The following is a 57,671-nucleotide window of genomic DNA, read 5'->3' on the forward strand; positions in this document are numbered from 1 at the left end:
CCTCCCCGCCGAGTTCGCAGAGGAGCACCTGGTGGCTGAGGTTCTCCAGCACCACCGGGCAGCCGGAGAGCCGCGCCACCTCGTGCAGCACCCGCTCGGGGCGGGCGCCCTCCACCGAGAGCCGGGTGAACACCTCGTGCAGCCGCTCGGACTCGCGGGACTCCTCCAGCTGCCGGTTGACCACCCGGACGTGCACCGCCTCGGTGATCTCCACGAAGCGGGTCTCCCGCTCCAGGGAGACCACCGGGATGCGGGCGTCGCGGGCGGCCTCCAGCAGGGCGCGCGGCAGCTCCGACTCGGCGCCGTACTTGCGGCCCAGCTCGACGGCGATGCCGCTGACCCCGACCGAGGCCAGGTCCTGCACGTAGCGGCGGAGCTCGTCGGCGGAGTCCGGCATGGCGATGCCGGTGGTCAGCACCAGCTCGCCGCCGCGCAGCAGGTGGGCCAGGTCGGTGACCTCGGCGATGTGGACCCAGCGGACGGTGACGTCGAGCAGGTCCTCGCCGACCACGACGCGGGGCCGCGCCCGCTGCACGACGGGGATGCGGAGGACTTCGGCGAGAGTGGGGAGCACACTCCGAGTCTACGGCGCGGCCTCCTGCTATGTGTCAAACGCGAGCGCTGACCGATTTACAGAGTGATGGCGGAAACCCGGGAAAACGCCTTACAGAGTGTCAGATCCGGGGCGGCGGAAACTGCACAGTGGCGCTGGCGGGCGGAGGGGCGGCGGAGTGAGACTGAGGTCATGTCGGAACTGCACGAGCGTCACCGCGCTGTCATGCCTTCGTGGCTGTCCCTCTACTACGACGACCCGATCGAGATCACCGGCGGCAAGGGGAACCGCGTCACCGACGCCGCCGGCGAGACCTACCTGGACTTCTTCGCCGGCATCCTGACCAACATGATCGGCTACGACGTGGCAGAGGTGCGCGAGGCCGTCGAGCGGCAGCTCGCCAAGGGCGTCGTGCACACCTCCACGCTGTACCTGCTGCGCGGGCAGGTCGAGCTGGCCGAGAAGATCGCCCGGCTCTCCGGCATCCCCGACGCCAAGGTCTTCTTCACCAACTCCGGCACCGAGGCCAACGAGACCGCCCTGCTGCTGGCCACCGCGGCGCGCCGCTCCGACGAGGTGCTGGCCATGCGGGGCAGCTACCACGGCCGCTCCTTCGGCGCCGTCGCCGTCACCGGCAACAAGGCCTGGAAGAACTCCTCGCTCTCCCCGCTCAACGTGCACTACCTGCACGGCACCGACCGGGAGCTGCCGGCCTTCCGCGGCATGGACGACGCGGCCTACACCGAGGCCTGCGTCGCCGACCTGCGGGAGGTGCTGGCCACCGCGGTCACCGACGACGCCGCCTGCCTGATCGCCGAGCCGGTCCAGGGCGTCGGCGGGTTCACCATGGCGCCCGACGGCCTGCTCGCCGCCTACAAGGAGGTGCTGGACGAGCACGGCATCCTGTTCATCTCCGACGAGGTGCAGACCGGCTGGGGGCGCACCGGCTCCTCGTTCTGGGGCATCGGCAACCACGGCGTGGTCCCGGACGCGCTGACCTTCGCCAAGGGCCTCGGCAACGGCTTCGCTGTCGGCGGCGTGGTCGCCCGCGGCGACCTGATGGACGGCCTCCCCGCCAACGGGCTCTCCACCTTCGGCGGCAACCCGGTCGCCACCGCGGCGGCCAACGCCACCCTGGACTACGTGCTCGACCACGACCTGCAGGCCAACGCGGCCCGGCTCGGCCCGGTCGTGCTCGACGGGCTGTCCCCGCTGGCCTCGCTGCCCACCGTGGGCGGGATCCGCGGCAAGGGCCTGATGTTCGCCGTCGACATGGTCGACCCGGGCACCGGGGCGCCGTCGCCGGAGCTGGCCGGCGCGGTCCTGGAGGAGACCCGCCGCCGGGGGCTGCTCATCGGAAAGGGCGGGCTGCGCGGCAACGTGCTGCGCATGGCGCCGCCGCTCACCCTCACCGAGGAGGAGGCCCGCGAAGGCCGGGACGTGCTGGCCGAGGCGGTCCGCGCGGTCGACGCCGCGGCGCGCTAGCCGGATCCGACGGGGCGGCGCCGCCCGCCGCCCCGCCCACCCTTCCCCCGCGGGCCCCGGTGCCGCCGGGCCCCGCGGGACCACCGAGCCGAGAGGTCCATCAGCATGTCCAAGCACGTCACCCACTGGATCGGCGGCAAGCCCGCCGCGGGCGCCGCGGAGCGCCGGGGGGACATCTACAACCCGGCCACCGGCGAGGCCACCGGCACCGTCGACTTCGCCTCCCCGGCCGACGTCGACGCCGCGGTGGCGGCGGCCCGGGCCGCCTTCCCCGGCTGGCGCGACACCTCGCTGACCAAGCGGGTCGCGGTGCTGTTCCGCTTCCGCGAGCTGCTCAAGCGGCACGCGCCGGAGCTGGCCGAGCTGATCAGCGCCGAGCACGGCAAGGTCCGCTCGGACGCGGCGGGCGAGGTCGCCCGCGGCCTGGAGGTGGTCGAGTTCGCCTGCGGGATCCCGCACCTGCTCAAGGGCGGCTACTCGGAGAACGTCTCCACCGGCGTCGACGCCTACTCCATCCTGCAGCCGCTGGGCGTCGTCGCGGGGATCTCCCCGTTCAACTTCCCGGCCATGGTGCCGATGTGGATGTTCCCCGTCGCGATCGCCTGCGGGAACACCTTCATCCTCAAGCCCAGCGAGAAGGACCCCTCGGCGTCGGTGCGCATCGCCGAGCTGTGGGCCGAGGCAGGGCTCCCCGAGGGCGTCTTCAACGTGCTGCACGGCGACAAGGCCGCCGTCGACGGCCTGCTGGAGCACGAGGACGTCAAGGCGGTCAGCTTCGTCGGATCGACCCCGATCGCGCACTACGTCTACGAGACGGCGGCCCGGCACGGCAAGCGGGTCCAGGCGCTGGGCGGGGCCAAGAACCACATGGTGGTGCTGCCCGACGCCGACCTGGACCTGGCCGCCGACGCCGCGGTGTCGGCCGGCTTCGGCTCGGCGGGGGAGCGGTGCATGGCGATCTCCGCGGTGGTCGCGGTGGAGGGCATCGCCGACGACCTGCTGGAGCGGATCCGGGCCCGGGTCGCCGAGCTCCGGGTGGGGCCCGGCGACGACGAGCGCAGCGAGATGGGGCCGCTGGTCACCCGGGCCCACCGGGACAAGGTCGCCGGCTACCTGGAGGCCGGGGTGCGCCAGGGGGCGACGCTGGCCATCGACGGCCGGGTGCACCCGGTGCTGGGCGGCGCCGCCGACGGGTTCTGGCTCGGTCCGTCGCTGCTGGACCGGGTGACCCCGGAGATGAGCTGCTACACCGACGAGATCTTCGGTCCGGTGCTCTCGCTGATCCGGGTCTCCGGGTACACCGAGGCGCTGGACCTGGTCAACGCCAACCCCTACGGCAACGGCACGGCGATCTTCACCAACGACGGCGGTGCGGCCCGGCGCTTCCAGAACGAGGTGGAGGTCGGGATGGTCGGCATCAACGTGCCGATCCCGGTGCCGATGGCCTACTACTCCTTCGGCGGCTGGAAGAAGTCGCTGTTCGGAGACTCGCACGCGCACGGCATGGAGGGGGTGCACTTCTACACCCGGACCAAGGCGGTCACCGCGCGCTGGCTCGACCCGTCGCACGGCGGGGTGGAGCTGGGCTTCCCGACCAACGGCTGAGCACGGGGAGCCCCGGGCCCCGGCGCGGTATTTCCGGGCGGGATCGGCCTACCGGGGGTCGGAGCGCGGCTACGGGCAGTATCGTGGGGAGCGATCCGCCGCGCGGCGGCCCCGGGGGCGCGGCGCCGCACCGGCGGGAGCCGACATAACCGGAAGACGCGCTCATTTCCCCTCCTCCCCACGGAAGCGGGCGCGTCGAGGGGGTGCCGCCGGGCCCGCTCTCCCCCTGGGCCCGGGGCACCCCCTCTTCATTCCCCGCCGTGCTCGCTCCGCCGCCGGCCCGCCGCGGCGGGCGGCGGGCAGACCCTCAGCGGACGGCGAACTCGGGCGCCTCGCCGCGCGCGCCGTAGGCGGCGGCGAGGCCGCCGCACTCCGCGCACCCGAAGACGCAGCCGCCGTCGGGAAGCACGCCCAGCGGGTGGCGCGGGCGCGGCCAGCGCGCGTGGCAGATTGCGCAGGCATCCCCCATGCACTGCGCGTCGCTCAACAGCTCGGGACTGAAAGTGTGGATATCGGTCGTTTCGTCGTCGGTGCCCGCGTACGGCAATATGCTCAGACCGCTCAACGTCCCTGCTCCCCCCGTGGTTTAGGACAGTCTGGCGGACCTATAGAGATCGGCTCTTATTGAACCAGAAACGGTCTGCGACGGGAATGGCTCAGCCCGTTTCATGTGACTCTAAGCCCATGCATCTTAACTCTTGGTAGTCGTCCAGGGAATACCTCGGTCAAGTCTTGGAGGTCATGGGGTATTTTGTCCGGTTTGTTGGTGACGCTTGGCTGAGCTAGCGGGGCACGACCGTGAACCGGCGCACCCGGAGTACCGGGTTCCGCTCCCGGACCTCGGCGATGCGGGCCAGGTCGATACGGCCGACCGCTACCCCGGTCTGCTCACCCAGGGCCACCACGCGTGTGCCCGCCGGGTCCACGAGCATGCTGTTGCCCGAGCCCGTCGGCGCGTTCTGCCCGGCGGCGGCCACATAGACCGTGTTCTCGATGGCCCGGGCGCGCAGCAGCGTCGTCCAGTGGTCCTCCTTGAGCGGGCCGGGAACCCACTCCGCCGCCAGCAGCAGCACGTGCGCGCCGGCGTCGACGATCCGCCGGGTCACCTCGGGGAACCGGAGGTCGTAGCAGGTCTGCAGGCCGAAGAGGACGCCGTCCACCTCGAAGGTCTCCGGGTCGGCGATCGGGCCGGGCGCGACGACGGCGGATTCGGTCACCCCGAACGCGTCGTAGAGGTGCAGTTTCCGGTAGCGGGCCTCCAGGGCGCCGTCCGGACCGAAAGCCGCCAGCGTGTTGGAGAACCGCTCGGGCGCCTCGGGCAGGAACTCGTTCACCCCGGCCACCACGTGCACGCCGTACTCCCGGGCGAGCGCCGCCAGCCCGGAGGCGAACGGGCCGTCCAGCGGCTCGGCGGCCGCGACGAACCGCTCGTCGGTGCGGGGCGCGGTGAACATCGCGTACTCCGGGAGCAGCACCACTCGGGCGCCCTTCCCCGCCGCCTCGGCCACCAGGCCGCGCACCGCCGCCAGGTTCTCGTCCTTGTCCTCGCCGGGCGCGAACTGCCCGACCGCGACCGCCACCATGGCCCGCCTCCCACCGCCGTGAACACACCGTGCGCACCCATGCTGCCGCACGCCCGGTCCGCGGCGGCCGCGAGGGGACGCGAACGGGCCCGCACCCCAGCGGAGTGCGGGCCCGTCCGGTCCGAACGGCGCAGAGGGCGGCCGGGCCGGCGGCTACAGCCGGGCGAAGGCCTCCTCCAGGATGGACAGCCCCTCGTCGATCAGGTCGTCCCCGATGACCAGCGGCGGCAGCATCCGGATCACGTTGCCGTAGGTGCCGGCGGACAGCAGGATCAGCCCCTGGGAGTGGCAGTACTTCACGACCTCGGCCAGCGCCTCGGTGTTCGGCGCCTTGCCGCCGCCGCCCTCGACCAGCTCGATCGCGACCATCGCGCCGCGGCCGCGCACGTCGCCGATGATGTCGTGCTTGCCGGCCAGGTCGCGCAGCCGGCCCAGCATCCGCTCGCCGATCGCGGCGGCCCGCTCGGCGAGCCCGTCGGCCTCGATGGCCTCGATGGTGGCGAGCGCGGCGGCGCAGGCGGCCGGGTTGCCGCCGTAGGTGCCGCCCAGGCCGCCGCCGTGCACCGCGTCCATCAGCTCGGCGCGGCCGGTGACCGCGGCCAGCGGCAGGCCGCCGGCGATGCCCTTGGCGGTGGTGATGAGGTCGGGCACCACGCCCTCGTGGTCGCAGGCGAACATCCGGCCGGTGCGCGCGAAGCCGGTCTGCACCTCGTCGGCGATGAACACGATGCCGTTGGCGCGGCAGAACTCGGCGATCGCGGGCAGGAAGCCCTCGCCCGGGACGATGAAGCCGCCCTCGCCCTGGATCGGCTCGATCACCACGGCCGCCACGTTGTGCGCGCCGATCTGCTTGGTGATCTGCTCGATGGCCTGCGCGGCCGCCTCGGGCCCGCAGTTCTCCGGGCCGGTCGCCCACCGGTAGGGGTAGGCCATCGGCATCCGGTGCACCTCGCCGGCGAACGGCCCGAAGCCCTCCTTGTAGGGCATGTTCTTGGCGGTGAGCGCCATGGTGAGGTTGGTGCGGCCGTGGTAGGCGTGGTCGAAGGCGACGACCGCCTGGCGGCCGGTGGCGCTGCGCGCGATCTTGACCGCGTTCTCCACCGCCTCCGCGCCGGAGTTGAGCAGCACGGAGCGCTTCTCGTGGCCGCCCGGGGTGAGCCGGTTCAGCGCCTCGCAGACCTCCACGTAGGAGTCGTACGGGTTGACCATGAAGCAGGTGTGGGTGAACCGGGAGAGCTGCTCGGAGGCGCGCTCGACCACCCGCGGGTCGGCGTTGCCGACGTTGGTCACCGCGATGCCGGAGCCGAAGTCGATCAGCGCGTTGCCGTCGACGTCCTCGACGATGCCGCCGCCCGCCCGCTGCACGTAGATCGGCATGGTGCTGCCGACGCCCTTCGCGACCGCGCTGAGCCGGCGCTCCTGGAGCGCGCGGGACCGGGGGCCGGGGATCTCGGTGACGATCCGCCGCGCCTGGGCGACCTCGCTGGTGGCCATGGGTGCTCTCCTCCCTCGTCTGTGCGGCGGCGTGCCGGTGTGCCCGCCCCCTGCTGCCTGGCTTCGGCCGCTGGCGGCCTGCTCGACGCCTGCGACCTTATGGCCGCTCGGACCGGACCCCCATCTCCTTTCCGGATAAAATCAAGCCGCCACCTGGCCAAACTGGAAGGGCGGACGGGAGCGCCGGCCGCCCGGGAGGGAGCCCCGTGCCGCCGACCCTCGGTGCCGTGCTGCGCATTCCCCGCCTCGGCCTGCGGCTGCGGGCCGGCGGCGACGACGCCGGCGCCCGCCGGGTGCGCTGGGTCGCCATCAGCGAGCTCACCGACCCCACCCCCTACCTGGAAGGCGGCGAGCTGGTGCTGACCACCGGCATCCGCTGGCCGGAGGAGCCGAGCCGGGACGCGGCGCTGTCCTACGTCCGCCGCTTGGCCGACCGGGGCGCGGCCGGGCTGGGGTTCGGCGTCGAGGTGGCGCACGACGACATCCCGGCGCCCCTGCTGGAGGCGGCCGCGGAGGCCGGCCTCCCGCTCATCGAGGTGCCCCGCCCCACCCCGTTCATGGCGGTGGGAAAGGCCGTCTCCCGGCTGCTCGCCGAGGAGGAGTACGAGGGGCTGACCCGCGCCTTCGACGCCCAGCGCCGGCTCACCCAGGCGGCCCTGCGCGGCGAGGCCGCGGTCGTCGAGCGCCTCGCCACCGAGCTGGGCCGGGCCGCCGCGCGCGCCGGGAGGGAGGGCGGCGCGCCGGAGCCGCACACCGGCGGGCCGCCGGCCGGGCCCGGCGGGGCGGCCCCGGGGGCCCGGGAGGAGGCCGGCGCCGCCGGCGGCTGGGTCCTCCTGCTCGACCAGGACGGCCGCCCCCGGCACGCGGTGCCGCCGGCCGCCGCGGAGCGCGCCGCCGGCCTCGCCGGCGAGGTGCGCCGGCTCCGCGACTCCAAGCGGCCCGCCGGGGCCTCGGTCGCCGCGCGCGGGGAGACCGTCGCGGTGCAGGCCCTGGGGGTGGCCGGCCGGGTCCGCGGCTTCCTGGCGATCGGCGCCGCGCACCGGTTCGGCCCCGACGAGCGGACCCTGGTCAGCGCCGCGGCCTCACTGCTCTCCCTGGAGCTGGAGCACCGCGACCCGGCCGGCGGCGACCTGGTCGGCGGCCTGGTGGAGGCCCTCCTGGAGGGCGGCCTGGACCTGGCCGGCGCGGACCGGCTGCGTGCCGCCCTGCCCGACCCGCCGCTGGTGGTGGCGGTGGCCGAGGCGCCGTCGGAGGACGCCGCGGCGCCGCTCCCCGCGGTGGCGGGCGACTGCCTCGCGGCCCGGTTGCCGGCCCGGGCCGAACCGGAGCCGGCGGCCCGGAGGGCCTCCGGCGGGGGCGGGCGGCGGACGCGGATCGCGGTGCTGGGCCCGGAGGCCGCCGACCCGGCCGGGGTGCTGGCCGGCCTCACCGGGGGGCCGGTCGGCGCGAGCCGCCCCGCGCCGCTGCCCGGCCTGCCCGCCGCGCGCGCCGAGGCCGAGCGCGCCCTGGAGGCGGCGCGCGGCGAGGGCGCCGGGGTGGTCCGCGCCGCCGAGCTCCCCGGCGGCTTCCTCGGGCTGGTCGGCGGCCCGGCCGGGGCCCGCATCGCCGGCGAGGTCCTCGCCCCGCTCACCGGCCGCCGCTCTGCGGCGGACCTGCTCGCCTCGCTCCGCGCCTACCTCGCCGCCTCCGGCCGCTGGGACGCCGCGGCCGAGTCGATCGGCGTCCACCGGCACACCCTCCGGTACCGGATCAACCGGATCCGCGAACTGCTCCCCGGAGACCTCGACGACCCCGACTACCGCACCGAGCTCTGGCTCGCCCTGCGCACCCTCGAACGCGACCGGGGCTGAGGGCCGGAGAACTTGAATCACCTCCGTTCTGTACAGATAACGAGGCAGAATATGGGTGTCCTGGTGGCATGGCGAACCTGTCTCTCACTGAAGCCCGCAACCGTCTCTCGGAGCTCGTGGACGAGGTCGAGCGCACCCACGAGAGAGTGGTGATCACCAGGCATGGCAGAGAAGCGGCGATCCTGATCTCCCCGGACGATCTGGCGATGCTGGAGGAGACGCTGGAGGTGCTGGCCAGTCCAGAGCTGATGCGCCAGCTCGCCGAGTCCAAAAAGGACATCGAATCCGGTGACGTCCTCGACGCGGAGAGAGTGGCCGCGCTGATGGCGGAACGGAAGACGCCCCGGTGACCTCTGAGCCCTACACGTTGAAGATGACGAGTGCCGCCGGGCGCGTGCCGGCCGCCCGCCTTCCGGAGAAGGCCGCCACCGCGGTGCACGAGTTCATCACGGGGCCGCTTCTGGAGAATCCCCATCGCCTGGGCAAACGGCTTCTCCTTCCACCATGCGAAGGCATGAGATCAGCGCGGCGGGGTGCCTACCGGGTGCTCTACCTCATCGATGAGGAGGCGCACGCTGTGACGGTGACCGCCATCGAGCACCGGGCGGACGCTTACCGCTCGCGCTGAGCGGTCGCCAGGCCGGGGGACACCGGCCTCGGGCGGGGAAACGGAGGCGGGGCGGAGGGGAGGGGGCCGAAAAGGGGCGGGGAAAAGGGCATCCGGGAGGAATCCGCCGTCTTCCTGCGGGAAGGCGGGGACCGGCGGAGAATGGCCGTGATGGCGCTGGGTGGCCTTCCGGTCACCGGGCGGTACCGATCCCTCCTCGACACGTGAGGTGCGACGTGGCGGTCCCCCAGCACGACCCGACGGTGCACGGCGACCCCGGGGCGCGGCGGCCCGCGGCGGTCCGGGTGCTCCCGGCCCCCGCGCAGGCGGAGGGGCCGGTGGCGGCCGTCGCGGTGCCGGACGCGGTGCGCCGCAGCGTGGCCCGCTCCCCGCAGGCGGCCGCCGAGGAGCGGGCCGCCGCCCTCCTCGGCCACTACCGGGAGTGCCTGGCCCGGGAGGACGAGCTGGAGCACCTGATCGACCCGGGCGAGCCGCCCGCGGGCCGCTGGGCGATGCTGCCGGGCGGCGTCGAGGAGCTGCTCAGCGGCGCGGAGAGCAGCATCGGCATCCCGCCCGGCGCCGCGGGCCCGCTGGACGGGGCGCGCGGCGGCCGGCTCCGCTACGGCTACCCCCTCGTCGTGCTCGCCGCCCGGGACGCCGCCGAACCGGACGACCACCTCCCCGTCGGCGGGGCGCCCCCGGTCCCGGCGGACCGGCCGCTCCGGGCCGCACCGCTGTTCGTCGCCGACGCCCTGGCCGCGCCCGCGGCGGCGGGCGGCCGGCCGCGGATCCGGCTCTCCGGCCCCCCCGAGGTCAACCCGGCCCTGCTCCGCTTCCTGGGGATCGACACCGCCCAGGAGTTCGCCGCCTTCCGGGAGGCGCTGCGCGGCCCGGACCGCCCCGGGCTGCGCGACGCCGCGCTGACCGTGCTGGCCCGGCTGCACATCGAGCGGATCGACGACGTCGACCCCGGCCTGCTGCGCGGCCCCGTCCCCCTGGCCGACCTGCGGCCCGGCGCGCACAACACCGCCCTGCTCTTCCGGGCCGGCCCCGGTGCGGACGCCGGGACCGGGGACCGGGGCTCCCACCCCGGCCGCACCGGGGTCATCGCCGACCTCGACCCCGGGCGCAAGGACGCGGTCCGCCCCGAGCGGGCCGCGGCCACCGCCCTGGGGCCGCTCCTCGGCGGGGCCTCCCGGACCCGGGACGAACCGGTCCTCCCGGTGGCGGCGGAGCGGCTCGGCGAGGAGCACCACGCCGCCCTGGACTCGGCGATGCGCCGCACCCTCACCGCGGTCGCCGCACCTCCGGGCACCGGCGCCGGCCCGCTGGTCGACGCCGCGGTGCGCACCGCCCGGGCCGACGGGCAGAGCGTCCTGGTCGCCGTCCCGGAGGACCGGCTGCCGCCGTTCCCCGGCGCCGGCCCCGGCGGCGGACCGGGCGGCCCGGTGATGCGGGCCGGCGGCCCCGGGGCGCGCGCCGTCGAGGCGGCCGTGCTCACCCGGCTCGCCGGACCTGCCGGTGAGCCCTCCGACCACGTGGCCCGGCGGCGGAGCCTGCGCGACGACTGGGGCCGGGTGCGGGAGGCGTGGCGGGCGATCGACGCGGCGGCCTCCGGCGGGCACGCCCTGGCCCTGCTCGCCGCCGAGCGCCGCCGCCTCGCCGACCAGGGCTGGGACCCCGAGGAGCTGTTCGGGGCGGCCGGCCGAGAACCCGGCTACTGGCTGCGCCGCGCCCGGCGCGCCCGGGAGGGCGGCTTCACCGGGCTCGCGCACCGCTCCGCGATCCGGCGCGACCTGGGCGTGGAGCCCACGGCGGAGAACCTGGACCTGCTCTGCCGCGCCGCGGCGCTGGAGGAGGAGTGGCGGGCCGCGCTCGACCGGCGCGGGCGCGCCGCCCCGCTGCCCGAGCTCCTCTCCGGCCTGGACGCCGCGCTCGCCTGCCACCTGCTCTCCGGCGCCGCCCACCTGGAGGCCGCCGAGGAGCGCCGGACCGCCCGGGGGCGCTCCGCCATCGCCGACCGGCTGGAGGCGCTGAACCGGCCGGACGACCCCTGGGGCGGCTTCGCGCGGCTGCTCGCGGCGGTGCCCGCGTGGTCGGTCGCGGTCCGCCGGGCCCGCGCCCTGCCCCCGGTCCCGGGCCTGTTCGACCTGGTGGTGGTGGCCGAAGCGGACCGGTTCAGTACCGCCGAACTGGTCCCGCTGCTGTACCGGGCCAAGCGCGCGCTGGTGATCGGCGACCCGGCGGCGCCCGCCCCGGCCGCCGCCCTGGACCCGGAGGAGGAGCGCGCCATGCGGGAGCGGGCCGGGCTGCCCGCCGACCGGCCGCCCCGCCACGGAGGCGCGACCGGGTCGGCCTACCGGGCGTGCGCCGCGGCGGCGGAGGAGTCGGGCGGGGCCGTGCACCGGCTGGAGGGCCGGGACGGTACCCACCCCGAGATCACCGCCCTGGCCGCCCGGCACTGCTACGGCGGTCGGCTGCACGCGCTGGCCGACCCGGAGGCGCTGCCGGTCCGCTCCGGGCCGGCGGTGGAGTGGCGGCACGCCCCGGGCCGGTGCGAGCCGGTGCCGGGCGGCTCCGCGGTCAACCGGGACGAGGCCTACCGGGTCGCGGTCCTGCTCCAGCAGCTCGACGGGTCGCTGCCGCCCGGGGCGCGGATCGGCGTCATCGCCCCGTTCCAGGCGCAGTGGACGCTCCTCCGCCGGCTGCTGCGCCGGCGCACCTTCGCGCACGAGGTCCGGGTGGGCGGCGCCGGGCACTTCCGGCTCGGCGGCCGCGGCGAAGGCCTCTGGGACGCGCTGGACGGCGGCGCGGTCGACGTCATGGTGGTCTCGGCGACCGGCGTCCCCGAGGGGTGGCGGCCCTCCCCGGGCGACGCCCCGAGCCGGGCGTGGGCCGCCGCGCTCACCCGGACCCGGGCCCGGCTGATCGTGGTGGGGGACAGGGCGCACTGGTCCGGCCAGGACGGGACGGGCGGCGCGCTGTGCCGGTCGGCGAGCGCGGAGGCGACGGCCCCCGGAGGGGCGGGGGCCGCACCGGGCGCCGGCGAGCCGCCGGCCCCGGCGCCGCTCGCGCTGCTGGCCGCGCTGCGCGCCCGCGGAGCCGGGGCCGAACCGGGCCCCGGCGTCGCCGGGTACCGCGCCGACCTGCGGGTGCGCACCCCCGACGGGACGCTGCTGGTCCTGGTCGACCAGGCCCGGACCGGCATCGGGCTGCGCCGCCTGCTGCACCGGGGCCGGCTGCTGGAGCTCCGCTCCGGCGAACCGGTGGTGTGCGTGCCGGCCTGGCGCTGCCTCAGCGCCCCCGACTCCGCCGCGGCCGAGGTCCTCGCCGCCGCACCGGAGGGGCGGCGGAACCTCCGCGACTGACGCCGCCGGCCCCGTGCGGCGGTGGCCGGACCGCCCGCCGGCGGGGAGCCGGGGACCTCGGCCCCTGCCGAACCGCGCTTCCGGGACCGCCGGCGCCCCGGGCGGTGGGCCGCCCCCGGTCGCGGCCGGGCTCCGCCGTCCGGTCCGGGGCCGAGCCACCCCGGGGCGCCGGCCCCGGGCGCGGGTCAGGGAGGGCGCCCGGGGCCGCAGCCCGGTCCGCGGCGGGGCGGAGAAGGGCGCGGATCCGGGCCGGGACCCGCCCGCGGCGGCCCCCCGCCGCCTCCGGCGTTCCGGGCGGGCCCGCCCTCGCCGGAGCCCCGGGACCGGGCACCGCCCGCCTCCGGATAGAGTGCGCTTCGGTCCGCGCGGAGCGGGCCGCGGAAGGTGTACGAACAGGCCGGGCCGACCTGCCCGGGGACGAGGGGGCGGGGTGCCCGAGGGCCACACGCTGCACCGGTTGGCGGCGCACTTCACCGAGAACTACGGGGGCGCCCGGCTCCGGGTGTCCAGCCCGCAGGGCCGGTTCGCCGACGGGGCGCGGCGCTTGGACGGGCGGGTCCTGGAGGAGAGCGAGGCCCACGGCAAGCAGCTCTTCCTCGGCTTCGACTCCGGCGAGTGGCTCCGCGTCCACCTGGGCCTGTACGGGGCGTGGACCTTCGGCGACGCCGACGGCGAGCGGTACCTGGGCGCGCCCCGGGCGCCCGGCGGCCGCAGCCGGGACCTGGCGCGCGACGCCGAGGGGTTCGTGGTGCCGCCCGAGCCGGTCGGCGCGGTCCGCGCCCGGCTGGTCAGCGGCACCGGCTGGGTCGACCTGCGCGGCCCCTCCGCCTGCGAGGTGATCGGGGAGGACGCCAAGCTCGCCGCGCAGGCCAGGCTGGGGCCCGACCCGCTGCGCGCCGACGCCGACCCCGAGCGGGCCTGGCGCACCGTCTCCCGGTCCCGGACCACCGTCGCGGCGCTGCTGATGCGCCAGGACGTCATCGCCGGCATCGGCAACATCTACCGGGCGGAGGCGCTGTTCCGCGCCGGCATCGACCCCTACCGGCCGGGCCGGGACGTCGACCGGTCCGAGTGGGAGGCGCTCTGGGAGGACCTGGGCGAGCTGCTCCGGATCGGCGTCCGGGAGGGGCAGATCGTCACCACCCGCCCCGAGCACCGGCCGGACCCGGACGCGGCCCCGGTGCCCCGGCCCGACACGCTCTACGTCTGCTACCGCACCGGTGAGCCGTGCCGGGTCTGCGGCACCGGGGTGCGCTCCGCGGAGCTGGCCGGGCGCACCCTCTACTGGTGCCCCGGCTGCCAGAAGAAGTAGCCGGGGCCGTGCCGCCCGCGCCGGACCGGCGCGGGCGGCGGGGGATCAGTGCGCGGCCGGGTGCTCGGTCGCCAGGTCGACCCCGGTGCTGTCCTCGAAGGTCTCCAGCAGGCGCTCCGCCTCGGCCGGGTCGTCGGCGGACTCGACCTCCTCGGCGGTGAGCATCAGCAGCTCGGCCTTCTCCTCCACCCGGCCGCGCTCCAGCGCCTCGCCGGTGTCGGCGCTCTGGCCGCCGAAGGCCCGCACCGCCGCGTAGTAGATGTCCGCGACGCCGCGGCACACCCAGTCGCCGTCGCAGATGCCGTACAGGTCGTCGCGGAACACGTTGTCGATGCGCGCCCGGTTCTCCTCGGTGAACCGCTCCTGCAGCTTGAAGTTGCGGTAGCCGAAGTCGTGCCGGGCGCAGCCGGGCAGGAAGTCGTTGCCGAGCGGCTGGTCGGGGGAGTAGGAGCAGCCGTCGTTGGACCAGTCGAGCTGCCCTTCGTAGGGCCGGTCGGCGCTGACCGAGGTGAATTCGCCGAGCGAATAGGCGAAGACGTAGTCGTCGGTGATGCCGCGGACCTCCTCCGGGGGGAGGGTGTCCGCGGCGGCCGGAGCGGGGGACGCCGCGAGGGCGGCCAGGGCTGCGAGTGCGGTGGCCGCGATGACGCGCGGGCGGCCGGCGGGGGAGACGCGCATTCGGGTCCTCTCCGTATGCATCGGGACCGGGCCCCGGTCGGGGCCGGTCTGAAACGGGGGAATCGGGTGGTGCGAATCGGATTCCCGGTGCTGCGGAGCAGCGTGGGACACGGGTGCCCACAGGTGTGACAGGGGTGATTCTGCTGGTCGGGGATGAGATGCGCAGAGTGGGGCGCCTGCGCATTGCCGGGTTTTTACCCGGCGGCCGGTGACTTTACCCCGGTGGTGCGTCCCGGCGCGAGAGGTTCGGGCGGCCGGGTTCGGCGCTCGAGGCGGACGCGGTCCGCGCCCGAGTCCCGGGGCGGCCGGTCCGGGCCCGCGGCGCTCCGGTGCGCGGGTCCGCCCGGCCCTTTCCCCTCTTCTCCTCCGCGGGGCCGGGCCTTCCGGTCGGCCGGCGCCGCCCCGGGTATCGGAAGATCGGTTTCCGGGGCGGTCGCCCGCCGAATCGGAAAAAGTGAAGGAGTAGTGGCTCCGAGGTAAGGGCGGAATTTTCGGACTTCCCGCCCGCAACATCGTTCACCAAGGTGATTCCCGGTGTGAAACCGCACCTGAAGGGGTGGAAGGTGCGGATTTGCCGTGGCAGTGCTTTTCCCTCTGGGTCCGGTAAGGCGCGGAAAGGAAACGTTTCCGTTGACGGCCGATCACGGCGCCGCCGCCGCGGGAAAAAGAAAATAGGGTCCGGGCCAGTTCCCGGAAGTGCCACCAACCCCCGGATGAGGTGGACAGTGTTCACGAGGACGTCCAAGAGGTTCCTCGCGCCCCTGGCGGCGGCCGCGGCCACCGCCGTCGCCGCCGCGGGGTGCGCGCAGAGCGAGCGGGACGCCGGCGGCGACCCCAACGAGAGCAGGCCCCTGGTCTTCGCGGGCGCGGGCGACCCCCGCTCCCTCGACCCGGTCCTCGTCAACGACGGGGAGAGCTTCCGGGTCACCCGGCAGGTGATGGAGACGCTGCTCAAGCACGAGCCCGGCGGCACCGAGATCATCGGCGGCCTCGCCGAGAGCTGGGAGTCCAACGAGGAGGGCACCGAGTGGACCTTCCAGCTGCGCGAGGGCGTCACCTTCCATGACGGGGAGGCCTTCGACGCCGAGGCGGTCTGCGCCAACTTCGACCGGTGGAACGAGTTCACCGGCGGCTACCAGAGCAGCAACCAGACCTACTACTGGCAGGCCGTCTTCGGCGGGTTCGCGGAGAACGAGGACGAGGACCTGCCCGAGTCGCTCTACGAGTCCTGCACCGCCGAGGGCGACACCACGGTCACCATCGCCGTCACCGAGTCCTCGGCCGCCTTCCCCGGGGCCTTCAGCCTGAGCTCGTTCGCGATCATGAGCCCCGCCTCCATCGAGGCCGCGGCGGGCCAGGAGGTCGGCGGGGACGAGGGCTCCCCGGTGCTCCCCGACTACAGCCAGGAGGCCGGCGTGATCGCCGGGACCGGCCCCTACACCTACGAGTCCTGGGACCACGACGCCAGGGAGGTCACCCTCGAGCGGTACGACGACTACTGGGGCGAGCCGGCCGGGGTCAAGACGCTGATCATCAAGACCATCTCCGAGGAGACCGCCCGCCGGCAGGCACTGGAGGCCGGCGACGTGCACGGCTACGACCTGGCCGCGCCCGCCGACGTCCGGCCGCTGGAGGAGGCCGGCTTCCAGGTCCCGGTCCGCGACGTGTTCAACGTCCTCTACCTGGCCTACAACCCCGAGGCGGACGAGGCCCTGGACGAGCCGGACGTGCGGCGGGCCATCGCGCACGCGGTCGACCGGCAGCGCATCGTCGACACCATCCTGCCCGAGGGCGGCGAGGTGGCCACCCAGTTCGTCCCGGAGACCGTCCAGGGCTGGTCGCCCGACGTCACCGCCTACGAGCACGACCCGGAGAAGGCCGCCGGGCTGCTGGAGGACGCCGGGGAGTCGGACCTGACCCTCAACGCCTGCTACCCCACCGACGTCTCCCGGCCCTACATGCCGGCGCCCAAGGACATCTTCGACATCGTCCAGGCCGACCTGGAGGCCGCGGGCATCGCGATCGAGCCCGAGTCCAAGCCCTGGGACGAGTACATCCCCTACACCGACGCCGGCGAGTGCAGCCTCTACCTGCTCGGCTGGACCGGCGACTACAACGAGGCCTACAACTTCCTCGGCACCTGGTTCGACGGCTACAAGACCGCCTGGGGGTTCCGCGACGACGGCGTCTTCGAGGCGATGGAGGCGGCCGCCTCCGAACCCGACCCGGAGGCCCGCACCGGCCTCTACCAGGAGGCCAACGAGGTGATCATGGACTACCTGCCGGGCCTGCCGATCTCGCACTCGGCGCCCTCCATCGTGTTCTCCCCCGACGTCGAACCGCCGGCGGTCAGCCCGCTCACCCAGGAGAACTTCGCCGAGGCCTCCTTCCGCTGACCGGAGCCCCGGACCCGGCGAGAGGGGCCGGGGCGGCGCCCGCCGCCCCGGCCCGCAGACCCACCGACGACCGGCGGCCGGCCCCGGCGGGCCGGCCGCTCCGACAGGCAGGCGGCTGCAACGGTGCTCCGTTTCATCACCAGGCGCGTCCTGACGGCCGTGCCGACCCTCTTCGGCCTCTCGGTCCTGCTCTTCTTCTGGGTGCGGCTGCTGCCCGGAGGACCCGAGTACGCGCTGCTGCCCGAGGACGCCTCGGCCGAGCAGCGGGCGGCACTGCGCAGGGCGATGGGCCTGGACGACCCGATCCTCGAGCAGTACGGCCGGTTCGTGCTGCAGCTCCTCCAAGGCGACCTGGGCACCTCGCTGCAGACCGGGCGGCCGGTGCTCACCGAGTTCCTGATCAAGTTCCCGGCCACCGCCGAGCTCGCCGCCATGGCGATGCTGTTCGCGGTGGCCATCGGCATCCCGCTGGGCTACCTGGCGGCGCGCCGCCGCGGCGGGCCGCTGGACGCGCTGGCCGTCGGCGGCTCCCTGCTGGGCATCTGCACCCCGGTGTTCTTCCTGGCCTTCGTGCTCAAGCTGGTCTTCGCCGAGCAGCTCGGGCTGTTCCCGTCGGCCTTCCGCCAGTCGCCGGGGCTGGACGCCACCCGGATCACCGGCTTCTTCGTCGTCGACGGGATCGCCACCCGGGAGTGGGACGCCGCCGCCGATGCGCTCATGCACCTGGTCCTGCCCGGGCTGGCGCTGTCCAGCATCCCGCTGGCGGTGATCGTGCGGATGACCAGGGCCAGCGTCATCGAGGTGCTGGGCGAGGACTACGTGCGCACCGCCGAGGCCAAGGGGCTGCACCGCGGCACGATCCGCACCCGGCACGTGCTGCGCAACGCGATGCTCCCGGTGGTGACCGCGATCGGCCTGCTCAGCGGCAGCCTGCTGGCGGGCGCGGTGCTCACCGAGAGCGTGTTCGCCTTCGGCGGCATCGGCGAGTTCATCTACGCGGCGACGCAGACCCGCGACTACCCGGTGCTGCTCGGCTTCATCCTGATCATCGCCACCGTCTACGTCCTGATCAACCTGCTCGTGGACATCTCCTACAGCCTCCTCGACCCGAGAGTGCGGGTGAGCTGATGACGGCCAGGACCGAACGGATCGACCGGCTGGCCGAGCTGGTCGCCGCCCGCCGGGAGGACGGCGCGGGGCGCGGGGTGTGGCGCGAGGCCTTCGCCCGGATGCGCCGCGACCCGATGGCGATCACCGGCGCCGCCGTCGTCGGGGTGTTCCTGCTGGTCGCCGTCTTGGGCGAGCTGATCGCCCCGTACAGCCCCACCGCGCAGACCTGGGGCACCGAGGTCTTCCCCAACCGCAACGTGTTCGTCGGGCCGCGCGCGGAGAACTGGCTCGGCCTGGACAACCTCGGGCGGGACCAGTTCTCCCGGATGGTGATCGGTGCCCGGCAGACGCTGCTGGTCGGCGTGGTGGCCGCCGGGCTCGGCTTCACCGCCGGGGCGCTGCTCGGCGGGGTGTCCGGGGCCGCCCACACCCTCGGCGGCCGGGCCGGCCGCCGGATCGACACGGTGCTGATGCGCCTCACCGACATGATGCTGGCGCTGCCCACCCTGCTGCTGGCGGTGAGCATCGCGGCCCTGCTCGGCCAGGGCCTGACCACGGTGATGATCGCGGTCGGCGCCGCGCAGATCCCGATCTTCGCCCGGCTGCTGCGCGGCGCGATGATCGCCCAGGGGAGCCGGGACTACGTGCTGGCGGCCCGGGCGCTGGGCGCGCGCCGGCGCCGGATCGCGCTGGCGCACATCCTGCCCAACTCGATGGGGCCGGTGCTGGTCCAGCTCACCCTGAGCCTGGCCACCGCCATCATCGACGCCGCCGCCCTGTCCTACCTGGGGCTGGGCAACCCCGACCCGTCGGTCCCCGAGTGGGGCACCATGCTCGCCGACGCCCAGCGGTTCCTCGGCGGCGCACCGCAGCTGGCGGTCTTCCCCGCGCTGGCGATCATCGTGACCGCCCTCGGCTTCACCCTGATGGGCGAGGCGATGCGCGAGTCGCTCGACCCGAGACTGAGGAAGTGAGCATGAGCCGACGCCCGCTGCTCGACGTGGACGAGCTCTCGGTCGCCTTCACCCGCCGCCGGCGGCGCGACGTCCAGGCCGTCGACCGGATCTCCTTCTCCCTGGACGAGGGCCGGATCACCGGCCTGGTGGGGGAGTCCGGGTGCGGCAAGAGCGTCACCTCGCTGGCGCTGATGGGCCTGCTGCCCGCGCGCGGCGTGCGGGTGGGCGGCACGGCCCGGTTCCGCCTCGGCGGCGGGGGCGAGGCCGACCTGCTCGCCCTGCCCGCCGCGCGCATGCGCGACCTGCGCGGCTCCGAGATCGCGATGGTCTTCCAGGACCCGCTCTCCTCGCTCAACCCGGTGGTGCCGATCGGCCGCCAGGTCGCCGAGGTGCTCACCCGGCACCGCGGGCTCAAGGGCGCCGCCGCCCGGGACCAGGCCGCCGAGCTGCTCGACCGGGTCGGCATCCCCGACCCCGCCCGGCGGCTCCGCGAGTACCCGCACGAGCTCTCCGGGGGGATGCGCCAGCGGGCCCTCATCGCGATGGCGGTCGCCTGCCGGCCGCGGCTGCTGATCGCCGACGAGCCCACCACCGCGCTCGACGTCACCATCCAGGCCCAGATCCTGGAGCTGCTCTCCGGGCTCGTCGCCGAGGAGGGCACCGCGCTGCTGATGATCACCCACGACCTGGGCGTGGTGGCGGGGCTCTGCGACGAGATCAACGTGCTCTACTCCGGCCGGACCGTGGAGGGGGCCGAGCGGCACGAGCTGTTCGCCGCGCCCACCCACCCCTACACCGCCGGGCTGCTCGGCTCCATCCCCCGCCTGGACGCCCCGCGCGACGAGCCGCTGACGCCGGTCCGCGGCACCGTCGACGAGGCGATCGACTGGGACGACGGGTGCGCGTTCGCGCCCCGCTGCGACCGCTTCGCCGACGACTGCCTGGGCGGCCCGCCGCCGATGCGCGAGCGGGGCGCCGGGCACCGCTTCCGCTGCCTGCACCCGACCGAGCCCGCACCGGGTGAGGAGAGCGAGGGACGATGAGCCTGCTGGAGATCGAGGACCTCGAGGTCCACTTCCCGATCCGCCGCGGCATCCTGCTGGAGCGCACCGTCGGCCGGGTCCGCGCGGTGGACGGGGTGAGCCTGTCCGTCGCCGCCGGGACCACCTACGGCCTGGTGGGGGAGTCCGGCTGCGGGAAGACCACCCTGGGCCGGGCGGTGCTGCGCCTGGTGGACGTCACCGCCGGGCGGGTCCGGCTGGGCGGCGTCGACCTGGCCGGGCTGCGGTCGGAGGAGCTGCGCCGCTCCCGCCGCCGGGTGCAGATGGTCTTCCAGGACCCGCTGGGCAGCCTCGACCCGCGGCAGAACGTCGAGTCGCTGCTGCTGGAGGGGCTGGAGGTGCACGGTCTGGGCGCGGACCGCGCCGCGCGCCGGGCGGCGGTGGTCGACGCGCTGGAGGCCGTCGGGCTGTCCGCGCGCGCCCTGCCCCGCTACCCGCACGAGTTCTCCGGCGGGCAGCGCCAGCGCGTCGGCATCGCCCGCGCCCTGGTGCTCTCCCCGGAGCTGATCGTCTGCGACGAACCGGTCTCCGCGCTGGACGTCTCGATCCAGGCCCAGGTGCTCAACCTGCTGGAGGAGCTGCAGCGCGAGCGCGGCCTGGCCTACCTGGTGATCGCGCACGACCTGGCGGTGGTCCGGCACGTCAGCGACACGGTGGGGGTGATGTACCTGGGCGCCCTGGTCGAGGAGGCCCCCGGCGACGGGCTGTACGCCGAACCGCTGCACCCCTACACCCGCTCGCTCATCTCCGCGGTCCCGGTGCCCGATCCGGCGGTCGAGGACGGCCGCCGCCGGATCCTGCTCCGGGGCGACCTCCCCTCGCCCGCGGATCCGCCGCCCGGGTGCCGCTTCCACACCCGCTGCCCCTGGCGCCAGGAGGAGCTGTGCGCCACCGACCGCCCCGAGCTGCGCCCGGTGGCCGGGGGCCACAAGGTCGCCTGCCACTACGCGGAGCGGATCGCCGCGGGCGAGATCGCCCCGGACACCGCGGCCCCGCCGCGGCGGGCGGGCCCGTGACGGACCCGCCCGCCGCGCCGCCCGGGGTCCGCCGCCGGTGCGGGCCGCGAGCGTGAGCCGGGCGCCCTCCGGTCAGGCGGCGGCCGCCCGCGCGGCGCCGGACCGTCCGGGGCGGCCCCAGGGCAGGAGGCCGTCGAGGGAGTAGCGCCCCCCGGTGAACCCCAGCGCGAGCGCGGACGCGCCCAGCACCAGGAGGAGCTCGTAGCCGCCGACCAGGGGGGCGCCGACATGGGCGAAGTAGTAGGCGCCGGCCATCATGAGCGCCAGGGCCAGCCCGGCGAGCGGCAGGGCCAGGCCGATGATCAGCGCCAGGCCGCCGCCCACCTCGACGGCGGCCCCCAGCAGGGCGGACGGGCCGGGGAAGGGGACGCCCAGGGCGGCGAAGTCCTGCGCGGCCCCCTGCGGGTCGGTGGCCTTGGGAAGGCCGTGGGCGATGAAGACGGAGCCGACGGCGAGCCGGCCGATGAGGGAGGCGATGTCGGCGGGGACGGTGCTTCCGGTGCGCGGGGCGGACTCCGGTGCCTTCTCGGTCATGGAATCTCCTGCGTTGCATGAGCGGGGTGGTCCCGGCAGGGCCGCGTCGCACCGTTGAGACCTCGGCCTTCGCCCGGGGAGACGCATCGTAATTCACCGGCGCTCAAATAGATAGGTTTCTTAACTGATCGGGGCCGCGCACCGCGCCCCGGCCCGGGCGCCGGTCCCGCGCGCGGGGCGGGGCGGCGGGAAGCGGTGTCCGCGCCCCTCATCGGGCCGATGGGCCGGGAGACTGGGGGGACCGGGCGGAACGGGCGGCGGGGAGGCGCGATGCCGGAGGACGCGGAGTGGTGGGCGGTCCTGCTCCGGCCGCAGATGTGGCCGCTGCTCGCCGCCTGGGCCGCCGCCCTGTTCGCCCTGGTCCGCATCGCCCGCGCGCACCTGCTGCACCGCGCCCCCGCCGCCCCCGGACCGGGCGCGCCGGCCGGCGCGCTCACCCCGGAGGAGCTCGGCTTCCTGGCGGGCGGGCCGCGGCGCGCCGCCGAGACCGCGCTCACCGCCCTCGTCCTGTCCGGGCGGGTCCGCCGGGGCAGCGGCGGCCTCCTCGAGCGGGCCGCTCCGCCGGGCCCCTCGCCGGAGGACTCCGAGGCCGGGTGGGCGCTGCTGCGCACGCTCGGCGGCGGCCCGGCCGACCCGGCGGCGGCACTGTCCGCGGCGGCCGCCGGCGAGCACCCGCAGACCGTGCGGCGCCTGGCCGGCCTCGGCCTCTACCGGGACGACCCGCGCCTGCCGGGCGCCCGCGCGGCCCGGACGGGGGCGCTGCGGCTCATCGGAGTCCTCGCCGTACCGCTCGTGCTCTGGGCGGCGCTGAACCTGGCGGCCGACCCGCTGCCGGGCGCCTCGCCCCGCTGGGGGCTCCTCGGCGCGGTGCTGCTGCTCTGCCTGCTCGGGGCGGCCGTGCTGGCGGACCGGGCCGCGGGCCGCCCCGAGCCGCGGACGCCGGCCGGGGCCCGGCTGCTCGCCGAGGAGCGCGAGGCGGCGGACGGCGCCGACCCGGCGGTGCCGCTGCGGACCGGCGAGGCGCTCCGCTTCACCGCCCTCACCGGGTTCGCGGCCATGGCCGCCATGGACGGGACCCCGCCGCACGAGCGCGGCGCCCTCCCCTGGCCGGCGGCCCCGGACGGCACGGTCGCCCTGGAGGACCTGCTGCGCATCGCCGCGGGCTGCAGGGCGCCCGACCGCCCTCCCGGAGCAGGCTGAGAGGCTGTCGGGTGTCCGGCCGGTCGCCTGGTGGGGCCGCCTCGCGCTGCGCGGCCCGCCTGCGGTGCGGCCGGCCCGCGCCGAAGGCGCACACCGCCCGCCGTGGGGCCTGCCCTCCGCGAAGCCTCCCCGCCGCGCCCGCGCCGGTGGCCGGGGTCGCTCCCGGGGGCGGCGCAGGTCCTCGGCGGCCGGGGCGGGCCGGGCGGAGCCGGGTGCGGGCGGCGATCACAGGTCAGGTCCACCGGTCGGCCGCCTCGGTGCTCCGGCCGCCCCCGAGGTTGAAGAACAAGCTGAGCCCCGGAACCGGACCTCCTCCCGGGCCCGCCCAGGGCGCGGCCGCCCAGCGGGCGTCCGCGCTCCGCCGCCCCGGCGACCGTCCCGCAGGGCATCCGGGGCGAACCGGTGGGGCGGCTCCCCGGTCGGGCACCGGGCGGGCGCGGTCCGCGCACTTCCTGCGGCGGGCGGGTCAGTCCTCCGCCGCCTCCTCAGCGGGTGCGGCGGCCGGGGCGGAGCCGCAGCGGCCGGTGAGCCGGTCCCGGCGGCGCCGGCGGGCCGCGCGGACCGAGACGCCGACGATGCGGGCCGCGGTGGCGGCGGTGATCACGGCGAGGGGCAGCACCAGCAGCGCCGCCGGCCTGCGGATCGGGCGGAACTCGGCCCCGCCCCCGTGCAGCAGGATGTAGCCCATCGGGCGGACGCTGGCGTAGCCGGCGCCCCCGCCGCCGTCGGCCCCGGTTCCGGGGACCCGGCCCGCGGCCAGCCCGGCCGAGGCGATGTGCCGGACCCGCGCGACCGGGACCACCGTCGCGCCGCCGGCCGAGACCGGATCGCCGAAGACGGAGTCGACCCGGGAGACGGCTCCGGTCCGCTCCAGCAGCCCGGTGAGGGCCGCCACCGCGGGGCTGCGGCGGCGCCCGCGGGCCAGCTGTCTGACGTGTCCAGAGGTGGCGTGGTCCGGCATGTGGTCGTCCTCTCCGGAGTCGGGTCGGGCTTCAACGCTATAGCGGCCGTCCGCCTCCGGGCGGGCGCCGGTGCCCCGCGGCGCGCCACGGGTCCGGCCCGCCGCCCCGGGCCCGATGTCCGGGGGCGCCGCTCCGGCAGCGGTGCCCGAGGGCCGGCGGGCGCCCGCGCGCAAGGGCGCCTGCCGCCGTGCCCGCACCGGTCAGGAGGGGGCGATCCGGCGCTCGATGATCTGCTCGGCCAGGGTGCGCAGGATCTCCTCGTCGTCCCCGATGTGGCCGGAGTGGCCGGTGATCCGGCGCAGCTCGTGGCGGAGGGCGCGGACGACCGGCCCGCTCTGCAGCACCTCGGCCAGCGGGCCCGGCTCGACCGCCTCCCGCCACTTGCGGAGGTCGTCCAGCCGGCCGTGCTCGATGGCCTCGTGGGTGATGTGGAACAGGGCGTCCACGCTGCGGTTGTGCGCCTCCTCGCCCTCGGCCGTCAGGTCCACGTCGATGATCCGCACGGTGCTGGGCGTACCGCCGTCGGGGTCGGGGCGCAGGTGGTAGACCTGCCAGGCGCGGCCGTTGGTGAGGATGAGCCATTCGGCGCCCTCGTCCAGGGCGAGCCGCCGGGCCTGCTGCAGGTTGCGCGCGTCGAGGGTCTGGCCGACCCGCTTCACCTCGATCGGCGCGAACAGCTTCCCGTCCAGGCGGAGCGCGTAGTCGATGGAGTCGCCGCTGGTGCGGTACTCGGTGGTGAGTTCCTCGTACTTGCTGAAGTTGAGGCCGTAGCTCAGGAAATCAGTGATCAGCATGCGGGTGTCGCCGTCGTTGGCGTCGCGCTCCACCAGGTCGGCCAGCGGCCCGGAGAAGCGGTCCATCGCCGCGGCCAACCGGTTGCGCGTCGACTCCTCCCAGCCCAGCGTGGTGGAGAACTCGCCCGTCCTGCTCATGACCTGGGTCGTTTCGTTTTCCATCTGCGTCGTGTCGTCCGTTCCCATGGCTCCTGTGGCTCCCGCCGGCCCCGGCGGCGCCCCGCGGCGCGGGGCGCCCGGAGCGCCGTGCCCGACCCGGCGATGCTATCGCCCGGCGCCGCGCCGCAAACCACTGCGCACCGGGCTTTTCAGGTTCTGCACAGGGGTACCGCGGAGTTGTCCACAGCCCGATGGCCCGCCCTACCGGAACCGGCCCCGGGAGCGCACCGTGGAGGCATGCGTCTGCACCCCCGCGAGATCCGCGAAGTCCTGAACACCGCCTCCCGCCAGTACGGGCTGATCAGCCACCGGCAGGCCCGGCACTTCGGCATCGACGACAACCGCATCCACCTGCTGCTGCGCCGCCGCGAGTGGGGGCGCCTGCTGCCGGACGTCTACACCGTGCGCGCCGCGTCCGCGGAGCGCACCCCCTCCGCGGTCGGACGGCTGCGCAGGGCGGTGAAGGCCGCCCAGCTGGCGCTGGGGCCGGGGGCGGTCGCCTCCGGGCCCACCGCGGCGCGGCTGTGGGGGATGGAGGGCCTGCCCGCCTGGAACGGCGGGGCGGTGCACATGACCGTGCCCGCCTCCTGCCGCCGGGCGCGGCCGCCCGGAGTCCGGATCAGCACCTGGTACGTCGGCCGGCACGAACTGGCCTGCCGGGAGGGGCTCCCGGTCACCGACCCCGCCCGCACCCTGCGCGACACCGTGCTCTGCGTCGACCGGGACACCGCCGTCTCGCTCATGGACTCGGCCCTGGCCCAGGGGCTGATCACCGGCCGGAGGCTGTTCGAGCAGCCGGGGCTGAACGAGGCGAGGGCCGGCGGGGCCGCCTCCGAGCGGTGGTGGTGGCTGGCCGACCCGCGCGCCCGCAGCCCGCTGGAGACCCGGATCCGGCTGGTCTGCGCCGACGCCGGCGTCTCCCCGGACGACCTCCACCACCCGGTCCCGCTCCCCGGCGGCGGGGCGGCCCGCGCCCCGCTCTGGTGGGAGCGCGGCCCGGTCGTCGCCGACCCCGACCACCGCCTCTCCCCGGAGCAGGAGCGCGGCCTCCGCCGCGCCCGCCCCGGTCTGCGCCTGCTCAGGTTCACCGGCGACGACCTCGCCCGCCCGCGGCAGCTGGTCGCCGAGGTCGCCGAGGCGCTCCGATGACCCCGCGCCCCCCAAGGCGCCGGCCCCCCGCAGCGCGCCGCACCCGCCCGCTAGCCTCCGCTCCATGGACCTCACCACCGACCCGGCCCGGGCACACGCCCCCGACCACCGCCCCTCCGGCCCCGGGCCGGTCGACGTCACCGCCTACCTGGCCCGGCTCGGCCGCACCGGCCCCCGCACCCCCGACGCGTCCACCCTGCGGGCCCTGCACCGCGCCCAGCTCGCCTCGGTCCCCTACGAGAACCTCGACATCCAGCTGGGCCGCACCGAACCGCTCAGCTCCGCCGGGGTCCTGGCCAAGATCACCGCGCCCGGCCGGGGCGGCTACTGCTACGAGCTCAACGGCGCCTTCGCGCTGCTGCTGGAGGCGCTGGGATTCCAGGTCGCCCGGGTCATCGCGGCGGTCGGCCGCAAGGACGACCCGGCCCCGGTCTGGGGCAACCACCTGGCCCTGCTGGTCCGGGCCGGCGGCACCACCTGGATCGCCGACACCGGCCTGGGCGACGGCTTCACCGACCCGCTGCCGCTCCGCCCCGGCCGCCACACCCAGGGCCCCTTCACCTACGAGGTGGAGCGCCTCGCCGACGGCGAGTGGTGGGTCGGCCACCACGAATGGGGCGCGGTGCCGGGCTACCGGATGCGCACCGAACCGCTGCCCCTCTCCGCCTTCGCCCCGCACCACCTGCGCCAGTCCACCTCGCCGGAGTCCAGCTTCGTGCAGACCCTCATCGTCCAGCGCCCGCTCCCCGACCGCACCCTCACCCTCCGCGGCACCGCCCTCACCACCGACGGCCCCGGCGGCAAGCACCGCCTCCTCCTCCCCGACCAGGCCGCCTTCGAGACGGCCCTGTCCACCCGCTTCGGCATCCCGACCGCCTCCCTGGACACCGCCCGCCTCTACACCAGGGCCCGCACCCAGACGGAGGCCTGGCTCGCCCGCCGGGCCCCGGCCTCTTCGGGCTGAGCCCGGCGCCCTCCCGGCGATCATGCGGGCGAAATGCGCCGGAGTTCCGAAAGTCCCTTTCCGTTTCTCCTGAAAGCGGTGGCGCGGAAGCCCCGGTCCGATATCGCCCGAGTGCCGTGCGAATGGATTCTCCGCTGCCCGGGGAATCCTTCCGCGGCGCCATCGGGGCCGGTGCCCCCATGGGTCCACCGGTCCCCTCCGGCGTTCGGGGAAGGCACGGATGAATCCGAATGGCCGGAACCGGCAGGTGAAGGAAGCCTTACCCGCCGGGGCCGTGTCCAGGGCGCGAACCCGGGTATGGGCGGGGCACGCGAGCCCGGCACGATCGGAGGACCCCCGCATGCCCCGCCCCTGGGAGGCCGATCCGGAATCAGAGTTCAACCGGCGAATCGGGAGATCGCCCATTGAATTGGGAGTGACCAAGGCAGGTCCGCAATGCCCGGACATATGGGAGCTCGACAACGGGGATTTCGCGGTGATCGGCCGCGATCTCACTCGTGCCTATCGCGGACGGCTGCCCTCGGAGGTCAGTATCGGAGACGACGAGAGCCTGGTGGTCATTCCCAGGATCATGCTGACCGAGGCGAAGAGGGAGATCCCTGATGCTTGAGAAGGTGGCGGACCTGCCGGGAAGGGGGATGCCGAGCCCCGACTACCTCGCCGACTACTGGGCCGAATACCGGCGTACCCGAGGGGTGTTCTGGAAACTGGAGCGCGGGCAGGCGTTCAAGGAGCACGGCGACGCCAGTTGGGAGGCGTTCGCGGCGGGGGACTGGGACCGGTCCCTGGAACTCAACGAGCGGGACCGCGCCGAGGCCGTCGCGATGGCGCGCCAGGACGCCGAGCAGGGCATCGCCACCAGGCGGATCAGGATCGTCGAGTTCCCGGTCACCCCGTACGTGCAGTGGGAGATGCAGTTCCTGCGGATGCTGGCCGAGGCCGGCCAGTCGCTGCGGGTCCTGCGCGCCGACCAGGTCGCCGGGCTGGAGCGGCACCGCCCCCTCCCCGAGGTCGTCATACTCGGGGAGAGGGTGATGTACGAAGTCCGCTACGACGGGGAAGGGGCCCCATGCGGAGGCCGCAGGATCGACGACCCCGGGGCGATCGCGCGCTGCGCAGCGCAGCTGGCGGGGCTCTTCGCCCGGGCCGAGCCGCTGACCGCGTTCTTCGACCGGGAGATCGCGGGCCTGCCCGCACCGGCGGCCCCGGCCCGGCGCTGAACCGCGCCCGCCCGCCGCGCGGAGCCGACCGGGGCGCGTTCCGCCCCTGGCCGCTGCTCTCGCTGGTCCTGGTGTTCGTCATCGCCGCCGCCCTGCTCGGCCTCTCGCCGCTCGTCCTGGACGGCCTCGGCGGCGGCCCCGGGTACTGGGAGCGGCTGAGCTTCATCGGCCAGACCTACGGCGCGGCCTCGGCGCTGCTCGCGGGCGTGGCGCTGATCGGGGTCGCCGCGACCCTCGTCCTGCAGGCCCGGGAGACCCGCCTGTCCAGGGAGAACGCCCTGCGGGAGTCCAACGCGGAACTGCTCCGGATGGCGATGGAGGATCCGGTCTACGCCGCCTGCTGGGGTGAGAACCTCACCGACGTCGGCGGTATCGCCCAGCGGCAGAGCATGTACACCAACATGATCCTGTCGCAGTGGGAGATGGCCTACGAGTCCCGCTCCATCGACGACGCCCACCTCCGCGCCCTCGCGGCACGGCTTTTCGCGGGCCGGGTCGGCTGGGACTTCTGGTCCGAAGCCCGCGAGGTCCGCATCTCCACTGCCGGAACCCGGCGCAGCCGCCGCTTCCACGCGATCCTCGACGAGGAGTTCGCCGGCCACCCGCACCGCCCGGCGGCACCCGCCCCGCCACCGGCTCCGGAGGAACCCCCGGTACCCGCCCGCCCACCGGCCGCCGTCGCCCTCCCCACCGCGGCCGGAGCCGCCGCCGGCCTCCTTGCCGGCCTCGGCGCGGCACTCCTCGCCAGGCGTCTCGAAGCCTCCCGGCCACGCCCGCGCCGCCGCTCGTCCGCCCGCAGGTTTTTCCGCTAGGCCGCCCAGGCCGATGATCTTGACGTTGCGGGGGTATCAGAGCGCTCTGATACCCCCGCAACGTCAAGATCATCGGAAGGGGGCGCGGCGGTCAGCCCTCCGCCAGCTCGTGCAGGCGGTCGCTGAACCCGTCCTCGTGGCCGCCGTGCACGTCGTCGAAGAGGGCGGCGGCCTCGCGGGCGAGTCCGACGACCTCGGCGCCGTAGCCGTAACCGGCGAGTACATCGAGGGTGTCGATGGCGCGGTCCAGCCGCCGCTCGCCGGTGGCGCCCTCCGGGCCCCAGCCGTCGGGGTCGGGGGTGTAGTCCGCTATGGCCTGCTCCAGGTCGGCGCGGGCGGTGTCGACGGCGGCGTCCGCACCGGCCGCGCCTTCGAGGCGGGCGCGCACGGCCGGATCCTCTTCGGTGAGCTCCAAGAGCTGCTCGACCAGCCACTCCGGCTCCTGTTCGCTGAGGAAGCCGCGCAGGTCCGGCGGGGAATCGGGCGGTCCGGGCTCTTCGGCTCCGGCCGCGAGCCAGGCCAGCGCCACGGCGACCGCGTGCTTGCACCAGTCGGCTCCGTCTTGCCCCAGAGGGCAGCTGCACACGGTCGCGGGGAGCCCGCGCCCCCACACGAGTTCGACCCGGTAGGGACGGGTCCCCTCGACCAGCGCGGTGACCCGCCCGGGAGAGAGGCGGAGCGAGCGGGCCCGCCCCTGGGAGTGGTAGCGCCGTCCGCGCTCGAACCAGGCGGGATCGGTCGCGGAGCGCAGGTCTTCGATGCTGAAGGGGGCCATGGAACCGGACTGTAGGCGATCGGCCGGGTGCGCGCCGCCCGTTCGCGGAGACGCTAGGGCCGGAACGCGGCCCAGACGGTGTGGCCGCCGCGTTCGTTGTCGTCGCACCCCCACTCGTCGGAGACCGACGCGACGAGGCGGAGCCCGTGCAGGCCGGTGCGGAGCGGGCCGGAAGGCGGGAGCGGGGGGAGGAGCGGACGCAGCCCCGGCGCGGACCACGGAGGCCCCTCGTCGGCGACGGAGATCAGGGTCAGGCCGTCGGCCAGCAGGTTGACGCTGAGGTCGATGCTGCCGCCCGCCTCACCGCTGCGGGTGTGCCGGCAGCCGTTCGAGAACAGTTCCGCGATGACCAGTTCGGCGTCCTCGGCCACCCGCGGGACATCGGAGAGCGCGGCCCTGGTCATCGCGCGTGCGCACGGGCAGTAGGCGGCCTCGCCGGGCAGCGTCCAGAACGCGGAGACGGTGGCGACCCGCCCCGGAGACGGCGCGCCCATCGTCACGCCACCGCCCTGAGCCGCGCCGGCCGGAGGGGCGGCGCGGGGGCCAGGACCTCGGCGGCCCGCTCCACCTGCGAGGTGTCCAGGAACGAGGACCTTCCCCAGATGAACCAGTGCCCGCCGCCGGTCGCCTGCACGACGACCACCGGGATCGTCCGGCCCCGGTACCGGACGTAGAGGACGGGGTGCTCGGTCTCCCCGAGCGCGAGAAGCGCCTGGCCACCGCGGGCGCGGACGGCGGTGAGCAGGTGAGTGAGGAGGGAGGTGCGGGACCCGGAAGCCCCAGCCGAGCGACATTCGGACATGGTGAAACCTCCTGTGAGACCCCCGTCGGCGATGCGACACTGAGGGTGTCTTCGGTTGCACTGAGTTTATAGCGGGTGACCCTCAATAGCAATAAAAAATCAGTGTTACCCGGATTTCTGGAGAGGGGTCTACACTGCCACGCATGCAGAGGAGCTACAGTCCGAGCGTCCGGCGGCGGCGCCTGTCGGCTCAACTACGGAGGTACCGGGAACAGCGGAAGCTCACCGCTGCCAAGGCGGGGGCGGCCCTCGGGTGGCCGCAGCAGAAGATCTCCAAAATCGAGAGCGGCGAGCAGAAACGGCTCCCTGCAGCCGAGCTCGACAAGCTGCTGGACCTCTATGAGGTCTCTGGTGAGGTCGAGCGCGAGGCTCTCCACGAGTGCGCGCGTCTGGCGAAGGAGCGCGGCTGGTGGTCGAAGTACAAGAGCGCGTTCCCTGGTGGCCTGCCGGACTTTGAGGCTGAGGCCAGTGCGATCCGTACCTATGAGGCGCAGGTGGTCCCTGGTCTCCTGCAGACTCCTGATTACGCAGCCGAGGTGTTCCGGGCCTATCGCCTCCTTCCGGAGGGCGAGATAGCCAAGCTGGTCGAAGCGCGTATGGCGCGTCAGGGCATTCTGAACAAGGTGGATCCTCCAGACTTCGTCGCGGTGATCGACGAAGCGGCTCTCCTGCGGAAGGTCGGTTCAGCGGAGGTGATGCGGACGCAGTTGCGCCACCTCAAACACATGGCATCCCGTCATAACGTCGATCTGCATGTACTTCCGTTCGCAGCGGGCGCCCATGCGGCGACGAGCGGTAGCTTCACGCTGATGGAGTTCCCAGACCCCCTGGACGCGAGCCTCGCCTATGTGGACACCCCTACCTCCACGCTGTACCTGGAAGAGGAGGAAGAGGTCAGGGAGTTCGCTTCGATGATGAGCCGTACACAGTCGGACGCACTGAGTCCTATCCGGTCCCTTAGCCTTATCGACAAGATCATCGAGTCATCCATCGAAGAGTGAGCTGATTGAACGACAAGTGGCCCTGGCGTAAAAGCAGCTACAGCGGGGGACGTGAGAACTGCGTCGAGGTGTCTCTCTCGCCCTGGCGTAAGAGCAGCTACAGCGGGCAGCACAACAACTGTGTCGAAGTAGCCGACATCCCTGGCGCCGTCGGAGTCCGCGACTCCAAGCACCCCGGTGCCGCCGTGCTCGCCTTCCCCTCCGCCGAGTGGAACGCTTTCCTCCTCGGCCTCCGCAAGGGCGAAGCCGGTCGCTGACGGAGTCGGCCGGTGGTAGGCATGGACGGGTGAGCATCTCGTCAATGCAGGACCTGCTGGCCGACTTCGCCGACCGCCGCGACTGGAACCGCTACCACACCCCCAAGAACCTCGCCATGGCCCTGGCCGGCGAGGCCGGTGAGCTGGCCGCCGAATTCCAGTGGCTGGAGCAGGACGAGGCCCTCCGGGTCATGGACGACCCGGAGAAGGCCAAGGCCGTCCGCCTGGAGATGGCCGACGTCCTCAGCTACCTCCTGCGCATGGCCACCGTCCTCGACATCGACCTGGAGGCCGCCCTCAAGGAGAAGGTCGCCATCAACGAGGAGCGGTTCCCGCCCCGCACTCCGTGACCGAAACCCTGTGATCGAACCGGGGCGGGGGCCTCGCGGCTCCCGCCTCATCCCTTCGCGGACGGGATCAGGCCTCGCAGGTACTCCTGCGTCTCAGCGTCGGTCGAGTAGAGGATCGTGCCCTTCATGCCCCGGGTGAGCAGCACCTTGTAGATGTTCCGGACCAGGGCGCCGGCCTCCTCGTCGGTCATGCTCTTGCGGAGGTCGGGGTCCTTGTTGGCCTTGCGGTCGATGATCAGTCGGCCGTCCCGGAACAGCAGGTCGGGGCCGAGGATCACGCCGGACCAGTCGTACTCGAACCCTTGAGCGGTGTACACGCATCCGACCTGGTCGAATCCGCCTTCGGCGGTGGCCCAGAGCGCGCTGGGCGGCGCACCGCCGATCTCCCTGTTCCCCCTGTTGTTCCAGGGGCGGTGCCAGTCGCCGATCCGGACATCCTTCTCCAGAGTCCCGTCCGGCCGCACCTTGCTCCACGGCCAGCAGAACCCGGCGCTGATCCTGGCGGAGTCCCCCCTGGCCAGGGTGGGGCGGAGCCGCTCCTCCATGTCGGCGGGGGAGTCCGCGACGGCCAGGCGGAACATCTCCTCGTCATCGCCCCAGGGGATGGGGCCTCCTGCTTCGAGACCGAGCAGGCGCAGCACCCACCGCTCGTACTTCTCGCTTCCGCCGCAGCGGAACTGGCCGTCGAGGGGGATGTGCTCCACCTTCAGCCCTCTGGACTCCGCATGGGCGCGGATGGCCTGCACCGTCCCCATCTCCTGGGGGCGTACCACCTGGTGCTCATCGAGGAGGAAGACGGGGACTCTCGCCGCGGAGATGAGCTCGTCGATCTGGGGGCGGCCGGTCCGCAGCCTGGCCTTCGTGTACCGGTCGGCCGAGGTTTCCCGGATGCGGTGGGCCTCGTCGCAGATGAGGACGTCGAAGCCGTTGGGCTTGGCCTCCATGAAGCTGTTGAAGTACGTGAACAGCTTCTGGACCCTGGAGGAGCCCTTGCCCGCGACCTTGCGCATCGTCTGCGTGAACGAGCGCGAACCGGTGGCGTGCAGTGCGGTCGTCCCGTTCCGATACAACTCGCCGAGCAGGGACAGGGCGATGACGCTCTTGCCGCTTCCCGGCCCTCCACTGATGATCACCACGGTCTTGTCATCGGACGCGTGGGCCCGCTCGACGGCGTGCATGACCGTTCGATAGGCGGTGTGCTGCTCGTCCAGGAGCACGAACTGCTCGCGGCCCTTCACCTCGTCGGCGGCGACCCGCATCAGCTGCTTGCTGGGACTCCAGCGTCCGGCGTGCAGCCGGTCCCCGGAGGAGGCGCCGGGTTTCGGGGCCAGGCGAGAGCGGAGGAAATCGAGGAACTCGCCGCGGCGCTGCCGGGTGAAAAGCTCGCCGTAAGGGTCACCGGGAAGCTCGAAGAGATCGGCGACGTCTTTGTCCACGGCGTTATGGAGATAGGCCACTCCGCGGATCTGCTCTTCCCGCACAGAGCTCACGAAACCGCTGATGTATTCGCAGTAGTCCCTGACCTGGAGCACCGGATGGAGGAGCGGGCCGTAGGGGGCGCCGATCCGGACCCGGGTCGGGTCGGAGTCCCAGGCCTCCGCCCTGCTCCACTGCTTCAGCTCGATGACGACATGGCTGTCCTCACCGGTCCGGGGGTGGACGCCGGAGAGGACAGCGTCCACGCGCTTGCTGCTGAACGGGAGACCGTATTCGACCGTGACGTCGATCGCTCCGAGTTCTGCGTCCATGAGGTCCTTGACCAGGAGCGGGAGACTCCGCTCCCAGGACCGGACCTCGGCAGGTCCGGGGGCGCTCCCCGTCGTCCAGGTGATGTGCTCACGGATGAGCGCCGCCAGCCGTTCCTCCATCGGGGAGTAGGCGGCGAGGCTCGCGGCGGATTGGCGGAATACCGGCACAGGGGACCCCAGGCAGCACGAAAAGGAATCGTGCGGGTGGGGGCATATCCGCCTGTGGAGGAAGCCCGTCGGGCCGCATCACGGTCGAGGAAAGCCTACCGATTCCCCTGCGGTCCGGGAAAAGCGGTCGAAGGCCGGGGTCGTCGGGGTAGGTCAGCCGTCCACCCACTCCGGCAGGGGCTCGGTGCGGCGGCGCCATTCGGCCGGGATGCCCTCGGCGCCGGTGCGGGCGGCGGTGATGCCGCCGGCTATGGCGGCGGTGGTGTCGCGGTCGCCGCCGGCCAGGGCGCAGGCGCGGACGGTGGACGCGTAGTCGTCCCAGTGCACGGCGACCGACCAGAGGGCGAAGGGGACGGTGTCCGGGGCGCTGATCCGGGTGCCGGTGCCCAGGGCCAGGGCGGCGGTGGCGGGCGGGGCGGACAGCAGGGTGCGGGCGCGGAGGATGCCGTCGCGGACCGCGCCGGGCGGGGTGTGCTCGGCGGCGGTGTCGAGGACGAGCGGGCCGGTGGCGGCGGGGTCGCCCGCGGCGGTGGCCGCGGCGACGGCGACCGCGATCGCGCCCGCCGCGCCCTCCGGGTGGGTGTGGGTGACCGACGCCGAGGCCGCCGCCTCGGTGCGGGCCCGGTCCGGGTCGCCGGAGAAGAACGCGCCCAGCGGGGCGACCCGCATCGCCGCGCCGTTGCCCCAGGAGCCGGAGCCGTTGAACTGGGCGGCCGCGAGGTCCGCCCACGGTTCGCCGTCCCGGATCCGCTCCAGCAGGTCCACGGTGGCCGCGCCGTACTTGCGGGCCACGTCGAAGTGCTCGGCGAACGAGGCGGCCAGCGCGTCCGGGTCGATGCGGCCCCGCCTGAGCAGCAGGTCCGCGATCGAGCAGGCCATCAGGGTGTCGTCGGTCCACGGCCACGGCGCCGGCGGCAGCGCCCCCTCCGGGCGGCCCGCGGCGGCGGTCGGGAAGTGCCGGTCGCCGAAGGCGTCCCCCACCGCCAGCCCTTCCAGCGAGGCCAGCAGGAGGCGCGAGGCGGGCGCGCTCCGCTCGGCCCGCGGCAGGCGGAGGTTCTGCCCGTAGGACTGCTGCCGGCTGCCGCGCTTGCGGCTCTGGCTGTGGCCGCTGGTGTAGGCGGCCTTCGCGGCGAGCGAGGTGTCGTCCCGGCGCGCGCTCCGGGCCAGCAGGTCGAGTTCGGCGAGCTGGTCGGCGACGCCGCCGCGCATCTCCTCGGGGGCCGCGTCCAGCTGGGCGCCGAGCGTGCGCCGCGCCTCGTCCAGGGCGCGCGCCGCCGCCCCCCTGTCCCCGCGGCGCAGCGCCTCGCTCGCGGTGTGCTTGGCCTCCTGGGCCCGCTGGTAGGCCTTCTCCGTGCTGACCGCCGGGTCGGCGACGCGGCCCGCCGCCTCCGAGCCGGGCACCACGTTCACCGGGACCGGCAGCGTCACGGTGAACGATTCGAGCGTGCCCGGATCGACGTAGGTGGTCTCCAGCGAGGCGACCGTGACGGGCCCGAGCCGGGGGATGCCGGGGATCTCCAGCCGGACCAGCAGCCGGCGCTGCTCGCCGGAGTAGAAGTCGCCGAGCTCGACCATGACCTCGCCGCCGGGCAGCCGGTCCGCGGGCAGCCCGCCCATCAGGCCCACGGCGCCGACCACCGGTTCGGGGCGGATCCGCAGCGACGCCGCCTGCGCGGTCTTGGCCAGCAGGTGGTCGGCCTCGCCCTGGATGAGCCCGACCGCGGTGTCCGGGTCCTCGGCGAACAGGGCGTCCCCCGCGCCGCCGTCGGCCACCGCGCCCAGCAGCGCCTCGTCGTAGCCCAGCCCGTAGCCGATGGTGGTCACCGAGACCCCCGACACGTACGCCGACCGGGCGATCTCGGCCAGCCGGCCGTGCTCGGTGATGCCCTGGTTGGCGTGGCCGTCCGAGATGAGCAGCAGGGTGGCGCCGCCGTCCTGGGAGGCCCGCCGGGCCTCCTGCACCCCGCGCATCAGCCCGCTGGACAGGTCGGTCGAGCCGCCCGCCCGCACCGAGCGGATCCGCTCCTTCACCGCGGCCTTGCCGGTCAGCGGCCCCGCCGGGACCAGCACCCGGGCCTGGTCGGAGAAGACCACCACGCCGAACCGGTCGGCCGGGTCGAGCCGGTCGACGACGGACAGCAGCGCGCGGACCGCGCCGCCGAGCCGGTCGTCGCGGCTCATCGAGGAGCTGCGGTCCAGCACGACCTGGAGCGTCGACGGAGGCCGCTCCTCCTGCTCGGCGCGGACCGGTGCCGTGATGTCGAGCAGAACGGCGACCTCGTCCTCGGTCTCCAGGGGGACCGCGTCGAATTCGAGAAGGGCGGAGACGTGCACGGGTGCGTCCTTCCGGTGGTGACCGCTACCGCCATCGTGCCGTACGGAGCGCGCTGCAGGTTGTGCGGTGTGTGGCGAGAAGCGGCCAAACCGCCGCTTTCGGGCACCTTGCCGGTGCGGCGGGCGGCCCGGAGGGGGCGGGCGCCGCTGCCGTCGGCGAGCGGGGCGGGTGCCATGGAACGACCTTAGACGGAGGTGCCGACGGTGCGCCCGGACTGCTCCGGTATCGGGCCGGCCGCCTCCGCCCGCGGAGGCCGCGGCCCTTCCGTCGGCCGGCCCCGGAACCGGTGCCGGCGACGGGGGGCGGGAGCGCGGCCTCCGCGCGTGTTCGGCCCCGGCGGCGGGCGGAATCCGGCAGAATCGGGACGGTGCGGACGGACGGCGAAGCGGGCACCCTGCCCCTGGACATCCCGGCGGCCGCTCCGGCCCGGCGGGGCGGGGCGGACGCCGCGGTGCTGGGCTGCGGGAAGGCCGCCCTCCGCGCGCTGGGCCTGCCCGGCGGCGGGACCGGTTGCGCCGGGCTGCGCGTGTTCGGCGTCTCCGCGTGGCTGTTCCACCGCCCGGACCGGGCCGAGCTGCGCCGCCGGAGGGAGGCGGGGCAGCCGCCGATCCTCCGCCTCGGGGCGCTGGAGGCGCTGATGGGGCTGCCGCTGGGCGAACCGGTCCCGGAGGCGTCGCTGGCCGGGCGCGAGCGCGCGCTTCTGCGCACCGCGCCCCCGGGGGCGGTCGCCCGGGACGCCGGCCGGGTGGTCCGGCTGGCGGCGGTCCCGCTCCGCGTCGAACTGGCCGTCGCGACCGGCCCCACCTGGCGGGCGGCGCTCGCCCGCGCCGCCCGGTTCGCCCCGTTCTGCGCCCGCGTCGCCCTCGCCGACCGGCCCCCGCGCGACGCCGCCTCGGCCGCCGCCGAGGCCGACTACTACGGGGTCGGCCTGGCCGTGCGGGACGGCTCGGAGACCGTGCCGCTGGTCCCGCCGGAGCCCTTCCGGCCGCGCCGGCACTCGGCACTGAAATGGAAGTTCGCCGAGCGGGTGCTGGCCGCAGAGGAACGCTGACCTCCGCCTGCGGCAGGCGGTGCGGGAGGCGCGGATCGCTCGCGGCCCGCTCCCCGGCGGGGCCGGGCCGCAGGCCTTGCCGCCATCGCACTAGACCAGGCCGGCCCAGGTCTTCAGTGCCTGAGGGATCTCGAAGCCGCCGCCCGCCGACCGGGCGAGCTCGTTCAGCAATCGGTGCTCCTTTACCGCCCTGTCGCAGATCCGCTTCCACTTCGAGAGTCCCTGAGACCGGCTGTCCACGTTCTGGACCCAGCTCCACAGGGCACTCCACACGGCGAGGTTGTGCGCGTGCGCCTCCGCCTTCTCCAGCTCCGTGGTGAACGAGGTGAGCGGCCTGCCGTCGTCGCGGAGACCCCTCCGCCGCATCCAGGGGGCGCAGAAGTCGCAGGGGCATCGCGGCGGGTCGGCTTCCGCGAGAACGGTCGCGAACTCCTCCCCTCTGCGGTAGGTCAGCATCCGGGGGATGAGCAGGGCGGGGCTGCTGCGCGCACGCGCACCGCCCCCTCGGGGCCCGGGCGGGCGGGCGTGCCGAGCCGACGGGGAATCGCCGATGGCGGCGAAGTCGGCGCCGTGCACCATGGCGTCGAGCGCGGCGAGGTCGGTCCGGAGCAGGCCGCACTCCGGGACCGATTCGAACAGCTCGCGGAGGCGCCCGGCGGCGCCGGCACGGTCCAGCGGGTCCCAGGAGGCACCGAGGATCACGGCTTTGGGCACCGGGGCCCGGCGCAGAAGCGAGACCAGGTCGGGAAACGCGGTCCCGGTGAGCCACCCCGCATCGATGGGGACGGTCAGCAGGACGTCGCTCCGGTTCAACCCGGTGACCCGGTGGACGGCGGCCGAGAGCGACCGGGTGTCGCCGGCCCGCAGGTACCCGGTCGGGGTCATGGCCATCAGCGACTTCTGCTTCAGCAGCCGGTCGAGTTCTTCCGCCAGTTCATCGTCGTTGAACAGGGAGGCCTGGCCGACGATGAACGGTCGCTCGGGGGTGGCGACGTATCGCTCGTATGCGGCGGGGTCGATGAGCACCGGGCCGCTGAAGCCGTGCCCGGAGGTCAGCGCCCGAAGGTCCTCGGCGGCCTTGCTCCCGCAGAAGACGATGCCGCTGTCCAGCGGTGAGACGTCCGCCAGCGGGGCGTCCTCGGCCCTCTTCACCTGGAGCATGACGCGGCCGTCCAGCCGGTGGTACGGATGCTCGGGGACGGGGGAGCGGGCGGGCAGCAGTGTCACGGTCGTCCTCCTCGCGAGGGCACCGGGGTGCGCACCCTTCCGTCATGCCCGGACTCCCGGCCCGGCGGGCCATGTGGCGCGAACCGGTCACCATGTGCGAGCAAGGTGTACCGCCGGGGTAAGGTCGGCCTGATTCCCGCGGGGCCGCCCGGCGGCCCCGGGATTTCCTGTGGACCCCAGCGCAGGAGGCGCCTTGAAGAACGACGACGGCCGTCCGCACCGCAATGAGATCGGCGGGGACGTGGGCTCGGCCGCGCAGGTCGGGACCGTTCACGGCGATGTGCACAGCACCTCCCACCGGACGACGATCGTCGTCGACGGCGACCGGGCGTCCTCGCGGACCAGCATGCCCTCCGCGCCCGCGGTCTTCGTCGACCGCGAGCACGACCTGGAGGAGATCGGGCGCCTGCTGGAGCGCGCCACCGGCACCTGCGTGGTGCTCTGCGAAGGGCCGCGCGGCGTCGGGAAGAGCGCCCTGCTGCTGCGCGCCGCCGACGAGTTCGCGGGGCGCTTCCCCGACGGGCGGCTCTACTACGACTACTCCCGCACCGGGGGCGCCCGGCGCGCCGACCCCGACGCGGCCCTCACCCAGTTCCTGCTCACGCTGGGGGTGCGCGAGGAGTTCCTGCCCGGCACCTACGAGGGGCGGCTCGCCGAGTACCGGAACCGCACCGCCGGCGGCGCGGTCCTGGTGGTCGTGGAAGGCGCGGAAGAGCCCGCGCAGGTGCGCCAGCTCGTTCCCGCCGGACCGCGGAGCGCCCTGCTGGCCTGCGGCGACGGGCCGGCCCTGGCCGAGCTGAGCATCGAGCCCGGAGGAGCGCTTCCGCTGCCGCTCGACCCCCTTCCGGACGAGCACGCCCGGGAGCTGCTGCGCGCCCTCTGCCCCCGGCTGGGCCGGGACGCGGACGGCCCCGCGCTGGACCGCCTGGTCGCCGCCTGCGAAGGCCTGCCGCTGGCGCTGGTCATGGTGGCAGGCCGGCTCGGCCGCGACCGGCGCGCGGACGCCACCGCCCTCGCCGATGAGCTCTCCGACGAGAAGCACAGGCTCTCCGCGATCCGGGTGAACGGCGGCACCACCCTCTCCGCCGCGTTCGGCCTCTCCTACCGGCGGCTCTCCGGCGGGGCGGCGGAGCTCTACCGGGCGCTGGGCGCCTGGCCGGGTGAGGCGTTCGATACCGCGCTGGCCGCGGCGGCGCTCGGCGAGGACGCGGGACCGGGCGGCGCGGCGCCGCTCCTCGGCGAGCTCACCGCGGCCAACCTGACGGTCGAGGAGGCCGGCGGGCGGTTCCGCTTCCGGCACGGGCTGATCGTGCTGGACGCCCGGGACCGCGCCGCGGAGGAGGACTCCGCGGCGGTGCGCACCGGGCGGCTGCGGCGGATGCTCGACCTGCTCATGGTGCCGCTGGCCTTCGCCGACCGCGCCGTGATGGGGAAGCGGACCAGCCCGGTCGACCTGGACGCGCTGACCGCAGGCGCCCGCGACCCGTTCCCGGAGGGGGATGAGGGGAAGAAGGCCGCGCTGGCCTGGCTCCGGAGCGAGCGCGGGACGCTGCTCGCCGCGGTGCGCGCGGCCGCGGCCGCCGGCCTGCACGGCAGGGCCTGGCGGATCGCGGTACTGTCCACCGCGCTCTACATGAACATCCGCTACCTGCAGGACTGGGCGGAGAGCGGGCTGCTCGGCGCGGAGGCCGCGCGGGAGGACGGCGGCCTCCACGGTGAGATCCGGCTGCGCACCACGGTCTCCCGGGCACTGGCCGACCTGGGCCGGATGGACCAGGCGAAGCAGCAGATCGAACGGGCTCTGGAACTCGCCGGATCGATTGACGACCTACTGCTGAAGGCGTCCGTGTACGAGTTCCACGGCCGCTACCTCGACCTGGTCGACCCGGAGCGCGCCCTCGCCGCCTACACCCGGGCCGAAGAGCTCTGCTCCGCCGCGGAGGACGGGCGGAACGCGCGCCGGGGCGCCGCCCTCGCCGTCTACTTCCGCGGCCGCACCCTGGCCGGACTGGGCCGGACCGAGGAGGCCGCCGCCGAGCTGGAGGACGCCCTCGGCCGCTTCCTGGGCCTGTCCGGGCCCGACGAGCGGATGGCGGCCCGGGTCCGCACCAGCCTCGGCGACCTCCACCTGAAGGAGGGCGACCACCAGCGCGCCCTGCCGTACTTCACCGCCGCGATCGAGGCCCTGGAGCGGCGGGGCGGGAACTCCCACTACGAGGCGATGGCCAGGGAGTCCCTGGCCGACGCGCTCACCGCCCTCGGCCTGCGCGGCGAGGCCGACCGCCACCTGCGCAGGGCCCTGGAGATCCACCGCGAGGGCGGCGGCCCGCGCGTCCGGGACCTGGAGCGGCGCCTGGAGGAGGAAGGCGGGGAGGGCTGACCCGAGGGGTTCCGCGGGCGGCCGCTCCCGGAGGACGCGCGGCCGGAAGGCCCCGTTCCGGGTCCGCGCCGCTTCCGCCGCCCCTGTGCTGCACGGCTCCGCTCCGCCCGGCCCGCGCCGGGCACCGGCGGCCGGGCGGGTGCTGCGGCGGTGCCCGGAATCCGGTCTCGGACCGTTGGCGGGGGAGACCCGGCCCAGGGCGGTGATCTCGGCGCGCGCTCTCCGGCGCCCACCGTCTTTCCCTTTGTCGCCGCTCTCGGCGTGAAGGCGCGTCGGCGGGGGCGGTGCGGCCCGGGACGCCCCGCCGGGGCGCGGGGTGCTCCGCGCCCCGGCGCTCAGCGGGCGGGAGGGGACTCGCGGACCTTGCACCGCCACTGGTCGGAGCCGACCCGCAGCCGGTACTCGCCCTGGACCGGGGAGCCCGCTCTGAGCAGGGTGTAGACCAGCGCCGAGAGCGGGCAGAGGTCCGGCGGGCGGAGGCCGCCGGGGAGGACGCGGACCGCGACGGTCCGGCCGTCGCGCAGGTGGGCGGTGCAACCGCCGTCCTCCGGGGCGGAGGCGAAGAGCGCGCCGGGGTGGTGGGCCAGGGCGTCGGCCGCCCACTCCGCGCCGGTCCGGTCGTCGGCGGCGGGGGCCGGGGACCGCAGCACCACCGAGGCGGAGCGGGCGAGGGCGACGTCCGGTTCGGTGTCCCAGGCCGCCAGGTGGCGGACGGCGCCGGGGGTATCGGCGGGGCGGCGGACCGCGGCCGGGAAGCGCTCGGCGGCGACCGCGCGGCCGTCCTCGCAGACCCGGGTGACCACCTCGAACGAGGTCACCGGCCGGGTCTCCGGTTCCGGCGGCGGCGAGGTCCGCAGCGGCCCCTGCGGGCCGGGCGGAGGGGAGAGGCCGATGAGGCGGTAGAGCAGGCCCCGCAGGCGTTCGGCGCCCTCCCCGGGGTGGGCGAAGGCGTGCCCGGCCGCGTCGGTGTGGCGCCCCGGGACATGGCCGTCCACGGCGGCGTCGAGCTGCCGCCGGAGGTCCGCCTCCGGGTCGAGCCGGTCCGCGGAGGCGGCCAGGAGGGCCGCCGCGGTCCCCGGTACCGACTCCTCGCCGAACGCGCCGAGCAGGACCGGGCGGTCCGCCGCGGCGGCGTACAGCGTGACCGATCCGTGGTCGCCCAGCACCACGTCGGCCGCGGCCAGCGCCGCCTCCCACCCCTCTTCGGGGGGCAGGACGAGCAGGCCGGCGTCGACGGCGCGGGCCAGCGCCTGGCGCACCGCCCAGGGGCCGTGCGCGGTGCCGATGTTGGGGTGCAGCACGGCGGCGACCCGGTACTCGTCGTAGGGGAGCTCGGCGAGGAGGCGCTCGGGGAGGCCGGGCCGGGAGCCGAGCAGTCCCTGCCCGCCCCAGGTGGAGGAGAGCACGGCCAACCGGGTGCGCGGCGGAACGCCGAGGTGCGCCCGGTAGCGGGCGCGGTGGCGGAGGCCGGCCCGGATCCGGTCGTGCACGTGGTCGCCGGTCACCTCGGCGGCGTCCGCGAGCCCGGTGTGCACGTCCCGCAGCTGCTCGCGCTGGGCCGGATGCGACACCACGGTCACGATGCCCGGGCGGTCCGCGAACTCCTTGCGGACCACCCCGGACAGCCGCCGGTCGCCGCTCTCGGAGTCGGGGACCCACTTCTGGAAGCCGATGCCGTGCGGAAGGACGACCACCGGCGCCGAGAGGCGCTCCAGGTCGACGTTCTCACTGGCGGTGACGGTGAGCGAGGCGGGCACCAGCGGCGCCTCGTCCCAGGGCACGACGGCGCCGCCGAGCTCCTTCAGCATGTCCAGGGTGCGCGTGCTGAACGCGGATCCGCCGTCGAAGGTGAAGAGGACCTGGAGGCGGTGCTGGTCGCCGCGGAAGGCGACGGTCAGCGCGTCGAGCAGCCGGATGGCGGAGGTCAGGGTGCGCGCCACCGCGAGGACGATCGGACCGCGGAACGTGGTCCAGCGCCGGATCTCGGGAAGCGGGCGCGCCCAGAGGGAGACGGGCTCCTGGGCTCCTGGGCTCCTGGGCTCCTGGGCTCCTGGGCTCCTGGGCTCCTGGGCTCCTGGGCTCCATCACTACCTGCACCATCGATGCTAGCGGAGCGGCGAGGCGCCGTCTCGGAAACGGGGGAATTCGATGCGATTCGCCGCATGGGGGCCGATTCTAGCGAGAATGCGATCCTCACCGTCCGCGTACTGACAACTGTCATCGGGGAGCGGTGACAGCGCCGTCTACTCCCGCCGGCGGAGGGCCGGGAAGGTGGGGGCATGGATGCGGCAGAGAGTGTGCAGACCCGGGAAGCGCCTCCGGGCGGGGGCGGCGGGGCGCCGCCCGGGGGAGCGGCCGGCGGCGGTCGGGCGCCGGTTCCGCCGCGGGCGTCCGGGCGGGTGTGGGGCGCGGCGCTCCTCGCCGGAGCGGTGGCCGCGGCCGCGGGGTACGTGCTGATGCCCTTCAAGGGCGCGCCGGAACCGCGGGCCGGAGGGGATCCGGAGCTCGTCGCCGCCGCGGAGCGGGCGCTCGGCGGTTCGGCAGGGGCCTACCAGGGCTTCGGCGCGGTCCTGGTGGACGGGGACGGGGCCGCCGAGGTGTTCGGCGGTACGGCGGACGGGACGGCGCCGATCGGGGCGGAGACGCCGTTCGAGACCGGGTCGGTCTGGAAGGTCTTCACCGCGATGGCCCTGGCCGACATGGCGGAGGACGGGGAGACCTCCCTGGACCGGACGGTCGGCGAGGTCTTCACCGGCCTCGACTTCGCCTCGGAGGAGACGGCCTCGATCACCCTGGAGGAGCTGGCCGTCCACCACTCCGGGCTGCCGTCGGTGGCCGGGGCCTCCCCGGTGGGGCAGGCGCTCTCCTCGGTCGCCATGGACAACGCCTACGCCGGGCTCCCCCCGGTGGAGACCGCGCTGGCCGGCGCCGAGCCGTCCGGGCGCGGTGAGTGGGCCTACTCCAACTTCGGGTACGCGGTGCTCGGGGCGGCGCTGGCGCGCGAGGCCGGGACCGGCTACCCCGAGCTGGTCCGGGAGCGGGTCTTCGAGCCGCTGGGCATGGACGCCACCGGGGTGCTCGGCGCCGACTTCCGGGACGTCCCCGAAGGCGCGGCCCTGCCGCACAAGGAGCCGGGCGCCCGGGTGGAGCCCTGGGAGTCGCCCGCCTACGCCCCGGCCGGCGTCGGAACCTGGACCACCCTGCCGGACATGGAGCGTTTCGCACGCGCGGTCGCCGACGGGTCGGCGCCGGGGATGAGCGCGCTGGAGCCGCGCGCGGAGAGCCCCCTCGGCGGCACCGGCGGACAGGGGCTCGGCTGGATCGAGCTGGCCGCTGGGGACGGCACCGCGCTGCACGTCCACAACGGCGCCACCTACGGGAGCGCCGCCTTCCTCGCCGTGGACCGCGAGTCCGGCCGCGCGGTCGTCGCGTTCACCAACACCGGCGCCGCCGCCCTCCCCGACGCGCTGGCGCAGGAGCTGCTCTCGGGCGAGCGGGCGAGCGGCCCCGTCCTGGCGGCGGAGCCGGCGCCGCCGGCGCTGCTGCTCGGCCTGACGCTGCCGCTGGTGCTGCTCCCGGTGCTGCTCGCCGGGGCGTTCGCGGTGCGGCGGCGGACCCTGGTCGGGCAGCGGCGGATCGACCGGATGCGGATCGTGTCGATGCCGCTGGGGGCGGCGGCCGTGCTGGCGCTGGCGCTGCCGCTCGGCTCCTGGGCGGTGGCCCCGCCGGCGCTCTGGGCGGCGGGGCTCGGCGCGGTCGCCGCCTCCGCCGTCGCCGCGGCCTCCCAGTGGAACCGGACGGTCTGGAACAACGCCCGGTGGCCGTGGCTGCACTACCCCTTCTTCGCCCTGTCGGTGTCGGTCTCGCTGCTGCTCATCGGGGTGGCGTGCTGGGCGGTCTCCACCACCCTGTGACGCCCGCGGCGGAGAGGGGAGGGGGCCGCCCCGGCGGAGGCGGCCCCCTCGTGCGGGCCCGCGCGGGCCCGCCATCGGCGCGTTCAGCGCGCCGGGTCCGGCTCCGGCAGCCCCTGGCCGCAGGCGCCGCATTCGGCGCGGCGGCGCAGCGCGTAGGCGGCGGTGCCGACCGCGAGCGCGGCGCCCCAGACCGGGAAGGCCACCAGGAACAGCAGCCCGTGCACTCCCGGGGCGGAGGCCAGGCTCGCCGGGCCCCCCTTCAGGGCCTCGGCGAGCCAGCCCACCAGGCTGCCCTTGCCCATCGCGAGCAGTGCCAGGGTGACGATGCCCGCGGGCACCACGGCCAGCAGGACCGGGACCCGCCGGCCGGCCAGGCCGACCATCCAGAACGGGAACCGGACGCCCCAGCGCTGCACCAGGCCGAGCATGAGGACCGCGCCGCCCAGGCCGGCCAGCCCGAGGCCGATGCCGACGACGGCCATCCCGCTCTCCTGGAAGAAGGCCGCCTCCGCGTCGGAGAACCCGGGGTAGTAGCCGAAGATCCACGGGATGCGGACGGCCGGGTAGGCCAGCGCGGCGGCGACGCCCACCGCGACCGCGATCCGCCCGGTGCGCAGCGCCGCGGCCCGGCAGCGCCGCTCGTCCGCCCCGGTCCAGCCGTGCGGCCGGCCGCACTGCGGGCAGGCGCCGCGCTGGGCACGGGTGCCGGTCTGCGCCGCCATCCCCCAGAGCACGGCGCCGGCCAGGCAGTACAGCAGGAACAGCGAGCCGGGCTCGGCGACCACCTCGGCGAACCGGGACGGCAGCCCGGGCAGCGCCCAGCCGGCGAACACCACCACCGGCAGGTAGCCGAACATGGTCAGCAGCGCCCCGTGCAGCGGGACCAGCACGATCACGCCGGTGGTCAGCCAGCCCACCGCCGCCCCGGCGCGCAGCGCCGCCCGGCTCCGGGCGCGGGCCAGCACCGCCGCGAAGACCACCCCGATCGTGCCGAGGACCAGCACGAAGGAGGTGCCCGCCATGGGGTCGAAGGCGTTGAGCACGGCGCCGCCGCCGACCGCCTCCCGGTCGCCGAACGGGTGCGGAAGCAGCCCCGCGGCCCAGCACAGTGCGAGCAGTACCGCCCCGGCCGACCAGGCCAGCGCGAGCGGGGCCCAGAACCGCCGGTGCCCGCCGGGGGCGGGGGCGCGGTCCGGAGCGCGGTCCGCGGGGACGGGCCCGCCGCGGCCGGAACCGGTGGTGTGTGAACTCAAGGCGGCCTCCTGCTGCCGTATCGTCTGCCGATGGCTCCACGGTCGCCTCCGCCGGGCCGCGCCGCCTCCCGGCCGCAGGTGAACCGCCTCCCCCAGCCGCAGGTGAACCGCCTCCCCCGGCGGAGGGAAGCGCCTCCGCGGGCGGGCGTGCCAAGATCCAGGGGTGAGGATCCTCCGGCTCGCCGCCGCCCCGCTGATCAGCGCGGAAACCTACACCCGCTGGGTCTACACCGTCCTGGGCGGAGTGCTGTTCACCCCGTTCCTCATCGCGGTGCTGGTACTGATCTCGCTGGTCACCCCGTGGGACCTCTCCCCGGGTCAGGGCCCGCCGGCCTGGCAGCTGGTGCCGGGCTGCCTGATCGGCGCGGCGCTGGGCGGGGCGACCGCGCTGCTGCCCGGGGTGCGCCGGCAGCAGGTGCAGCTCACCCGGCACCTGGTCGGCGGCCCGCTCGCCACCCGGCCGCCGGCGCCGGCGGCCGGGTGGCCGGCCCGGGTGCGCGCCGCCTGCTGGCTGGCCCTGCACTTCCTGATCGGGATGCCGGCCGCGCTGGCCACGATGGTGCTCCTCACCGACGCCGCCTCGCTCGCGCTCAGCCCGATCATGCGCGAACCGGGGCTCTCCGGCGACCGCCTGGTCGCGCTGCCGCCCGGCGCCGGTTCACTGCTCGGCACCCGGTGGGCCGGCCCGTTCCTGGGCGCCGCGCTGGTGCTGGCGCTGATCTACGGGGCCGCGCTGATCGGCGCGGCGGCCGCGCGGGCGGCGCCGCTCTTCCTCGGCGCCTCGGCCGCCGACCGGCTGGCGGCGCTGCAGAGCCGCGCCGACGACCTGTCCGAGCGGAACCGGCTCGCCGCCGAGCTGCACGACTCCATCGGCCACGCGCTGTCGGTGGTCACCCTGCAGGCCGGGGCGGCGGCGCGGGTGCTGGACCGGGACCCGGAGTTCGCCCGCACCGCCCTGGACGCCATCGCCGAGCAGGCCCGGACCGCCACCGCCGAACTCGACCACGTGCTGGGCCTGCTGCGCGAGGAGCAGCGCGACCGGGCCCCGCGGCGCACCCTGGCCGACCTGCCGCACCTGGCCGAGGCGGTCCGGTCGGCCGGGACCGACCTGGACTACGCCGCGGAGGGGCCGATCGGCGACGTCCCGCCGGTGATCTCCCGCGAGCTGTACCGGATCTGCCAGGAGGGCGTGACCAACGCGCTGAGGCACGGCGCCCGGGACGGCGGGGTGCGGATCCGGGTGGCGGCGGGCGGCGGCTCGGTGCGGGTGTCGGTCGCCAACCCGGTGCCCCCCGGCCGGCGGGCGGCGCGGCGGCGCGGCGGCCGGGGACTGGTCGGCATGGCCGAGCGGGTCCGGCTCCTCGGCGGGGAGCTGCGCTACGGCGCGGACGGTGGAACATGGCTGCTGGAAGCGGAGATCCCCGGGAAGGGAGAGCGATGATCAAGGTGGCGCTGGTGGACGACGAGGCGCTGATCCGCGCCGGGCTGGCGGCCCTGATCGGCGCCGAGGAGGACATGGAGGTCGCCGGGGAGGCCGATGACGGCGCGGGCGTCGCCGACCTGGTCCGGCGCACCGCCCCCGACGTGGTGCTGATGGACGTCCGGATGCCCCGGCTGGACGGCATCCAGGCCACCGCCGCGCTCACCTCCGGCCGGGACCGCCCGCCCAAGGTCATCGTCGTCACCACCTTCGAGAACGACGACTACGTCTACGGCGCGCTGCGCGCCGGGGCCTCGGGCTTCCTGCTCAAGCGGAGCCGCCCGGAGGACATCCTGGCCGCGGTGCGCCTGGTGCACTCCGGGGACTCGCTGCTGTTCCCCGCCGCGATCCGCTCGCTGGCCGCCGCGCACGCCGCCGGCGGGGGGCGGGCCGCCCGGGCGGTCGCCTCGCTCACCGAGCGCGAGGCCGACACGCTGATGCGGATGGCCCGCGGGCTGTCCAACGCCGAGATCGCCGCCGAGGCGTTCGTCGGCGTGGAGACGGTGAAGACGCACGTCTCCAACATCCTCGCCAAGCTCCGCGTCCGGGACCGCACCCAGGCGGTCATCGCGGCCTACGACTCCGGCCTGGTCCGGGCCGGCGCCGGCGGGCGGGGCGGCGCGCCCCGCTGACCGGGCCCCGCACAGGGCGCCCGCTCCGGTGCGGTCGGCCGGGAGCGCGGGCGGGTTCCGGGCGGCCGGGGCGCGCGGGCCGCCTTCCGCTGCGTGCCGTGCGCTGCCAGGTCGCCGTCCCACTTCCCCGTTGATCTTGGAGTCGCGGGGGCATCAGGGCGCCCTGATGCCCCCGCGACTCCAAGATCAACGGCCCCTGCGGGGCGGTCCGCTGCCGAGCACTCCGGGCGGTCACTGCGCGCGTGCGGCCCCCGGGGCGGCGGTCTCCCGGTCCAGGAGGGGCTCGACCGCGGCGAGCACCCCGATGAGGCGGGCGCGCAGGGCGCGGGCGCGCTCGGCGAAGCCGCGCTGCGCCTCCATGTAGGCGGCCTTGCCCTCCGCGGTCTCGATCCGCACCGGCTCGTACCCGTGCCCGGACAGGTCGTAGGGGGAGGCCCGCATGTCCAGCTCGCGGATGTCGCGGGCCAGCTCGAAGCAGTCGGCGACCAGCTCGGCGGGGACCAGCGGGGTGAGCTTGTAGGCCCACTTGTACAGGTCCATGTTGGCGTGCAGGCAGCCGGGCTGGTCGAGTTCGGCCTGGCTCTCCCGGGTGGGGGTCAGCCGGTTGAGCGGCCGCGCCTCGGGGGTGAAGAAGCGGAACGCGTCGTAGTGCGAGCAGTTGACGCGGTGCGACTCCACGACCGCGTCGGTGCCCTCCGGGCCCAGGCGCAGCGGGACGGCGGAGTGCCGCACCCCGCCCTGGCCGGCCCGGTAGGCCATGGCCCACTCGTGCAGGCCGAAGCAGCCCAGGTGCGCGGGGCGGCCCTGCACCGCGCGGAGCAGCCCCAGCACGAAGCCGGCCGCGGACGCCTTCTTCGCCAGGAACGCCCCGGTGTCGAGCACCGCGCCGTCGGCGCCGTCCCGCCGCTCGGTCGCCGGCCGGTACCAGCGCAGCCCGTCCGCGGAGCAGCCGGCCAGTACCGCCCCCGCCCCCGGGTGCCAGCGCCGCAGCTGGGCCGGCTTGTGGCTGTAGTAGGTGAACAGGAAGTCCTCGACGGGGTGCTTCTCGCCCCGCTCCCGGCGGGCCAGGTGGCCGGCGACGAGGGCGTCCACCCGCGCCCGGTGCCGCTCCTCGGCGGCGCGCCACCGGGGCTCGGGGAGCACGCGCGCCGCCTCCGGCGCGGCCGGCCCGGCGGGCGGCGTTTCGGTCCTGGTGTCCACCCCTCCGAGGCTATCCGTGCCCGGGGGTGCACCGGTCCGGCCCGGTGGGGCGCGGCCCCGGGCTCAGTTGGTGCCCTGCACCGGGAGGTGCCGGCCGAGGTAGCCGATGTAGATGCGGTTGGTGGTGCCCGGACCGAGGTCGGGGTAGAAGTACAGCCGCGGGCAGATGCCGTACTCGCCGTCCAGCTTGATGTGCGCGAACATCGGCACCTCGCCGCCGGGGCTGACCTCCTCGGGCACCCGGAACACCCGCTTCTCGCTGAGCTTGTCGCGGTTGCGCACGGTGTCGCTCTCCCGGGAGGCCAGCCGGCGGACCGGGATCGCGGTGTAGCCGTCCGGCGGCTCCCGCAGGTAGTCGTGGAAGCCCAGTCCGGACGAGGGGTGCTCCAGCTGGTAGCGGGCGTAGTCGTTGAGGGCCAGCAGCGCCTCCCAGGCCCGGGTGACCCACAGGCTCTCCTTGCGGCTCCCGGTGAGCTCGCGGACGGTGTCCCGGTCCTCGATGGTGAAGAACAGGTTCGGCAGGGCCTGCTCGTCGGTGATCCGGTCCAGGAGCTCCTCGACCCGCTGCGGCGGGGCCTGCCGGGGGTCGGCCGGGGGCCGCTCGGCGGCCAGCCGGAACCGGCCCTCCTCCCGCAGCCGGCGGCGGATCCAGTCCAGCTCGTGCCGGGCGGCGTGCAGCTCGGCGCGGGAGGACTCCAGCTCCTCGGTGGCCTCGGAGAGCTCGCCGGCGAGCCGCTCGCGCTCCTTGGAGTGCTCGCCGACCCGGGTGCTCAGCCGCTTGGTCTCGGTGCGCAGCCGGTCGTTGTCCCGGGCCGCCTCGGCCAGCCGCGATTTGAGCAGTGAAATGTGAACGGCCGCCTGGGAGTCCGAGGCGGCCGGTGCGGCGGGGGCGGCGGAGGCGCCGTGGCGTCCCTCCGCCGTGCCGAGGAAGGCGTCCAGCTCCTCCTCGTTGAGCAGCGAGTCGATGTCGCGGAGCTCCGGCGGCAGCGGCGCGTCCACCGCGTTGTCCCGGACCGAGCGGGCCAGGGCCCTGCCCACCCAGGCGCGGATCCGGCCGCCCTCCCAGGCGCTCTCCAGGGTGCGCGGGCTCATCAGCGGGTGGCGCCGCGGGTCGGCGGGGAAGCCGGGAACGGAGTCCGGCAGGAAGGTGCGCACGCCCCCGGCCGGCACGTCGAGCCCTTTGGGCAGTTTCCCGGAGAGCTGCTCGTGGGCGGCGCCGTCGAGCACGTGCACGCTGCACATGCCGATGCTCCGGGAGAGCGCCGCGGTCATCGCGGTGCGCCAGGCCGCGACGGTCGTCTGCAGCGGCGGCCCGGACACCACGAGGGCGAGCCGGCGGCCGGGGTCGCCGATGGCGTCCAGCAGGGCGGGGACGGCGTGCGCGTCGCGGCCGCGGACGATCTGCGGCTCGGCGGAGACGGGGTGGCCGCCGTCGCGGCAGGGGAGGCGCTCCAGGAGGAGCCGGACCGCGTCGGGCGGGGCGATGTCGAGCCGGTCCGCGCTCCCGGCGCCGCTGCGCGGATGCGCCGTCATGTCGGTCCACAGGTAGCCGTGCGGGAGGCGGCGGGGGTCGGAGACGACGGTGACGGTGGTGCGCCACCTGCCGTCGGACTTGTCCGATTCGGTGGTGAGCCGCAGGAGGGTGATGCGCTCCGCCGGATCGTCGTGGCGCACCACCATGGCTCTGGAGCGCTTGCTCAGCTCATAGGAGCCGGATCGGCCGAAATCCACCCGGGCCCCGGCGCCGCCGCGCCTGGTCAGCCACTCCGACAGCGCGGAGGCGGCCTGTTCGGGCAGATCGCGGTCGAGGGCCGTGGTCGTGATGCTGCGGTAGACGAGCGACACCCCTGGTTCTCTCCCGGTCGGTTCCGGCCCGGCGGGCCGCGCGGCTGTGGCCTGCGAAGCGCCGGTCCACCGGGCCTCCTCTCCCACTCTGGCCCAAGCCGACCTCGGGCACCAGCGCCGATGCGGGATCGGTGGAAAGCCGCGATCGGGGAGGGACGGGGATGGAACGCGGAAAGGCGCCACCGGGGAGGGGAGAACGGCGGCGCGGACGGCCCAGGGGCGCCCCGCCGGGCCGCCTCCCAGCACCGGGGACCCGCGCCGACCGCCCTTCCCGGCAGGGCGCCCGTCCGGGCGTCCTCGCAGAACGGGCGCGCCCTGGCCCCCATCGGACCGGCGGCTCAGGAGACGAGGCGCCGGTGGAGGAGGTGCGGCCCGCGCCGGCGGTCGAGCCGCCGGCGCGGCGGAGCGCCCGTCCGGGCGGCCGGGGCAGGTCGCGTGGGGAGCGCGAAGGCCTCCGTGCGGCGGGGTCCCCGAGGGGGCCGCCGCGCGGAGGCCTTCTGCGCGGGTCACGGAGGGCCATCGGCGGCGTCCGCGGCCGCTGCGGTCAGCAGGTGCCCGCCCAGCTGCATTCGAGGCCGGTGCCGGAGGCGCCGGGCGCCTCGCTCGGGGCGGGCGACTGCGCGGCGCGGCCGGTGCCGACCACCGCGTGGCGGGAGAACTCGGCCAGCCGGATCGCGATCCGGTCCTGCACGCCGCGCGGTGCGCCGCCCGGGTAGTCGTTGTTGACCACGGCGAAGGCGAGCCGCTCGCCGTCGGCGCCGGTCACGTAGCCGGACAGCGCGCTGGCGCCGGTCAGCGTCCCGGTCTTGGCCTGCACGTTCCCGGCCGCCGGGGTGTCGCGCATCCGGTTGGACAGGGTGCCGCCGACCATGCGGTCCGGGTCCCCGGCGACCGGCAGCGACGCGGTCCACTCCGCGGCCCACGGCTCGTCCCGGACGGCCTGGAGCAGGTCGGTGATGGTGTCGGCGGTCAGCTTGTTGCTGTGCGCCAGCCCGGAGCCGTCGGTCTGCACCGCCCGGGAGGTGTCCACGCCGATCCGCTCCACCGCGGCGTCCACCTCGGCCAGCCCCGCCTTCCAGGTGCCCGAGCCGGCCTCCTCCGCGCCCATCGCCTTGACCAGCATCTCGGCGTGGCCGTTGTTGGAGAGCTTCATGAACGGCACCAGCAGGTCGGCGAGCCGGGCGGAGTCGCGCCGGACCAGCTCGGCGGCGCCGTCCGGGGCCTCGCCGGACTCGACGGAGCCCTCGATCCGCACCCCGTGCTCCTCCAGCGCGGCCGCGAACACGTGCGCGGCGTGCGCGGCGGGGTCGTGCACGGTGCGCAGCTCCTCGGCGGCCCCGCCGCCGGCCGGCAGGGTGCCCCGCACGGTGAACTCGTTGGTGCCGGGGGCGCGGACCACGGTCAGGTCCGGTGTACCGCCGGCCGGGCCGGTGGCGGCCTCGTTGACCACCTCCAGGTTGGCGCCCATCGGCTCCAGGGCCACCTCGACGCCGTCGCCCCGGGCGGCGCCGGGCTCGGCCCGCACCGTGACGGTGCCGGTGTCGTAGTCGTCGTTGGCCGCGGCGGTCAGCGCGGAGACCTCCGCCGCGTAGTAGTAGGGGGCGTCCTCGGGGTCCCAGTCGGGGTGGTACCGCTCGTCGTCGAAGAGCGTGGCGTCGGCGACCAGGTCGCCTCCGACGCTGCTCACCCCGGCCGCGGCGACGTCCGCGGCCAGCTCGTCGAAGGCCTCGGCGGTGAGCGTGGGGTCGCCGCCGCCGGTGATGTACAGGTCGCCCTCGACCCGGCCGCCCGAGGGGGCGGAGTCTGCGCTGACCTCGGTGCCGAACCGGTGGTCCGGACCGAGCACCTCCAGGGCGGCGGCCGAGGTCAGCAGCTTGGCGTTGGACGCGGGGGTGAGCGCCAGGCCGGCGCCGCTGCCGTACAGCTCGTCGCCGTTGTCCAGGCTGCGCACCACCACGCCGGAGGAGGCCCCCTCCAGGGCGGGGTCGGCCAGCAGGGCGTCGAGGTCGCGGCGGAGGTCGTCGACGCCGGACGGGGCGTCGGCCGCGGCCGGTGCGGCCGCGCCCAAGACGAGCGCGGCGGCCAGCGGTGCCGCGGCGAGGGCGGCGGCGCGCCGGGCGGTGCCGCGCGGGCGGTGCGGATGGGACGGGGGCGCCGGAAGGAGGCGGGGGGTCGCCATCGGTCGGTCCCTTTCCAGTCGGCGGTCTCGGAAGAGGCACTGGAGAGTGTGGCGGCCGCTTCACGGTGTGTGAGCACGATAGCGCGGGACCGTCCCGGAATCGAGTGACATGGCCGGAAAACGGGGCTGGCACCCCCGGCGCACCTGGGGCTACTCTCGTGAGCCCTGCGCGTCCGGGTCTCCGGGCGCGCCGTCCCCCGTGTCGTTGAGCAGGCTGCGAGTGAGAACGTGACCGAGTCCTTGAACGCGGACCCCCGGAACGGCGGCGCCCCCCGCTGCCCCCTGCGCGACGGAGCCGTCCCGCTCTACGAGCAGGCGGGCGCGCTGGACGGCGGGCTCTGGGAGGAGCTGCGCTCCCGGTTCGGCCGGGTCGCCCCGGTGCTGCTCGAACCGGACCTGCGGGCCTGGCTGCTCCTGGGCTACGAGGAGAACCTGCACGTGCTCCGGGACCGGTCCACCTACTCCCGGGACACCCGCAGGTGGAACGAGATCCGCGACGGCCGCCGGGTGCTCGGCGCCGAACTGCGCCCCACCATGTCCTACCGGTCCAGCGCGCTCTACGCCGACGGCGCCGAGCACGCCCGGCTGATCGCACCGATCGACGACGCGCTCTCCCGGCTCTCCGACGCCCGGATCCGGGCCGAGGCCACCGACGTCGCCGACCGGCTGATCGACGACTTCTGCGAGCACGGCAGGGCCGACCTGATCGGCGACTACGCGATGATGCTGCCCGCCATGCTGATGAACCGGTTCTTCGGCCTGGAGGACGCCTACGGCTACGTGCTCGGCGAGCTCAGCGCCGGGCTCTGGCTGGACGACGGGGCCCGCGCGGCGGAGTCCGTCGCCCAGATGCGCAACTACTTCGGCGGCCTGGTGCAGCGGAAGCGGAGCGCCCCCGGCGACGACGTCACCAGCCGGATGATGGCGCCCGAGTTCGGCATGTCGGACGAGGAGATGGCCGACCAGCTGGTGCTCCTGGTCGGCGCGGCGCACCTGCCCACCTCCAACCTGGTCGGCAACGTGCTCCGCGCGCTGCTGGCCGAGCCGGCGACCGCCCGCGAGTTCGCCTCCGGGGCGCTGCCCCTGAACGACCTGGTCAACCACGTCATCTGGACCGAGCCGCCGCTGCCGATGCTCGCCGCCCGCTTCCCCACCCGGGACGTGGTCGTCGGCGGCACCCCGGTCGCCGCGGGGGAGCCGCTGATCATCGGGTTCGCGCCCGCGCACGCCGACCCCAGGCTGGGGCGCCCGAGCGGCGCCGGCGGGTCCGCGCTGGACTCCGGGAGCAACAGCGCCCACCTGATGTGGGGGGCGGGGGAGCACCGCTGCCCGGCGCGCTCGCTCGCCGAGCGGGTGGTCGGGATCGGCGTGCGGCGCCTGCTCGACCGGCTGCCCCGGCTCCGCGCGGCGGTCCCCGCCGACGAGCTGGCCTGGGCGCCGGCCCTGTTCAGCCGCGGCCTGGTGGAGCTGCCGGTGCTCTTCGACCCGGTCGAGGCCCCGCAGCGGGAGGTCCCCGCGCCGCCGCCGGCCCCGTCCGGCCCCGCCCCGGAGGAGCGCCCCGACGACCTGCTCACCCGGCTGCTCCGCTGGTGGCAGGGGAGCGGCCGGAACCGCCGCCCGGCCGGGGAGTGACCCGGCCCCGTCCGGGGGAGCCCGGCCCTGCGGCCGCCGCGGGGCCGGGACCGGCCCTCCGGGCGCGCCCGGAGGGCCGCCCCCGCCGGTGATCTAGGCCGAAACCGATGAAGGCGGACGCCGGATTGGCCAATTCGGACAAGAGGCGGAGCGGCCGCGGGCGTTAGCGTCACTGGCATGTCTACGCGTCCGTTTTGGCTGGCCGGTGCGGCGATGACCGGTGACAGCGAGATCCAGGTGACCAACCCCTACACCGGGGAGAGCGCGGGGACCGTCGCGGTGCCGTCCCCCGGGCAGATCGAGGAGGCCGTCGCGGCGGCCGACTCGGCGGCCGCGCCCTTCGCGGCGCTGCCCGCCTACGTCCGCGCCGAGGCGCTGGCGCACGTCGCCCGCCGGATCACCGAGCGGACCGAGGAGTTCGCCCGGCTGATCACCGCGGAGAGCGGCAAGCCGATCACGCTCTCCCGGGGCGAGGCCGGCCGGGCCGCCTCGGTGTTCCGGCTGGCCTCCGAGGAGGCCCGGCGGGACAGCGGCGAGCTGCAGCGGCTGGACACCGACCCGGGCGGCGCCGGCCGCATCGCCATGGTGCGCCGCGTCCCCAAGGGCCCGGTGCTGGGCATCTCCCCGTTCAACTTCCCGCTGAACCTGGTCGCGCACAAGATCGCCCCCGCGCTGGCGGTGGGCGCGCCGATCATCCTCAAGCCGGCCCCGGGCACGCCGATGACCGCGCTGCTGCTCGGCGAGATCCTCGCCGAGACGGACCTGCCGCGCGGCGCGTTCTCCGTGCTGCCGATGCCCAACGAGCGCGCGTCGTCGCTGATCACCGACGAGCGCCTGCCGGTGATCTCGTTCACCGGCGGCCAGTTCGGCTGGGAGCTGCAGCGGATGGCCCCGCACAAGCACGTCACCCTGGAGCTGGGCGGCAACGCCGCCGCGGTGGTGCTCGCCGACGCCGACCTGGCCTGGGCGGCCAGGCGGATCGCGCTGTTCGGCAACAACCAGGCCGGCCAGGTCTGCATCGGCGTGCAGCGGGTGCTCGTCGACGCCGGGGTCTACGAGGCGTTCCTGCCCGAGCTGGTGCGCGAGGTCGAGGCGCTGGGCACCGGCGACCCGGCCGACCCGGCCACCCACGTCGGCCCGATGATCGACGAGGCCGCCGCCGAGCGGGTGGAGGCCTGGATCGGCGAGGCGGTCGAGGCCGGCGCCAAGGCGCTCACCGGCGGCACCCGGGACGGCGTGACGGTCGCCCCGACGGTGCTGACCGAGGTGCCCGCCGACGCCAAGGCGGTCCGCGAGGAGATCTTCGGGCCGGTCCTCACCGTGCAGCGGGTGGACGGCGCGGACGAGGCGTTCGCCGAGGTCAACGCCGGCGACTACGGGCTCCAGGCCGGGGTGTTCACCTCCGACCTGCAGACCGCCTTCCGGGCCCACCGCGAGCTGGAGGTGGGCGGCGTGGTGATCGGCGACGTCCCGACCTTCCGCGCCGACCAGATGCCCTACGGCGGGGTGAAGAAGTCCGGCGTGGGCAAGGAGGGCGTCCGCGCCGCGATGGACGACCTCACCTACGAGCGCGTCCTGGTGCTCACCGGCGTCCAGCTGTGACCGCAAGGGTGTGACCAGTACCACGGCCGGGGGGCCCGCGCCTCCCCGGAGCCCTGGGCCGCCGGAGGATCGGGCCTCCCCGGCGGCCTTGTGGGAAACCCCTGGTCCCCGTGTGTCGCCCCACACGGGGACCAGGGGTTACCCATTGGTAAGCGGCGGATGGCAGACTCTCCGGTGACGGGCGCGTTCGCCCCGGTGGGCGCGGGGGTGAACACCCCCTGGGTGTTCCCGGGGTCACAGTGCCGCTAGGGTGGCCCGGCGCGGCCACCGCGCTTCCCCCCATCTTCGGCCGAGAGCCGGGCAGAGAGCGGTCTTCCCCCGCTGCTCCGTGCTGCTCGCCGAGCGTAGGCGTACTTCAACGGAGAGGTATAGATGTCCCCCGACATTGTCGGCCTCGCACTCCTCCTTCTGGGGGTGTTGCTGCTGGTCTCGAAGCTGGTCCGGGTCAAGTGGAAGCTGATGCAGAGGCTCTACCTGCCCGGTTCGATCATCGGGGGAGCCATCGCGCTGCTCTTCGGCCCCGACCTGTTCGGGCGGGTGATGAACGCCCTGGAGAACGTCGAAGGCGACTTCTACGGCTTCGGGGGAGTGCTGCGCGCGATCGGCACCGACCGGTTCGCCGAGGGCGGCCTGTTCGGCACCGGGGTGATGCAGGTCTGGTCGGCTCTCCCCGGGCTGCTCATCTCGGTCGTCTTCGCCGGCCTGTTCCTGGGCAAGCCGCTGCCGCGGTTCCGCCAGGCGGTCTCCCTGGCCGGCCCCAACCTGGCCTTCGGCATCACCGTGGCCAGCGGCCAGTACGTGGTCGGCCTGCTGCTGGCCCTGTTCGTGCTGGTGCCGCTCTTCAACGTCCCGGCGATGTCCGGCGCGCTGATCGAGATCGGCTTCCTCGGCGGGCACGGCACCGCGGCCGGCCTCGGCCCCACGTTCGACCAGGTCGGCTGGGCCGCGGGCAAGGACCTGTCGGTCGGCATG

48 protein-coding genes (2 of these 48 cut by a window edge) are annotated in these 57,671 nt (G+C 75.3%); 29 read left to right on the forward strand and 19 right to left on the reverse strand.

The features are described 5' to 3' along the window. Positions 1-574 carry the start of a PucR family transcriptional regulator gene (locus J0910_RS08970; protein ID WP_420158059.1) on the reverse strand. Its footprint begins 1,049 nt before the window's first position, so only the first 574 of its 1,623 coding nucleotides appear in the window; it begins with the start codon at positions 572-574; the stop codon falls past the left edge of the window. A 171-nt stretch (positions 575-745) separates the two neighbouring features. On the opposite strand from J0910_RS08970, the gene J0910_RS08975 reads away from it, so the two are divergent. Together J0910_RS08975 and J0910_RS08980 are read left to right on the forward strand one after the other, a co-directional pair. After that, on the forward strand, positions 746-2,038 hold the full coding sequence (locus J0910_RS08975; RefSeq protein WP_420158060.1) for an aspartate aminotransferase family protein: 1,293 nt from the start codon (positions 746-748) through the stop codon (positions 2,036-2,038). A gap of 105 nt (positions 2,039-2,143) precedes the next feature. Continuing rightward, entirely contained in the window at positions 2,144-3,643 is a 1,500-nt protein-coding gene (locus J0910_RS08980) for a CoA-acylating methylmalonate-semialdehyde dehydrogenase (RefSeq protein ID WP_420158061.1), read from the forward strand. A gap of 307 nt (positions 3,644-3,950) precedes the next feature. On the opposite strand, the gene J0910_RS08985 is transcribed toward J0910_RS08980, so the two are convergent. The 3 genes from J0910_RS08985 to gabT all read right to left on the reverse strand — a co-directional run bounded on the left by J0910_RS08985 (position 3,951) and on the right by gabT (position 6,720). Continuing rightward, complete coding sequence (locus J0910_RS08985; protein ID WP_420161925.1) at positions 3,951-4,199, reverse strand: hypothetical protein; 249 nt, start codon at positions 4,197-4,199, stop codon at positions 3,951-3,953. A gap of 226 nt (positions 4,200-4,425) precedes the next feature. Beyond that, entirely contained in the window at positions 4,426-5,226 is an 801-nt protein-coding gene (locus J0910_RS08990; protein WP_420158062.1) for a carbon-nitrogen hydrolase family protein, read from the reverse strand. Between the two features lie 153 nt (positions 5,227-5,379). Then, on the reverse strand, positions 5,380-6,720 hold the full coding sequence (gabT, locus tag J0910_RS08995; RefSeq protein ID WP_420158063.1) for a 4-aminobutyrate--2-oxoglutarate transaminase: 1,341 nt from the start codon (positions 6,718-6,720) through the stop codon (positions 5,380-5,382). A gap of 206 nt (positions 6,721-6,926) precedes the next feature. Between gabT and J0910_RS09000 the strand changes: the two genes are divergently transcribed. The 5 genes from J0910_RS09000 (at position 6,927) to J0910_RS09020 (ending at position 13,857) form a co-directional block, all read left to right on the forward strand. Further along, positions 6,927-8,570, forward strand: a complete 1,644-nt coding sequence (locus tag J0910_RS09000; protein ID WP_420158064.1) for a PucR family transcriptional regulator — start codon at positions 6,927-6,929, stop codon at positions 8,568-8,570. A gap of 68 nt (positions 8,571-8,638) precedes the next feature. Next, a complete protein-coding gene (locus J0910_RS09005) occupies positions 8,639-8,920 on the forward strand; it encodes a type II toxin-antitoxin system Phd/YefM family antitoxin (protein ID WP_420158065.1) in 282 nt (93 codons plus the stop codon). After that, entirely contained in the window at positions 8,917-9,198 is a 282-nt protein-coding gene (locus J0910_RS09010; RefSeq protein WP_420158066.1) for a type II toxin-antitoxin system RelE family toxin, read from the forward strand. The genes J0910_RS09005 and J0910_RS09010 overlap by 4 nt, the downstream gene beginning before the upstream one ends. A 215-nt stretch (positions 9,199-9,413) precedes the next feature. Further along, the gene (locus J0910_RS09015; RefSeq protein ID WP_420158067.1) at positions 9,414-12,545 is read left to right on the forward strand and encodes an AAA domain-containing protein; all 3,132 of its coding nucleotides are present in this window, start codon (positions 9,414-9,416) and stop codon (positions 12,543-12,545) included. A gap of 430 nt (positions 12,546-12,975) precedes the next feature. After that, on the forward strand, positions 12,976-13,857 hold the full coding sequence (locus J0910_RS09020) for an Fpg/Nei family DNA glycosylase (protein WP_420158068.1): 882 nt from the start codon (positions 12,976-12,978) through the stop codon (positions 13,855-13,857). A 45-nt stretch (positions 13,858-13,902) separates the two neighbouring features. Here J0910_RS09020 and J0910_RS09025 read toward each other — a convergent pair whose 3' ends face one another. Then, positions 13,903-14,535: a phospholipase gene (locus tag J0910_RS09025; protein WP_420158069.1), complete on the reverse strand. Its 633-nt coding sequence runs from the start codon at positions 14,533-14,535 to the stop codon at positions 13,903-13,905. A 725-nt stretch (positions 14,536-15,260) separates the two neighbouring features. On the opposite strand from J0910_RS09025, the gene J0910_RS09030 reads away from it, so the two are divergent. From J0910_RS09030 to J0910_RS09050, 5 genes are all read left to right on the forward strand, one after another. After that, a complete protein-coding gene (locus J0910_RS09030) occupies positions 15,261-16,931 on the forward strand; it encodes an ABC transporter substrate-binding protein (RefSeq protein ID WP_420158070.1) in 1,671 nt (556 codons plus the stop codon). 123 nt (positions 16,932-17,054) lie between these two features. Then, a complete protein-coding gene (locus J0910_RS09035) occupies positions 17,055-18,059 on the forward strand; it encodes an ABC transporter permease (protein ID WP_420158071.1) in 1,005 nt (334 codons plus the stop codon). Next, entirely contained in the window at positions 18,059-19,015 is a 957-nt protein-coding gene (locus tag J0910_RS09040) for an ABC transporter permease (protein WP_420158072.1), read from the forward strand. Before J0910_RS09035 ends, J0910_RS09040 begins: the two co-directional genes overlap by 1 nt. A gap of 2 nt (positions 19,016-19,017) precedes the next feature. Further along, entirely contained in the window at positions 19,018-20,040 is a 1,023-nt protein-coding gene (locus J0910_RS09045; protein WP_420158073.1) for an ABC transporter ATP-binding protein, read from the forward strand. Then, on the forward strand, positions 20,037-21,074 hold the full coding sequence (locus tag J0910_RS09050) for an ABC transporter ATP-binding protein (protein ID WP_420158074.1): 1,038 nt from the start codon (positions 20,037-20,039) through the stop codon (positions 21,072-21,074). The genes J0910_RS09045 and J0910_RS09050 overlap by 4 nt, the downstream gene beginning before the upstream one ends. A gap of 72 nt (positions 21,075-21,146) precedes the next feature. On the opposite strand, the gene J0910_RS09055 is transcribed toward J0910_RS09050, so the two are convergent. Then, a complete protein-coding gene (locus J0910_RS09055; protein WP_420158075.1) occupies positions 21,147-21,608 on the reverse strand; it encodes a DoxX family protein in 462 nt (153 codons plus the stop codon). 270 nt (positions 21,609-21,878) lie between these two features. Here J0910_RS09055 and J0910_RS09060 point away from each other — a divergent pair, with 270 nt between their 5' ends. Further along, on the forward strand, positions 21,879-22,808 hold the full coding sequence (locus J0910_RS09060) for a TIGR04222 domain-containing membrane protein (protein ID WP_420158076.1): 930 nt from the start codon (positions 21,879-21,881) through the stop codon (positions 22,806-22,808). Positions 22,809-23,274: 466 nt separating this feature from the next. Here the strand turns inward: J0910_RS09060 and J0910_RS09065 are convergent, their stop codons facing one another. Both J0910_RS09065 and J0910_RS09070 read right to left on the reverse strand, forming a co-directional pair. Next, positions 23,275-23,769 carry a hypothetical protein gene (locus J0910_RS09065; RefSeq protein ID WP_420158077.1) on the reverse strand — a complete coding sequence of 165 codons (495 nt, stop codon included), beginning with the start codon at positions 23,767-23,769 and terminating at the stop codon, positions 23,275-23,277. 201 nt (positions 23,770-23,970) lie between these two features. Next, positions 23,971-24,726 (reverse strand): hypothetical protein, encoded by a 756-nt coding sequence (locus J0910_RS09070; RefSeq protein WP_420158078.1) that lies wholly within the window; start codon positions 24,724-24,726, stop codon positions 23,971-23,973. A gap of 234 nt (positions 24,727-24,960) precedes the next feature. Here J0910_RS09070 and J0910_RS09075 point away from each other — a divergent pair, with 234 nt between their 5' ends. The 5 genes from J0910_RS09075 (at position 24,961) to J0910_RS09095 (ending at position 28,868) form a co-directional block, all read left to right on the forward strand. Further along, positions 24,961-25,872 (forward strand): transcriptional regulator, encoded by a 912-nt coding sequence (locus J0910_RS09075; RefSeq protein ID WP_420158079.1) that lies wholly within the window; start codon positions 24,961-24,963, stop codon positions 25,870-25,872. A 64-nt stretch (positions 25,873-25,936) separates the two neighbouring features. Further along, positions 25,937-26,836: an arylamine N-acetyltransferase family protein gene (locus J0910_RS09080; protein WP_420158080.1), complete on the forward strand. Its 900-nt coding sequence runs from the start codon at positions 25,937-25,939 to the stop codon at positions 26,834-26,836. Positions 26,837-27,176: 340 nt separating this feature from the next. Next, a complete protein-coding gene (locus J0910_RS09085; RefSeq protein ID WP_420158081.1) occupies positions 27,177-27,446 on the forward strand; it encodes a hypothetical protein in 270 nt (89 codons plus the stop codon). After that, a complete protein-coding gene (locus tag J0910_RS09090) occupies positions 27,439-28,056 on the forward strand; it encodes a DUF6879 family protein (RefSeq protein ID WP_420158082.1) in 618 nt (205 codons plus the stop codon). Before J0910_RS09085 ends, J0910_RS09090 begins: the two co-directional genes overlap by 8 nt. A 71-nt stretch (positions 28,057-28,127) precedes the next feature. Further along, a complete protein-coding gene (locus J0910_RS09095) occupies positions 28,128-28,868 on the forward strand; it encodes a DUF6082 family protein (RefSeq protein ID WP_420158083.1) in 741 nt (246 codons plus the stop codon). A 91-nt stretch (positions 28,869-28,959) separates the two neighbouring features. On the opposite strand, the gene J0910_RS09100 is transcribed toward J0910_RS09095, so the two are convergent. Genes J0910_RS09100 through J0910_RS09110 form a run of 3 tightly spaced genes read right to left on the reverse strand, consistent with a single transcriptional unit; the run spans position 28,960 to position 30,445 of the window. Next, a complete protein-coding gene (locus J0910_RS09100; protein ID WP_420158084.1) occupies positions 28,960-29,643 on the reverse strand; it encodes an SWIM zinc finger family protein in 684 nt (227 codons plus the stop codon). A gap of 53 nt (positions 29,644-29,696) precedes the next feature. After that, the gene (locus tag J0910_RS09105; RefSeq protein ID WP_420158085.1) at positions 29,697-30,137 is read right to left on the reverse strand and encodes an ATP-binding protein; all 441 of its coding nucleotides are present in this window, start codon (positions 30,135-30,137) and stop codon (positions 29,697-29,699) included. 2 nt (positions 30,138-30,139) lie between these two features. Continuing rightward, on the reverse strand, positions 30,140-30,445 hold the full coding sequence (locus J0910_RS09110) for a hypothetical protein (RefSeq protein ID WP_420158086.1): 306 nt from the start codon (positions 30,443-30,445) through the stop codon (positions 30,140-30,142). A gap of 143 nt (positions 30,446-30,588) precedes the next feature. Between J0910_RS09110 and J0910_RS09115 the strand changes: the two genes are divergently transcribed. The 3 genes from J0910_RS09115 to J0910_RS09125 are packed head-to-tail and all read left to right on the forward strand — an operon-like array spanning position 30,589 to position 32,053. Continuing rightward, complete coding sequence (locus tag J0910_RS09115) at positions 30,589-31,446, forward strand: helix-turn-helix domain-containing protein (RefSeq protein WP_420158087.1); 858 nt, start codon at positions 30,589-30,591, stop codon at positions 31,444-31,446. A 5-nt stretch (positions 31,447-31,451) separates the two neighbouring features. Continuing rightward, positions 31,452-31,703 carry a DUF397 domain-containing protein gene (locus J0910_RS09120; RefSeq protein ID WP_420158088.1) on the forward strand — a complete coding sequence of 84 codons (252 nt, stop codon included), beginning with the start codon at positions 31,452-31,454 and terminating at the stop codon, positions 31,701-31,703. Between the two features lie 44 nt (positions 31,704-31,747). Then, entirely contained in the window at positions 31,748-32,053 is a 306-nt protein-coding gene (locus J0910_RS09125) for a nucleotide pyrophosphohydrolase (RefSeq protein ID WP_420161926.1), read from the forward strand. A gap of 47 nt (positions 32,054-32,100) precedes the next feature. Here the strand turns inward: J0910_RS09125 and J0910_RS09130 are convergent, their stop codons facing one another. Beyond that, a complete protein-coding gene (locus tag J0910_RS09130) occupies positions 32,101-33,921 on the reverse strand; it encodes a DNA/RNA helicase domain-containing protein (protein ID WP_420158089.1) in 1,821 nt (606 codons plus the stop codon). Positions 33,922-34,122: 201 nt separating this feature from the next. Continuing rightward, positions 34,123-36,303, reverse strand: a complete 2,181-nt coding sequence (locus tag J0910_RS09135) for an ADP-ribosylglycohydrolase family protein (protein WP_420158090.1) — start codon at positions 36,301-36,303, stop codon at positions 34,123-34,125. A gap of 368 nt (positions 36,304-36,671) precedes the next feature. On the opposite strand from J0910_RS09135, the gene J0910_RS09140 reads away from it, so the two are divergent. Further along, entirely contained in the window at positions 36,672-37,355 is a 684-nt protein-coding gene (locus J0910_RS09140; RefSeq protein WP_420158091.1) for a hypothetical protein, read from the forward strand. 90 nt (positions 37,356-37,445) lie between these two features. Here the strand turns inward: J0910_RS09140 and J0910_RS09145 are convergent, their stop codons facing one another. Continuing rightward, positions 37,446-38,582, reverse strand: a complete 1,137-nt coding sequence (locus J0910_RS09145; protein ID WP_420158092.1) for a hypothetical protein — start codon at positions 38,580-38,582, stop codon at positions 37,446-37,448. Between the two features lie 193 nt (positions 38,583-38,775). Here J0910_RS09145 and J0910_RS09150 point away from each other — a divergent pair, with 193 nt between their 5' ends. Next, positions 38,776-40,962 carry a tetratricopeptide repeat protein gene (locus J0910_RS09150; protein ID WP_420158093.1) on the forward strand — a complete coding sequence of 729 codons (2,187 nt, stop codon included), beginning with the start codon at positions 38,776-38,778 and terminating at the stop codon, positions 40,960-40,962. A 335-nt stretch (positions 40,963-41,297) separates the two neighbouring features. On the opposite strand, the gene J0910_RS09155 is transcribed toward J0910_RS09150, so the two are convergent. After that, positions 41,298-42,902, reverse strand: coding sequence for a hypothetical protein (locus J0910_RS09155; protein ID WP_420158094.1), 1,605 nt, complete (start codon positions 42,900-42,902; stop codon positions 41,298-41,300). A gap of 339 nt (positions 42,903-43,241) precedes the next feature. Between J0910_RS09155 and J0910_RS09160 the strand changes: the two genes are divergently transcribed. Beyond that, positions 43,242-44,876, forward strand: coding sequence for a serine hydrolase domain-containing protein (locus J0910_RS09160; protein WP_420158095.1), 1,635 nt, complete (start codon positions 43,242-43,244; stop codon positions 44,874-44,876). A gap of 83 nt (positions 44,877-44,959) precedes the next feature. On the opposite strand, the gene J0910_RS09165 is transcribed toward J0910_RS09160, so the two are convergent. After that, positions 44,960-46,129 carry a hypothetical protein gene (locus J0910_RS09165; RefSeq protein WP_420158096.1) on the reverse strand — a complete coding sequence of 390 codons (1,170 nt, stop codon included), beginning with the start codon at positions 46,127-46,129 and terminating at the stop codon, positions 44,960-44,962. A gap of 163 nt (positions 46,130-46,292) precedes the next feature. Here J0910_RS09165 and J0910_RS09170 point away from each other — a divergent pair, with 163 nt between their 5' ends. Then, positions 46,293-47,570, forward strand: a complete 1,278-nt coding sequence (locus J0910_RS09170; RefSeq protein WP_420158097.1) for a sensor histidine kinase — start codon at positions 46,293-46,295, stop codon at positions 47,568-47,570. After that, complete coding sequence (locus J0910_RS09175; RefSeq protein ID WP_420158098.1) at positions 47,567-48,241, forward strand: response regulator; 675 nt, start codon at positions 47,567-47,569, stop codon at positions 48,239-48,241. The genes J0910_RS09170 and J0910_RS09175 overlap by 4 nt, the downstream gene beginning before the upstream one ends. A 231-nt stretch (positions 48,242-48,472) precedes the next feature. Here J0910_RS09175 and J0910_RS09180 read toward each other — a convergent pair whose 3' ends face one another. From J0910_RS09180 to dacB, 3 genes are all read right to left on the reverse strand, one after another. Further along, on the reverse strand, positions 48,473-49,441 hold the full coding sequence (locus tag J0910_RS09180; protein WP_420158099.1) for a 3-methyladenine DNA glycosylase: 969 nt from the start codon (positions 49,439-49,441) through the stop codon (positions 48,473-48,475). A 63-nt stretch (positions 49,442-49,504) separates the two neighbouring features. Beyond that, positions 49,505-51,286 (reverse strand): hypothetical protein, encoded by a 1,782-nt coding sequence (locus tag J0910_RS09185; protein ID WP_420158100.1) that lies wholly within the window; start codon positions 51,284-51,286, stop codon positions 49,505-49,507. 544 nt (positions 51,287-51,830) lie between these two features. Beyond that, entirely contained in the window at positions 51,831-53,465 is a 1,635-nt protein-coding gene (gene dacB, locus J0910_RS09190) for a D-alanyl-D-alanine carboxypeptidase/D-alanyl-D-alanine endopeptidase (protein WP_420158101.1), read from the reverse strand. A 228-nt stretch (positions 53,466-53,693) separates the two neighbouring features. On the opposite strand from dacB, the gene J0910_RS09195 reads away from it, so the two are divergent. The 3 genes from J0910_RS09195 to J0910_RS09205 form a co-directional block, all read left to right on the forward strand. After that, positions 53,694-55,097: a cytochrome P450 family protein gene (locus J0910_RS09195; protein WP_420158102.1), complete on the forward strand. Its 1,404-nt coding sequence runs from the start codon at positions 53,694-53,696 to the stop codon at positions 55,095-55,097. A 177-nt stretch (positions 55,098-55,274) separates the two neighbouring features. Beyond that, positions 55,275-56,699 (forward strand): aldehyde dehydrogenase family protein, encoded by a 1,425-nt coding sequence (locus J0910_RS09200; protein ID WP_420158103.1) that lies wholly within the window; start codon positions 55,275-55,277, stop codon positions 56,697-56,699. Between the two features lie 372 nt (positions 56,700-57,071). Next, positions 57,072-57,671, forward strand: partial view of a sodium/glutamate symporter gene (locus tag J0910_RS09205; protein ID WP_420158104.1) — the beginning only. It continues 909 nt past the right edge of the window; the window shows 600 of its 1,509 coding nt (coding positions 1-600); it begins with the start codon at positions 57,072-57,074; its stop codon lies off the right edge, out of view.

Origin of the sequence: Nocardiopsis oceanisediminis, from assembly GCF_048595525.1 — a bacterium.
Taxonomy (GTDB): domain Bacteria; phylum Actinomycetota; class Actinomycetes; order Streptosporangiales; family Streptosporangiaceae; genus Nocardiopsis_A; species Nocardiopsis_A oceanisediminis.

Bases quoted from the DNA above. Each gene is read 5' to 3' on its own strand.
- J0910_RS09040 (WP_420158072.1), top strand. From the start codon at position 18,059: ATGACGGCCAGGACCGAACGGATCGACCGGCTGGCCGAGCTGGTCGCC.
- J0910_RS09115 (WP_420158087.1), top strand. From the start codon at position 30,589: ATGCAGAGGAGCTACAGTCCGAGCGTCCGGCGGCGGCGCCTGTCGGCT.
- gabT (WP_420158063.1), bottom strand. From the start codon at position 6,720: ATGGCCACCAGCGAGGTCGCCCAGGCGCGGCGGATCGTCACCGAGATC.
- J0910_RS09025 (WP_420158069.1), bottom strand. From the start codon at position 14,535: ATGCGCGTCTCCCCCGCCGGCCGCCCGCGCGTCATCGCGGCCACCGCA.
- J0910_RS08980 (WP_420158061.1), top strand. From the start codon at position 2,144: ATGTCCAAGCACGTCACCCACTGGATCGGCGGCAAGCCCGCCGCGGGC.
- J0910_RS09090 (WP_420158082.1), top strand. From the start codon at position 27,439: ATGCTTGAGAAGGTGGCGGACCTGCCGGGAAGGGGGATGCCGAGCCCC.
- J0910_RS09060 (WP_420158076.1), top strand. From the start codon at position 21,879: ATGCCGGAGGACGCGGAGTGGTGGGCGGTCCTGCTCCGGCCGCAGATG.
- J0910_RS09105 (WP_420158085.1), bottom strand. From the start codon at position 30,137: ATGGGCGCGCCGTCTCCGGGGCGGGTCGCCACCGTCTCCGCGTTCTGG.
- J0910_RS08975 (WP_420158060.1), top strand. From the start codon at position 746: ATGTCGGAACTGCACGAGCGTCACCGCGCTGTCATGCCTTCGTGGCTG.
- J0910_RS09075 (WP_420158079.1), top strand. From the start codon at position 24,961: ATGCGTCTGCACCCCCGCGAGATCCGCGAAGTCCTGAACACCGCCTCC.
- J0910_RS09130 (WP_420158089.1), bottom strand. From the start codon at position 33,921: ATGGAGGAACGGCTGGCGGCGCTCATCCGTGAGCACATCACCTGGACG.
- J0910_RS09065 (WP_420158077.1), bottom strand. From the start codon at position 23,769: ATGCCGGACCACGCCACCTCTGGACACGTCAGACAGCTGGCCCGCGGG.
- J0910_RS09005 (WP_420158065.1), top strand. From the start codon at position 8,639: ATGGCGAACCTGTCTCTCACTGAAGCCCGCAACCGTCTCTCGGAGCTC.
- J0910_RS09100 (WP_420158084.1), bottom strand. From the start codon at position 29,643: ATGGCCCCCTTCAGCATCGAAGACCTGCGCTCCGCGACCGATCCCGCC.
- J0910_RS09125 (WP_420161926.1), top strand. From the start codon at position 31,748: ATGCAGGACCTGCTGGCCGACTTCGCCGACCGCCGCGACTGGAACCGC.
- J0910_RS08990 (WP_420158062.1), bottom strand. From the start codon at position 5,226: ATGGTGGCGGTCGCGGTCGGGCAGTTCGCGCCCGGCGAGGACAAGGAC.
- J0910_RS09070 (WP_420158078.1), bottom strand. From the start codon at position 24,726: ATGGAAAACGAAACGACCCAGGTCATGAGCAGGACGGGCGAGTTCTCC.
- J0910_RS09050 (WP_420158074.1), top strand. From the start codon at position 20,037: ATGAGCCTGCTGGAGATCGAGGACCTCGAGGTCCACTTCCCGATCCGC.
- J0910_RS09080 (WP_420158080.1), top strand. From the start codon at position 25,937: ATGGACCTCACCACCGACCCGGCCCGGGCACACGCCCCCGACCACCGC.
- J0910_RS09160 (WP_420158095.1), top strand. From the start codon at position 43,242: ATGGATGCGGCAGAGAGTGTGCAGACCCGGGAAGCGCCTCCGGGCGGG.
- J0910_RS09110 (WP_420158086.1), bottom strand. From the start codon at position 30,445: ATGTCCGAATGTCGCTCGGCTGGGGCTTCCGGGTCCCGCACCTCCCTC.
- J0910_RS09055 (WP_420158075.1), bottom strand. From the start codon at position 21,608: ATGACCGAGAAGGCACCGGAGTCCGCCCCGCGCACCGGAAGCACCGTC.
- J0910_RS09200 (WP_420158103.1), top strand. From the start codon at position 55,275: ATGTCTACGCGTCCGTTTTGGCTGGCCGGTGCGGCGATGACCGGTGAC.
- J0910_RS09045 (WP_420158073.1), top strand. From the start codon at position 19,018: ATGAGCCGACGCCCGCTGCTCGACGTGGACGAGCTCTCGGTCGCCTTC.
- J0910_RS09175 (WP_420158098.1), top strand. From the start codon at position 47,567: ATGATCAAGGTGGCGCTGGTGGACGACGAGGCGCTGATCCGCGCCGGG.
- dacB (WP_420158101.1), bottom strand. From the start codon at position 53,465: ATGGCGACCCCCCGCCTCCTTCCGGCGCCCCCGTCCCATCCGCACCGC.
- J0910_RS09085 (WP_420158081.1), top strand. From the start codon at position 27,177: ATGCCCCGCCCCTGGGAGGCCGATCCGGAATCAGAGTTCAACCGGCGA.